56 protein-coding genes, 1 tRNA gene and 1 pseudogene (1 of these 58 running past the window's edge) are annotated in these 57671 nt (G+C 53.5%); 2 read left to right on the top strand and 56 right to left on the bottom strand.

What is annotated here, in order from left to right:
- Positions 1-161: 161 nt before the first annotated feature.
- The 14 genes from QMD53_02650 to fabZ all read right to left on the bottom strand — a co-directional run bounded on the left by QMD53_02650 (position 162) and on the right by fabZ (position 18220).
- Positions 162-2291 carry a copper amine oxidase N-terminal domain-containing protein gene (locus QMD53_02650; protein MDI6799557.1) on the bottom strand — a complete coding sequence of 710 codons (2130 nt, stop codon included), beginning with the start codon at positions 2289-2291 and terminating at the stop codon, positions 162-164.
- Positions 2292-2488: 197 nt separating this feature from the next.
- Positions 2489-3925, bottom strand: coding sequence for a DUF5667 domain-containing protein (locus tag QMD53_02655; protein MDI6799558.1), 1437 nt, complete (start codon positions 3923-3925; stop codon positions 2489-2491).
- Complete coding sequence (locus tag QMD53_02660) at positions 3900-4481, bottom strand: RNA polymerase sigma factor (protein MDI6799559.1); 582 nt, start codon at positions 4479-4481, stop codon at positions 3900-3902. Before QMD53_02660 ends, QMD53_02655 begins: the two co-directional genes overlap by 26 nt.
- 341 nt (positions 4482-4822) lie before the next feature.
- Positions 4823-7030, bottom strand: a complete 2208-nt coding sequence (locus QMD53_02665; GenBank protein MDI6799560.1) for a S8 family serine peptidase — start codon at positions 7028-7030, stop codon at positions 4823-4825.
- An 85-nt stretch (positions 7031-7115) separates the two neighbouring features.
- Positions 7116-8879, bottom strand: a complete 1764-nt coding sequence (gene csaB / locus QMD53_02670; protein MDI6799561.1) for a polysaccharide pyruvyl transferase CsaB — start codon at positions 8877-8879, stop codon at positions 7116-7118.
- A complete protein-coding gene (locus QMD53_02675; GenBank protein ID MDI6799562.1) occupies positions 8869-10824 on the bottom strand; it encodes a DUF5693 family protein in 1956 nt (651 codons plus the stop codon). The genes csaB and QMD53_02675 overlap by 11 nt, the downstream gene beginning before the upstream one ends.
- A 113-nt stretch (positions 10825-10937) precedes the next feature.
- Positions 10938-12422, bottom strand: coding sequence for a DUF4127 family protein (locus QMD53_02680; GenBank protein MDI6799563.1), 1485 nt, complete (start codon positions 12420-12422; stop codon positions 10938-10940).
- 92 nt (positions 12423-12514) lie between these two features.
- Positions 12515-13573, bottom strand: coding sequence for a SpoIID/LytB domain-containing protein (locus QMD53_02685; protein ID MDI6799564.1), 1059 nt, complete (start codon positions 13571-13573; stop codon positions 12515-12517).
- A gap of 572 nt (positions 13574-14145) precedes the next feature.
- Positions 14146-15441, bottom strand: a complete 1296-nt coding sequence (locus QMD53_02690; GenBank protein MDI6799565.1) for an N-acetylmuramoyl-L-alanine amidase — start codon at positions 15439-15441, stop codon at positions 14146-14148.
- Positions 15442-15463: 22 nt separating this feature from the next.
- A complete protein-coding gene (locus QMD53_02695; protein ID MDI6799566.1) occupies positions 15464-16009 on the bottom strand; it encodes a GerMN domain-containing protein in 546 nt (181 codons plus the stop codon).
- 242 nt (positions 16010-16251) lie between these two features.
- A complete protein-coding gene (locus QMD53_02700) occupies positions 16252-17085 on the bottom strand; it encodes a stalk domain-containing protein (protein MDI6799567.1) in 834 nt (277 codons plus the stop codon).
- Positions 16997-17206: a choice-of-anchor Q domain-containing protein gene (locus QMD53_02705; GenBank protein MDI6799568.1), complete on the bottom strand. Its 210-nt coding sequence runs from the start codon at positions 17204-17206 to the stop codon at positions 16997-16999. The genes QMD53_02700 and QMD53_02705 overlap by 89 nt, the downstream gene beginning before the upstream one ends.
- A gap of 54 nt (positions 17207-17260) precedes the next feature.
- Entirely contained in the window at positions 17261-17632 is a 372-nt protein-coding gene (locus QMD53_02710) for a right-handed parallel beta-helix repeat-containing protein (protein MDI6799569.1), read from the bottom strand.
- A 165-nt stretch (positions 17633-17797) separates the two neighbouring features.
- Complete coding sequence (gene fabZ / locus QMD53_02715) at positions 17798-18220, bottom strand: 3-hydroxyacyl-ACP dehydratase FabZ (GenBank protein MDI6799570.1); 423 nt, start codon at positions 18218-18220, stop codon at positions 17798-17800.
- A 118-nt stretch (positions 18221-18338) separates the two neighbouring features.
- Here fabZ and QMD53_02720 point away from each other — a divergent pair, with 118 nt between their 5' ends.
- The gene (locus QMD53_02720) at positions 18339-19373 is read left to right on the top strand and encodes a DUF3048 domain-containing protein (protein ID MDI6799571.1); all 1035 of its coding nucleotides are present in this window, start codon (positions 18339-18341) and stop codon (positions 19371-19373) included.
- On the opposite strand, the gene murA is transcribed toward QMD53_02720, so the two are convergent.
- The 15 genes from murA to QMD53_02795 form a co-directional block, all read right to left on the bottom strand.
- Positions 19370-20650 (bottom strand): UDP-N-acetylglucosamine 1-carboxyvinyltransferase, encoded by a 1281-nt coding sequence (gene murA, locus QMD53_02725; GenBank protein ID MDI6799572.1) that lies wholly within the window; start codon positions 20648-20650, stop codon positions 19370-19372. The two genes, QMD53_02720 and murA, sit on opposite strands and share 4 nt — an antisense overlap.
- The gene (locus QMD53_02730) at positions 20651-20896 is read right to left on the bottom strand and encodes an AtpZ/AtpI family protein (protein ID MDI6799573.1); all 246 of its coding nucleotides are present in this window, start codon (positions 20894-20896) and stop codon (positions 20651-20653) included.
- A 28-nt stretch (positions 20897-20924) separates the two neighbouring features.
- Positions 20925-21374, bottom strand: a complete 450-nt coding sequence (locus QMD53_02735) for a cytidine/deoxycytidylate deaminase family protein (protein MDI6799574.1) — start codon at positions 21372-21374, stop codon at positions 20925-20927.
- A gap of 25 nt (positions 21375-21399) precedes the next feature.
- Positions 21400-22653 carry a serine hydroxymethyltransferase gene (gene glyA / locus QMD53_02740; protein MDI6799575.1) on the bottom strand — a complete coding sequence of 418 codons (1254 nt, stop codon included), beginning with the start codon at positions 22651-22653 and terminating at the stop codon, positions 21400-21402.
- Positions 22653-23120: a ribose 5-phosphate isomerase B gene (gene rpiB, locus QMD53_02745; protein ID MDI6799576.1), complete on the bottom strand. Its 468-nt coding sequence runs from the start codon at positions 23118-23120 to the stop codon at positions 22653-22655. The genes glyA and rpiB overlap by 1 nt, the downstream gene beginning before the upstream one ends.
- A gap of 118 nt (positions 23121-23238) precedes the next feature.
- Positions 23239-23874: an L-threonylcarbamoyladenylate synthase gene (locus QMD53_02750; GenBank protein ID MDI6799577.1), complete on the bottom strand. Its 636-nt coding sequence runs from the start codon at positions 23872-23874 to the stop codon at positions 23239-23241.
- Positions 23874-24755 (bottom strand): peptide chain release factor N(5)-glutamine methyltransferase, encoded by an 882-nt coding sequence (gene prmC, locus QMD53_02755; protein MDI6799578.1) that lies wholly within the window; start codon positions 24753-24755, stop codon positions 23874-23876. Before prmC ends, QMD53_02750 begins: the two co-directional genes overlap by 1 nt.
- Before the next feature lie 20 nt (positions 24756-24775).
- Complete coding sequence (prfA, locus tag QMD53_02760; protein MDI6799579.1) at positions 24776-25846, bottom strand: peptide chain release factor 1; 1071 nt, start codon at positions 25844-25846, stop codon at positions 24776-24778.
- A 17-nt stretch (positions 25847-25863) separates the two neighbouring features.
- A complete protein-coding gene (locus QMD53_02765) occupies positions 25864-26928 on the bottom strand; it encodes a DUF1385 domain-containing protein (GenBank protein MDI6799580.1) in 1065 nt (354 codons plus the stop codon).
- Complete coding sequence (thyX, locus tag QMD53_02770) at positions 26913-27584, bottom strand: FAD-dependent thymidylate synthase (protein MDI6799581.1); 672 nt, start codon at positions 27582-27584, stop codon at positions 26913-26915. Before thyX ends, QMD53_02765 begins: the two co-directional genes overlap by 16 nt.
- Positions 27585-27628: 44 nt before the next feature.
- A complete protein-coding gene (gene rpmE, locus QMD53_02775) occupies positions 27629-27880 on the bottom strand; it encodes a 50S ribosomal protein L31 (GenBank protein MDI6799582.1) in 252 nt (83 codons plus the stop codon).
- Positions 27881-27968: 88 nt separating this feature from the next.
- Positions 27969-29294: a transcription termination factor Rho gene (rho, locus tag QMD53_02780; GenBank protein ID MDI6799583.1), complete on the bottom strand. Its 1326-nt coding sequence runs from the start codon at positions 29292-29294 to the stop codon at positions 27969-27971.
- A gap of 41 nt (positions 29295-29335) precedes the next feature.
- Positions 29336-29992 (bottom strand): fructose-6-phosphate aldolase, encoded by a 657-nt coding sequence (fsa, locus tag QMD53_02785; GenBank protein MDI6799584.1) that lies wholly within the window; start codon positions 29990-29992, stop codon positions 29336-29338.
- An 18-nt stretch (positions 29993-30010) separates the two neighbouring features.
- The gene (locus QMD53_02790) at positions 30011-30964 is read right to left on the bottom strand and encodes a hypothetical protein (GenBank protein MDI6799585.1); all 954 of its coding nucleotides are present in this window, start codon (positions 30962-30964) and stop codon (positions 30011-30013) included.
- Between the two features lie 2 nt (positions 30965-30966).
- Positions 30967-32019: a 2,3-diphosphoglycerate synthetase gene (locus QMD53_02795; protein MDI6799586.1), complete on the bottom strand. Its 1053-nt coding sequence runs from the start codon at positions 32017-32019 to the stop codon at positions 30967-30969.
- A gap of 100 nt (positions 32020-32119) precedes the next feature.
- On the opposite strand from QMD53_02795, the gene QMD53_02800 reads away from it, so the two are divergent.
- Positions 32120-32284 carry a hypothetical protein gene (locus tag QMD53_02800; GenBank protein MDI6799587.1) on the top strand — a complete coding sequence of 55 codons (165 nt, stop codon included), beginning with the start codon at positions 32120-32122 and terminating at the stop codon, positions 32282-32284.
- A 31-nt stretch (positions 32285-32315) separates the two neighbouring features.
- Here the strand turns inward: QMD53_02800 and QMD53_02805 are convergent, their stop codons facing one another.
- From QMD53_02805 to QMD53_02935, 27 genes and pseudogenes are all read right to left on the bottom strand, one after another.
- Positions 32316-33131 (bottom strand): metallophosphoesterase family protein, encoded by an 816-nt coding sequence (locus QMD53_02805; GenBank protein MDI6799588.1) that lies wholly within the window; start codon positions 33129-33131, stop codon positions 32316-32318.
- Positions 33132-33292: 161 nt separating this feature from the next.
- Positions 33293-35506, bottom strand: coding sequence for an amylo-alpha-1,6-glucosidase (locus QMD53_02810; protein ID MDI6799589.1), 2214 nt, complete (start codon positions 35504-35506; stop codon positions 33293-33295).
- A gap of 10 nt (positions 35507-35516) precedes the next feature.
- Positions 35517-36548: a glycosyltransferase family 4 protein gene (locus QMD53_02815; GenBank protein ID MDI6799590.1), complete on the bottom strand. Its 1032-nt coding sequence runs from the start codon at positions 36546-36548 to the stop codon at positions 35517-35519.
- Positions 36535-37737 (bottom strand): cofactor-independent phosphoglycerate mutase, encoded by a 1203-nt coding sequence (locus tag QMD53_02820; GenBank protein ID MDI6799591.1) that lies wholly within the window; start codon positions 37735-37737, stop codon positions 36535-36537. Before QMD53_02820 ends, QMD53_02815 begins: the two co-directional genes overlap by 14 nt.
- Positions 37738-37795: 58 nt before the next feature.
- The gene (gene thrC / locus QMD53_02825) at positions 37796-38857 is read right to left on the bottom strand and encodes a threonine synthase (protein ID MDI6799592.1); all 1062 of its coding nucleotides are present in this window, start codon (positions 38855-38857) and stop codon (positions 37796-37798) included.
- Positions 38850-40145: a homoserine dehydrogenase gene (locus QMD53_02830; GenBank protein MDI6799593.1), complete on the bottom strand. Its 1296-nt coding sequence runs from the start codon at positions 40143-40145 to the stop codon at positions 38850-38852. The genes thrC and QMD53_02830 overlap by 8 nt, the downstream gene beginning before the upstream one ends.
- A 31-nt stretch (positions 40146-40176) precedes the next feature.
- Positions 40177-41478, bottom strand: a complete 1302-nt coding sequence (gene lysA, locus QMD53_02835; GenBank protein MDI6799594.1) for a diaminopimelate decarboxylase — start codon at positions 41476-41478, stop codon at positions 40177-40179.
- 97 nt (positions 41479-41575) lie between these two features.
- On the bottom strand, positions 41576-42415 hold the full coding sequence (locus QMD53_02840; GenBank protein MDI6799595.1) for a deoxyribonuclease IV: 840 nt from the start codon (positions 42413-42415) through the stop codon (positions 41576-41578).
- Positions 42416-42444: 29 nt separating this feature from the next.
- The gene (gene argS, locus QMD53_02845; protein MDI6799596.1) at positions 42445-44130 is read right to left on the bottom strand and encodes an arginine--tRNA ligase; all 1686 of its coding nucleotides are present in this window, start codon (positions 44128-44130) and stop codon (positions 42445-42447) included.
- A gap of 42 nt (positions 44131-44172) precedes the next feature.
- Positions 44173-44331: pseudogene (locus tag QMD53_02850) on the bottom strand (S1C family serine protease).
- A 191-nt stretch (positions 44332-44522) separates the two neighbouring features.
- Positions 44523-44598 (bottom strand) — tRNA-Thr (locus tag QMD53_02855).
- 28 nt (positions 44599-44626) lie between these two features.
- Entirely contained in the window at positions 44627-45439 is an 813-nt protein-coding gene (locus QMD53_02860) for a stage 0 sporulation family protein (protein ID MDI6799597.1), read from the bottom strand.
- Positions 45439-46566, bottom strand: a complete 1128-nt coding sequence (gene holB / locus QMD53_02865; GenBank protein ID MDI6799598.1) for a DNA polymerase III subunit delta' — start codon at positions 46564-46566, stop codon at positions 45439-45441. Before holB ends, QMD53_02860 begins: the two co-directional genes overlap by 1 nt.
- On the bottom strand, positions 46560-47180 hold the full coding sequence (tmk, locus tag QMD53_02870) for a dTMP kinase (protein MDI6799599.1): 621 nt from the start codon (positions 47178-47180) through the stop codon (positions 46560-46562). Before tmk ends, holB begins: the two co-directional genes overlap by 7 nt.
- A 38-nt stretch (positions 47181-47218) precedes the next feature.
- Positions 47219-47746, bottom strand: coding sequence for a Fe-S-containing hydro-lyase (locus tag QMD53_02875; GenBank protein ID MDI6799600.1), 528 nt, complete (start codon positions 47744-47746; stop codon positions 47219-47221).
- Positions 47739-49094, bottom strand: a complete 1356-nt coding sequence (locus QMD53_02880; protein MDI6799601.1) for an MFS transporter — start codon at positions 49092-49094, stop codon at positions 47739-47741. Before QMD53_02880 ends, QMD53_02875 begins: the two co-directional genes overlap by 8 nt.
- A complete protein-coding gene (locus QMD53_02885; protein ID MDI6799602.1) occupies positions 49091-49936 on the bottom strand; it encodes a fumarate hydratase in 846 nt (281 codons plus the stop codon). Before QMD53_02885 ends, QMD53_02880 begins: the two co-directional genes overlap by 4 nt.
- 14 nt (positions 49937-49950) lie before the next feature.
- The gene (gene mdh, locus QMD53_02890; GenBank protein ID MDI6799603.1) at positions 49951-50880 is read right to left on the bottom strand and encodes a malate dehydrogenase; all 930 of its coding nucleotides are present in this window, start codon (positions 50878-50880) and stop codon (positions 49951-49953) included.
- A gap of 129 nt (positions 50881-51009) precedes the next feature.
- Positions 51010-53061 carry a DNA topoisomerase I gene (locus QMD53_02895; GenBank protein MDI6799604.1) on the bottom strand — a complete coding sequence of 684 codons (2052 nt, stop codon included), beginning with the start codon at positions 53059-53061 and terminating at the stop codon, positions 51010-51012.
- A gap of 158 nt (positions 53062-53219) precedes the next feature.
- Positions 53220-53861, bottom strand: coding sequence for a cytochrome b/b6 domain-containing protein (locus tag QMD53_02900; protein MDI6799605.1), 642 nt, complete (start codon positions 53859-53861; stop codon positions 53220-53222).
- A 15-nt stretch (positions 53862-53876) separates the two neighbouring features.
- Entirely contained in the window at positions 53877-54092 is a 216-nt protein-coding gene (locus tag QMD53_02905; GenBank protein MDI6799606.1) for a hypothetical protein, read from the bottom strand.
- The gene (gene tatC, locus QMD53_02910; GenBank protein ID MDI6799607.1) at positions 54070-54834 is read right to left on the bottom strand and encodes a twin-arginine translocase subunit TatC; all 765 of its coding nucleotides are present in this window, start codon (positions 54832-54834) and stop codon (positions 54070-54072) included. The genes QMD53_02905 and tatC overlap by 23 nt, the downstream gene beginning before the upstream one ends.
- Entirely contained in the window at positions 54831-55070 is a 240-nt protein-coding gene (locus QMD53_02915; protein MDI6799608.1) for a twin-arginine translocase TatA/TatE family subunit, read from the bottom strand. Before QMD53_02915 ends, tatC begins: the two co-directional genes overlap by 4 nt.
- 99 nt (positions 55071-55169) lie before the next feature.
- Positions 55170-55793 carry a phosphoribosyltransferase family protein gene (locus tag QMD53_02920; GenBank protein ID MDI6799609.1) on the bottom strand — a complete coding sequence of 208 codons (624 nt, stop codon included), beginning with the start codon at positions 55791-55793 and terminating at the stop codon, positions 55170-55172.
- Positions 55794-55907: 114 nt separating this feature from the next.
- Entirely contained in the window at positions 55908-57080 is a 1173-nt protein-coding gene (locus tag QMD53_02925) for a hypothetical protein (protein ID MDI6799610.1), read from the bottom strand.
- 291 nt (positions 57081-57371) lie between these two features.
- Positions 57372-57536 (bottom strand): hypothetical protein, encoded by a 165-nt coding sequence (locus QMD53_02930; protein ID MDI6799611.1) that lies wholly within the window; start codon positions 57534-57536, stop codon positions 57372-57374.
- Positions 57537-57606: 70 nt separating this feature from the next.
- Positions 57607-57671, bottom strand: the 3' end of a protein-coding gene (locus QMD53_02935; GenBank protein MDI6799612.1) for a hypothetical protein. 127 nt of this gene lie beyond the right edge of the window; 65 of the gene's 192 nt are visible here — the last part of the coding sequence; its start codon lies beyond the right edge, outside the window — the gene reads right to left on this strand; it ends in the stop codon at positions 57607-57609.

Here is a 57671-nt window from a genome sequence, read left to right on the forward strand (position 1 = left end):
GCGGTAATGGTGAGATGGAGGGAAAGGAAAGGAAAGGAAAGAAAAGGAAAGGAAAGAAAAGAAGGAGAAGAGAGAAGTTAGGAGAGAAAGAAAAGACCCCTCTTTCGAGGGGTCTTTTCTTAATGCTTAGCCTAAATAACTTCTCTTTAAATCTTTAAGACTTAAAGATAGGTTATATAGACGGTTTGGTTAGCGCTGTTCCAGTCGACGTTACCGCCGAAAGCCTCGGCAACGTAGCGAGCAGGAAGCATGGTGCGTCCACCGACAGTCTCAGGAGCGACGTCCATAGTGGTCACAGCTCCGTTCTTGTCGAGGTTCTTGCTGCCGATGACCAACTTAACCACGGTGGAACCCTTGGTTAGAGTAACGGTCTTAGTGGCAGCGTCCCAAGCGATCCCGCTCCCGCTGATGCCCATGGCGTAGGCGAGATACCTAACCGGCACAAAGGCGCGTCCATCCTTGGTGTAGGCCTTGGCATCCATGACATAGGTGACACCACCCGCCGTATAGGTGTTTTGGCCTATCACGAAGGTAGCCTGGGTCACGCCGGACACCAGGTTGGCGTTGGCCACCTTCATCTGGTTGGAGTTCTGGAGCTTAGCATAGACAGAGCCCAGAACCGCGCCCGCTTGAGCGTTGTACTTAATGCCGGTTATCGTGAGCGTTGACGGGCTGCCCACGCTGGCCACGATCACGGGGATCCTGAAGGTATCGTTGGCATAGTAGCCCGGGATCCTGGTCGGGGTTCCGATGACCATGTTGCCGCTAACGGTAACCGTCGGAAGGACGCTATACCACTCCACGCCGCTGGGCAGACGGATATCGATGTTGCCAGCAAAAGCTCCGGCAAAGTTCTCGGTTACGGTCAGGTTGCCCACGGAAGCGCCTTGATCGCCCAGCTTAATGCTAGGTTTGGAAGCTGCGGCTATGCTTCCTGGAAGCCTAAGAAGGCCAACCTTAACCGTGCCCGCCGTGGCGCCGGCCGTGCCGCCGATGGCGATGTTTAAGTCGCCGGGCAGAGCATCGGCATTGGGGGTCATGGTGGGCATGGTTATATTGATCCGAGATCTTACCGTGCTGGCGATGGCTATGGTGATGGTGACCACCTTGCCATCGACGCTCAGGCTGGTGGCACCCAGAACCAAGTCGCCTGTCGCAACTGCTACGGTCGGAGCCGCCGTAAAGACGACATTGTCAGGAGCGGTTAAGGTGATGTAACGGCCGCTTCCGATGAGGGAGCCTGCCGCGTTCTCCTCTATCCTGATGTTGCCGACCGCTTGGGCCCCGCCGCCGATCGTCAGGTTGGGGATGGGGCTGGTGGTGCAGGTGTTCTCGGTGCCTAGGCTGATCACTTTGGCTATGGACACATCCTGGGCTTGGATGTCGGGATCACTCCCGCCGACCGTAACTTTGATCTCTCCGGGCGGAACTTGGGCTCCCACATTCAAACGGGCGGCGGTGGTGATGGTCATCCGCGAGCGGTTGGTGCTGGCCGCACCAACCGTCCAGGTGGCCACCCTATTGGCATTGGTCAGGGTCGCCATGTTGCTCACTAGAGTCAGCGCGCCGGCGAGGCCGTTTACGGTGGTTACAGTGACCACAGGAGCAGCGTTGAAGGAGGTTCCGCTGGGAGTGGTAACGGTAATGGTCTGGCCGTTCGAAAGGACGCCGGCCACGTTCTCTTCAATCCTGAGTTGTCCGATAGCCTGATTATTAACACCGGCCAGAACGTTGGGTAGAGGCGAAGTGATGCAAGTGCTGTTTGTGCTGGCGTTAACGGCCGTGCCTATCTTGACCGTGCCGCTTACCTGACCGCTAGAAGAGGTGATGGTAGCCAGAACATCACCTGGGGCAACGGTATTGTCGAGATCAACTGAAAACGCGCCTGTGCCACCAGGTATGACTATCGTGCCGCCCAGACCAGTCGAGGCAGCTATCACGGTGGCAACTACCTGATCAGCGCCGGACGCAACAAGAGCCGTGGTTACGTCAGTAGCCGCGGCATATCCATTGCCCGCACCTGCAACTATCGCCACATTTTGAGGGGCCGTCGCAACGAAATCTACGCCGCTCGGCAGGGTGACGGTTACCGTTGTGCCAACAGCAAGTTCTCCCGCATAACTCTCGGTGATGACCACATTGCCGATAGCTTGATTGGTCGCATTGATCAAGAGGTTGGGAGGAGAGCTAACGCCGCTGACGGTGGCCGCAAAGGCCGGCATGGCCATCATGGGGACCAAACTTAAGGCCATCATGGTAGCCACAAGTAAAGCGATTGCTTTTCTTTTCAAGTTTCTTTCTCCTTTTTTTGTTTGTTTTGTTTGGTTTATATTTTTCATCTTCTATTAACACCCCCTTCCCGATGCTAAATTTCTTTAAACTTCACCTTGCCCTTAAAATGCGACAAACTAAAGCAAAAGACTCCTTATGACATTCATCCCTAATTATAGACGAAATATGGGCAAAATGGTTACGGATTTGTCCGCCTTTATTTTTTATCTTCTTCCCCACCAGCCAGCAGGGTAAAGGTTGATGCGGTGGTGGAGCTGACATTACCGGCCAGATCTGTGGCCAGAGCGCGGACGAAATAACGCCCGCCTTTAAGTTTTGAGCTGGCCAGGGTGAATACGTTATCTGCCAAATCCTTGAAGGTTAAAGTGCTGCCGCTCCTAAAATCTGGCGCGGTTGAAATTTGCAGGGTATAACTTGCTGCATCTCCGACCAACTGCCAGGCGAAGGTTGGGCCGCCGCCTTCAAAAACCTGACCGTCCAAGGGCGCCTGCAGCGAGAATGAGGGAGGGGCCGTATCCAGGATTACCCTGATATCGGTTGAGCTATAACGTCCCAAGCCGTCAAAGACCTTGATGGTATAGACGCCATTATCCAGGGCGCTCCCGCCGTCATCTCGGCCGTCCCAGCGGGCCCAGTAAGAGCCGCCGCTTTCGTTCTCCTTAAATCTCAAGTTCGAAGAGATGACAATGTCGCCCCTGAAGATGGCCCCGCTCAACCTCTGGCCGCTTCTGGCTTTTAAGGTGATCTTGACCTCATCTTTTACAGAGTCGCCGTTGGGGCTGAAGTTTAAGTTATCAGCGGCAAGATCGCTGATGGTCAAAGGGGCAAGGGACGCCCTCTGATAGGTGGCCGCCAAAGTTGATGATTCCAAGGCCGGCTGGCCTGGCTCACCCGCCTCTCCACCCAGAGAGGGGTTTAAAGGATCAGGTGAGGCGTCATGGGCAGGTGATTGATTTAAGCCGCCGCCCTTTAAGGCTAGCTCTGCTCCGCCGATGAGCTCGCCTGCCCTGATAAGGAGACCGGCTTTATCTTTTGATATCTCTGGCGCCGCCAAGTCTTCTGCCAGCCTAATATTCTTATCGAACTCGGCCATTAGGGCCTCTTTGGCCCCGCCAGCCGCTTCTTCTTCCCTTAAGTTTTTGAGCTCATCCAGCCGCTTTTGGGCAAACTTTACGTGAAGGCGGGCCTTGGATTCATTGCTAACGGCAAAAACCAAGCGGGCCGATTCGGCCCCTTTTTTCAAGGCGTAGAGCGGGCTGGTCGGCAAGGCACTTTCAGAAAGGGCGGCCCCTCCGCCAAGAAGGGCAAAGCATAATACGCTCGCCACCGCCACTCTGGCCGAAAGCGAAAAGGCCCTGTAATATAGGAATGAATTCTTGGCCCGCCCCCCCACCGGCGCTTGGTAAATCGAGCTTATCAGCTTCTTTTCAAACTCGTCGGCAAAAACGGGGCTTGGTTCTTCTTCAAAGAGATGGGCCCTTAGAAGCTCATCCGCTCTGAGAAGAACCTTAAGATCACCGGCCAGAGCCCGGTGACTTGCAATAATATCATCAAACGTCTCGCCCTCATTGAGCTTTAAGAGGGCTTCTTCAAACATGCGTTTAAGTTCAAAACTGCCTACCGTCATGTCCATTCCCTAACTTTTTACCAAGTGATTCCACTGCTCTAAAAGCGAGCGCCTTTACAGCGCCCTCCGTCTTGCTTAAGACCTCGGCCACCTCAGCGTTGGTCATGCCAGACATATATTTTAAGAGTATCACCCGCATCTGATCTTCGGACAACTCCAAGACCGCCCTTTTGACCCGCTCGTATTGGAAGGAGCTTAAGACCGCCTCTTCCACGTCGCCAGCGCTTGGCGAGTTCAAGGCCGCGTCCATTGCCTCATCGCCGCCCACAAAGAGGCCGTCATGCTTGCCTTTGGACCGATAATAGTCGGTGACCGAATTGGCCGCTATCCGCATCATCCAGGCCACAAAGACCAGGCCATCACCACTTAAGGTTGGCAGCTTCTCAAAGGCTTTAAGAAAGACCTTGGATGTTAGGTCTTCGGCTACCTGAGCGCTGCTTACCCTGTAGTGAATGAAGCCATATACCTTTTTCAAATAGAGTCGATAAAGCTCCGAAAAGGCGGCCTCATCGCGCTCTTTGGCCCGTTTTACCAGACCCAACAATTCCTCTTCGGAGATCACCCATCGACTCCGATCAAGAAAAGGGGGCTTTCGGCCCTTTTTGGTTTAGACGTTTGAGAAGCCATAAAGTTACTCCCAGTTTGAAAAGGGTAATTTCTAAGAGATGAGAGAGATAATTTAAGGACGGGGTAAGACCAAATCAAGATATGACCAATCGTTTGGCATCTTCTTTCTCATGAGTGAAATTATAGACCAGCGGAGGCCAAGATGGAAGGTTTTTGCGAAAATGAGATCGAAGAAGCCATTAACGAATTAACGTTAATGCGGTAATGAATTGTCTGATGAAATCCCCCGCTTTAAGGGGAGCGCTGGGTGTGGAACAAGCCAGTGAAGAATAAGGCTTAAGAAGCATATGAACGCAGAAGACGGGCGAGAATGGCCGAGACTTCCGCCCGGCTGGCGCGGGCGCGCGGCCGGAAGGCGCCGCCCTGATAGCCGTAGATGAGGCCATTATTTCTGCACGTCATAATGGGTGAATAGGCCCAATGGGCGACCGGGACGTCCAAAAAAGAAGGGCCTGAAGTGCCCGGAGCGAGGTTGTTTAATGCAAAGATCATGCTGGATATCTCGGCCCTAGTGGCCGGGCCGTCCGGCCTAAAAGAGCCATCCTCATAGCCGGAAATGACGCCATGAGACTTGGCCGCCTCGATGTCTAGATAAGCCCAATGAGAGGCAAAAACATCCGGAAAAGAGGGCTCTTTTGGGCCTGTCCGATCCCAGCCTCGTATTTTACAGATAAGGGAGGCGAATTCGGCCCGGCTGACCGGGTTGGTTGGACGGAAAGAACCATCGGGATAGCCGCTGATGAGCGCTTGAGCGCTTAAGTAGCTTACATCCTCAAAAGACCAGTGAAAATATGAGAGATCGTTAAACTTAAATGTTTGACCCTCAAGCATTAAGCTCAAGAGATAATCCTTGTCGTCGCTGCCACTTCCCCTTCGAGCCGAAATTGATATGTAATAAGTACCAGAGGAGACGGCACGGTAGTCGATACGTTCTTTTGCTCCCTGGCCATTAGAGACGTTCAAGGGGCGGTGAAGGTAATCGTAGAGCTTTACTTCGTAATTGGAGGCTTCAGGGATGTTGGACAGAATTATTGAAAGCTCTTTGGGTGGATCGGAAACCGTGAAGCTATAAGTATCGAAGTCATCGGCGTATTTAGCCATCTTGGCTTTGAGGCGACCAAAGGAGATGGGGTAAGCCGTAGCAAAGGTATCGTTTGGCTCATAGGGGTCGCTGATGATCAGCGGGGAGATTAAGGCTTTAGCCGCATCTATTCGGCCAAAGCCATAATATCTGTCCCAGCCGTAATCCCCCCTATCCAGAGCCGAGCTCTCCAGCGCCCGCTCCACCTCGTTCGCTTTTAGGGCGGGATGGGCGGAGCGGATAAGAGCGGCCAGGGCAGCCACGTGAGGGGTGGCCAAAGACGTCCCCATCCCATAGGTATACGAGGCTGACCTGGATGTGCTGAGTATCGGCCTTCTTGAGTCTCCACCGGGAGCAGCCAGATCTACCGCATCTCCATAGTTTGAGTAGGGAGCAATGTTGTCATGAACATCGGTTGCGGAGACGGCTATCACGTAGGGAAAGGCTGCCGGATAGATAACCTCTGCCTGAGCGTCATTTCCAGCGGCGGCAACCACAACCACGTCTTTTCTTCGAGCGTATTCAACCGCCCTAAGCAGGGCCTCGGAACGACTCGAACCGCCGAAGCTTATATTTATTATGTCAGCTCCGTTGTCGACCGCATAGGTGATGGCTTTAGCGATTTTATAGTCATCTCCGTAACCTTGTCTGTTAAGGCCCTTAATGGGCATTACTGGGCATTTCTGAGCTAGAGAGGCAATACCCAAAGCATTATCACTGACGGCCGCTATTATGCCGGCCACATGACTGCCATGCCCGTTTGAATCGTCGTCTGCGACGCTGTTGTTTCCGTCTACGAAGTTCCAACCATAAGAATCGTCAATAAAGCCGTTGTTATCATCATCGAGGCCGTTTGCCGGTATCTCGTCAGAATTCTGCCAGATGTTTGCGGCAAGATCGGGGTGATGCAAGTCTATGCCGGTATCGATGACAGCAACGACCACTTCCGAAGATCCGGTAGAGATATCCCAAGCTAAGGGCGCCCCGATGAGATTCAAATTCCATTGTTCGTGAAAACGCGGATCGTTTGGGACCCTGGCGGCCTGGCGGAAGCCGTTCGACTCGGCAAATTCCACCAAACCCGATGATCGGTAAGCCAAAACCAACTCTTCAGCCAGAGAGGCGTCAACCGATTCCACAAGCTCGATACCTAACTCTTCAATAAATCCCTTGCTGCGAGCTCCAATCGCTTTATTCAGACCTTCTCTCTTTTGCCTTGTCAACCCGGGTATAAACTTTACGATGATCTCGCCCGCAGCCGAAGTGAGAGCTGATCCCGCCAAAGGAGCCCGCGATAGGCTCAAACCTTGAGCCTTTGCATCCAATCCCACCAGAGCCAGAAGGAGCATGGCCAGAAAGCTTAAAAGAACGATATATGATATTCCTGTTTGATGTCTTTTCATTGAGTTCATATCGGTCACAAGATTAAACCATATAAATATTACGTGGAGCAACGGTCTTGAAGATAATGAAAGAGGCGACGATGATTTAAAAGCGATCTTTGATAACCAAGTAAACAAATTTGGGAAGGGAGAGGGCGACCCGCTTAAATCTCTTTTTGGGCTGAGCCAAAAGACGGTAGAGCCACTCCAAATTCAAGCGCTGAACAACGGCGGGAGCCCTCTTGGTCCTGCCGGAGATGACATCGAAACTGCCGCCTATGCCTAAAGCCAGGGGTATTTTCAAGTCTTCTTGGTTAGTCGCTATCCACTTCTCCTGCTTGGGAATACCAAGACCTACAAAAAGTATGTCAGGTGAATCGGCTCTGAAGCCGCTCATCATATCCTGCTCCTCCTTGGCAGATAAAAACCCGTGGTAAGTGCCTATGACACTAAGGCCGGGGTATTCCTGAGACAGATTTTGGGCAGCAGCGGCGGCGACGCCATCTTCACCGCCAAAGAAGGCGACCTTATAGCCTTTCTTTGCGGCCAGAGAGCTTAGAGCGTAGACCAGATCGACGCCGGTTACTTTGGCTCTCAGGCGAGCGGCCCATTTTATACCGAAGCTGTCGGCAAGGACCATGTCGGATTGATTGATGATGGAACAGAGCTCCTTGTCATTCTGAGCGAGAACGGCCATTTCAGTATTTAGGGTGATGACCCTGTGGGAACCACCCTCTTTGATAAGGCGCTCAAGGAGCGGAGTGGCTTCTTTGAGCCCCATGACGTCAACCTTAAGGCCAAGGAGATAAGTTTTTTTAAGAAGACCCAGGGCGAGCTCAGCGGCCGAGTGAGCCTTGGCAGAAAGTCTTTCGATCGCCCCTTCTTGAACGGGGCTGTATCTCTCTCCTCGTAAACCGGCTCTTACCTTAGCAGCCGCTTCTTGGGCAGAGAATGATTTAAGTCTTAAGGGGGGCTCGCGGCCAACAAGCTTGAGAAAGTTTTCGACCTTAGGGTCGTAGAGGATAGCCAGAAAGGGCACTTTGACCTTGGCGGCCATCACGAGGGAATGGAGGGGGATGCCGATAAGAAAATCGAGCTTGCTGATAGCCTTGAGAGTGGCCAGGGGATCGGGTGCGTCCAAGATCTCGGCCCTACCTGTCATCCTGACCTCTATCTCCTTGGCAAAGATGAGGTCTTCGGGATATTTCATGGGAATGAGGATGATATCCGCCTTCTCTTCGCTTATCAGCCGATCGGCTAATTCGGCAAGTCTTTGAAGATCGCCGCCCGGCCAGTCGCGGGGGGCGATGCCGATGTAAGGACTTTTGCCCTCGCCTTTTTCGGGGGGCTCAAAGGGGATGTCAAGACCAAGAACAGGATCGGCCAAGACGATGATCTCCTTTTTGACCCCAATCTCTTCAAGCAGCTCCTTGGATTGAACGTCCCTGATGGTGATAAGATCGGCCACAGAGAAGGCGCCGCGGGTAAAGCGGCGCGCAGAGACCCTATTTAGGGGCCCCACCCCTTGAGAATAGATAGCAACCTTTAAGCCAAGCATTTTAGCCAAAGCTATCAGGCCACCATAGTAGAGCACACTATTTAATCTGAAGATATCCTGAAACAGACCGCCACCACCGCTAATAAGAAGATCGGAGACCTTCAGTATCTTAACGATCGCAAAAAGATCGCTCCGGCTCACCGCTTGAACGCTAAAGGTGTGAGCCGTCTTAACGGGCTCAGATGATAGGACGGTTATCTCAGCGTCTGCCATTTCTTCTTTTATGGCCATGATGAGAGAAAGAAGTATCGCCTCGTCGCCTACACTATCAAATCCGTAGTAGCCGGAGATGACGACCCTCTTATGAGGCATTTTTGATGAATTTGGCCGTTGCTTCATATATAAAAGCAGCAACAAGACCGATCAGGAGACCCAGGACCAGACCATTGAAACTCCTAAAAAGAGAGACCCAGAGGGGCGAGTAGGTATGGCAGAAGGTATTAGCGAGCGATATCTGGCCAATCGTTGCCAAAATAGCCAAAGCCCATGTCGTTTTGCGGTCAAAAAGACCAGATGCGGCAAGGATGAGGGCGGGATGGCCAATGAGAAACTCCTTAAAGCGTGGCCTGACCAACAAGATGCTATCTAAAAGCTTTCTCAATAACAGCTCTGAAGCAGGCACGAATTCGGCCGAAGCGTTGCCCGAGCGGATTAAATAAAAAGCGGCGGCGGCCGTCATAAACCCGCCCAAGATGACGTATTTTACTAGGATGGGTTCATTGAAAAACTCTTTAAGACCGCCTTTTATCGGCTGCCACCTCTGGCTGAGGATATGGATAACCGCCAGTATAGGCGCCAGATAGGCTATCTTAACGCCGGTGAAGGTGTCCACACCTAGCAAGAAGCTCTCCCTTAAAAGAAGAGAGGAGACGATTAGACCACCAGTTAGGGTTATGAGTGAAACCTTGATGAGAAGAATAGCGGAAGAGAGATACCTCAAAGGGGAAGACTTCTCTTTTATTATCTCTTTTTCCATTGAAACCAAGCTAAGGGCAGGAAAGAGACAGGCGGCAAGCAAGGCGAGGCCTTTAAAGAGCATAACCTCCCTGCCCGTTGCTAAGAAGGCGACAGCTACGATGGCTGAAAAAAGAGCCAAGATAGCGAGGCGGCTAACCTTCAAGTGATGAAGGAGGAGAAGGGCAAAGCCGGCCAAGACAGCAAGTGAGATAAGGGCTGTCAAGAGGGTGGTGAAAGGGCTCTCCTCAACCTTGGGAACGCTGAAGTCTCCTAGGCGGTAACCGGCCGATACCAGGCTCTCTCTAACATTTTGAAGGTAGGCGATGTTACGCTCGGCCAACGAGGGGCCGGTCGCTCCCTTCAAAAAGAAACGCAGGTAAACTAGGCGTATACTTCTATCCCGCACGGCCGCCCGGATGGTGGCCACCACTTCGGCCGGGGTTGATTTTTCAGTTCGCCACTCGGCAACCTCGTGTATTTTTACTCCTTCTTGGCCAGCCGATTCGACAAGAGACCCTTTGCCTTCTATGGCAACCATCTCAAGAAAACCGAGCCCCACGCCCTCCCTTTTTAGGGCTTCGGTAAGATCGGCTATGGAGACTTCCTGATTGGCACCGGGGGGAGCATAGGCGGCCACCTCTTTACCAAGGGAGATCGCTATATCGGCCCCGATAAGATGAATGTTGTTAACGATAGTCTGAATGCCTTCCTTTTTTATGCGCCCGTCATTTCTTAGCACGGCAACCGTTTTTAAGCCTCTCTCGTGGATCATGGCAACCATTTCAGGGTCGTAACCCATTGAGAGCATCTCTATCTCTTGATCGACGGTGGCTATCTCTATTAGACGATCGCCCACCATTTTGGCCACCTCTTGGCCGTAGCGCGAGCTTAAGTTGGAAAAAGCCCGCCGGCAAGCGCTAAGATCGGTAAAGAGTATATATTGATAGCCGGGTCTAATCCGGCTCAGCGAAAAACCCTTCTGGCCAAGGGGGGCGGATGTTGCATAGAGGCTTCTAATCTCAGCGCCACAGAGATATGCGGCCTTGCCTTTTATGGTGAGATCCATAATTGTGTCTTCGTAGATGGCAATATCGGTAATCTTGGCCTTTTTTGCCTCATCCAAGAGGTTGGGGATACTCCGACCGGAGAGCCGGGAGAGTTCCGTTAAATCCCTGAAGTCAAGGGCAAGCTCAACCACATTATTCTTGGCATCGATGACCATCCGGTTATAGCCGAGGATGAGAGAGGCTATAACACCTACAATGACCATGACCCTAAGCATTTTTTTGATATCGATCATTCTTCCCCTTCCAGCCTAAAGAGGCAGCGAGTCATTTCAATTTAAGCTTAATGAAACCCAATACACAATGATTTCTCTCGATTTTTGCATGCATCCATTCATATTGTTCAATTTTAGGGGTTTATTTCGACCCGAAAAGAAATATCAAAGAGCCTATCCCAAGGAAGAGCGATTTCTGACAGATACACATTTGGAAAATTATTCGCCAGGTCAGTGGCAAAAAAGATCGGTAGGTTCGAGTTTAGATCGGCCATAACCGCCTCAATAATATATGGCGGAAGAGGAATGCCGCCATGGGCGAGACCGTAGCGATCCAGAATCTTCCGTCTTATTCTGGCCTGGTATCCCCAATCCTCTACCATCCTTAGGGCCAAATTCTGAAGGTGAGCGTCCTTGTTAAGGCTCTCCTTCTGGCGATAGAGACTATAGAGGGAACCTTGAGCCAGGGCCGTGCCGATACTGTTGGCCGCAGTATTCCAGCCAGAATAGGCGGCTAGACCGAATAACAGCCTCTTTTCGGCCAGAAGCTTCATCAGGGAGTCGTCTGCCCCGTTTGCATATGAGATATCCGCCAAAGCAACCGGATAGCCCCGCGATATCAAAGATTCTATTTTATTAGCCAAGAGATGATGATACTCAGAAGGCGGCCCCCCGCTCTGGGCGGAAGCCTCTCTGACGCCGTTTTGCGCCGCATTTATCAGCAAGACAAGATCTGCAGCATCGGGATCGCTGACCGGTTGACCTCCCAGCGCATTGATTTTTAGAGACATGCTTGAAATAAAGGGCCTATCCTCGTATAAGAGGATGGTCCTGTTCTCCAAATCGCTTAGAGATGTGACAAAAATTTTTGGTTTGTAGCCGCTTAAATCATTTACGGCTCGCGCAAACAAGAGGGAGCCCAATTCATCGGCACCGTGAAAAACCTCAACCCGTCTGGCCTTCTTGTTTGCGGTCGCAATAGCCTCGGTTAGACGATTGCTCCCCTTGTCGGCCTTGCTAAATGATACGACATCGTCCAGGCTCACTATGAGAAAGTCTATTTTGCCCGATTCCACCATCAAAAGGGTCTTTTCGGTCATCTGTAAATTGAGATTTCGGCGGTTAATGGCATCGGGACTAAAAGAATGCTGCTCCCCTCTGGGGTTAAGGGAACGCATAACCGTAGAGAAGGCATATACCGGCGCATTGATAGCATCAGTTAACTTATAGAGCTTAGTGATGCGATCTTGGAGCTGAGCGGGCTGCAATTGGTGCTTGCGGGATGGTACAAGACCTCCATAGAAGAGGGTGTCTAGAGAAAGGACTAGGGCGTCGGCCTCCTTGGCGTTCTTAAAGACCCATTGCCAAATGTGCGGAGCATCGGTTGTGGCTTCTCCCGTATTTAAGAGATCGGCAGGTGGCAAGATGAGTTCTATTCCATCGCCCGTTTTAGATAGGGCAATCACATAATCGTAATTTATCGGTCTATTATCTAATGGAACGTAAAGTATGGTTAGAGGGGGATCTTTGACTAAAGCTTTTGTTTTTGTCTGAGGAAAACTTATGGAGGTTATGATTATTAGGGGGATAAGGGCAAGAACGGAAAGCTTTTTGCACATTTATTAAGACTCCAAGTCCTCAAATATTAATAAACCCCAAAGCGCCTCTCATTATATGAAGAAAAGGGAAATACTTCAACCTCGGCGAGTCACTAATACTTTATAGTTACAGCCTTGGAGGCGCCGTCCCAACTTACGCTGCCCCCAAAAGCTTCCGCTACCCAGCGAGCGGGAAGCATGGTTCTGCCTGTGCCGGCTATCTCGGGAGATACGTCCATCGAGATAACGGCGGCGTTTTTTAATAACTTTTTACTACCAATCGCTAAGGTGACAATATCCGCCCCTTTGGTCAGGGTGGCCGTTCTGGTGAGACCGCTCCAGTCGATCCCGCTATCAGCTATCCCTAGGGCGTTGGCCAGATATCTAACCGGTACATAAGTGCGGCCACCCTTGATGTAGGGCGGCGCATCGGTACTTGTAAAGACGTCATTTAAACTATACCCGGCCTTGCCGATAATCATAGTTGCGGTCGATTTTTTGGCCTCTTCCTCGCTGCCACCCGAAATGCTAAACCAGGTGCTCTTTATAACGCCCGTTCCGAGAACTTCTCGAAGCTTGCCTGCCGATATCTCTTTTGTGCCTTGACCCCCGGTCAGTTTTACCGTGCCGACTCTTCTCTCTCCCCTAAGAGAGGCAACCTCGATCCCCTTTAAGGCCCCCAAAACTGAGGTTTCCGGATTGGCATTAAGTTTTGCCTCTAATTCGGAAAAAGTAAATGTGGCTCTCCAGTCGCGATGAGGCGACGAGGCGCAAAACGGACAGCTGGCGGCTTTAAGATAGTTTAAAGCATTGGTCCAGACATTTTCGCTATTTTCGGTCGAACCGCCGCAAGTGGAGTGATAGTAGGCTATGATTGGGCTGCCGTTTGCCATGATCAGCTTGACCGCCGTTTCGTTAACGGCCGCTGTAGTGGATGGCTTTTCGTGGTCGACCCCCAAATATACTTGGCAATGAGTTGTGGCGCAAAGGTCGTAGGTGCCGTGCTTGCCCAGATTTTTTACGGCATAGTTACGGGCGGCACAGGCCTGAGACTTTAAAGCCTCTTTGGGCCAGCCAAAGGGCATCTCGGAGGGAACGCAGCCGTAGAGATACTCTTCTATGGTGAGCTCGTTTATGGCGGTAAGACCACTTGAGGTTATTTGAGCGATCATTTGACCGCGAAAGCGATTATAGCTTGTCTTTTGGGGAAGACTTATCATGCCCGATACAGGAATAAACCGTATCGGATAGACATAGGTTCCCATGCTGATGCCATCAGGCGTTACCAGTTGATATTGAATGCCGGAGAGACGAACCCGCCATACCTCGTTTGGACCGGCCGTTGCCAGTATCTCTCCTGCCATCTCTATATGTAAACCGGATGGAGAGGTGAAGAGGATCTCCGTCTGCCCAGTAAGCACGCCTATCTTTATGGAAGCAGGCATAGCCCCGTCTTGAACCGTAGACCCCGCATAGTAGTGGGCCAATATCTGATCGTAAGTGAAGCCGGCCTCGGCCATCCCTTTGGCTCCCCACTGGCAGAGCCCGACGCCGTGACCCCAGCCATGACCACTAAAGGTTATTTGGGCATCCGAGCTAAAGGCAAGGGCTGAAGAGAGCGGGATTATCATAATGGAAAAAAGAACCAATAGGGTTAATAACATTATTCTGCTTGCTCTGAAAATAGGAATAATTCTCATAGTAGAATCCATTATTAGCATATCGACCTTCTAGCCGTCCACTCCTAATAAGTAAATAGCTTAAATATTATCTTCGATATTTCGGCTCTTGTGATATCATTCTGCGGCCTAAAGGTGCCATCGGGATAGCCGCTGACGATTCCGTTCCCCCGGCAGCTTAATATTGATTTCAAAGCCCAGTGGGTATCGGCGACATCCGAAAAAGTTGTCTGAACAAGATCTGTCTTAAGGCCCGCCGTAGCCGATACCATGGCCGCGATTTCAGCTCTGGTTATCTTATTTGCGGGCCTAAACGTGCCGTCCTCGTAACCGTTTATAACACCGTTAGCCTTAGCGCTCTCTATGTATAAATAATCTTGATGCGAGGGAGATACATCGGGGAATGATTGAGACGATGGATTTATCAGCGGCCACTTCTTGGCCTTGCATATCATCCTGGCAAACTCTGCCCTATCTATCTTGAATTCGGGAACAAATGAGCCGTCCGGCCTGCCACTAACGACGTTTTCGATGGTCAATCGCTCTATATAGGGATAGGCCCAGTGCTCGGGAGGAACATCGCTGTAGTGGCGGAGTGAAAGATAGCTGTTTAGGCCGCTCGCGATACCTTGGGCTATCTTTTGGCGATAATCCGGGGTCAAAAGAAGTCTCGCTTCGTCCTGGTTGGATACGAAAGCTCCCTCAATTAAAGCTGAGGGCATATTGGTGCCGCTTAAGACGACGAAAGTCGCTTTCTTCGTCCCTCGATCAGAGGAACCCAACTCTTTGATAAGGCCCTGCTGAAGATTTATGGCCAGAAGTCCACCGAGTGGGCTGGCCGGATAGTAGTAAGTCTCTACTCCGTTTGCTAAGGGATTATATGCGGAGGAATTATTATGGATGGAGATAAATACGGAAGCATTGGCCGAATTAGCAAGGGCGCACCTCTGGTTAAGGGTTAAATAATCGTCAAGACTTCTGGTCATCACGCTGGAAAATCCCGCGTTATCGAGCAGGTTCTTTAAACGAAGCGCGATGTCGAGATTGGCATCGGCCTCATTGAGCCTCAAGTTACCGGTTGTAACATCAACCCGGTTTGGGAGGGCCGTGAACTGATTGATTTGACCATCGATAAAACCTGAGCTTAGAGCGGTATTGAGTGAGCCATCGGTTATGAATATTGTCTCACCGCTTGAGATATCCATGAAAAAAGCAGGGCTACGAGCTCCCGTGTCTTTGCCACCGTGACCAGCATCTATGCAAACGAGGGGAGCGGCCAGCGCAGATTGCGCGGACAAGACAAGTACTAGGATTGAGAGAATAGTGGCTCTTGCCCCTCTAGTTAGCTGTTCAAACTTCAAATTGGCCTCCCTATGGGAAAACTTATCTTTCTGATCCAATTAAATCTTCGTTACGCTCAAAAACCTGAACCCTAAAATCGAAGTTGCTGCCTATAATATCCAGCGATTTGCCCTCACTCAAGAACTTGACGCTCTTTATCTCTTTGAATTCAGTGAGCGTATTAACTACCGAGTATATAGTCATGGCTTCGGCCGCGCTACCGAGCATATAGTTATCCACGAAGCCTTTATTAAAATTGACATAAGCGAACTCATCCTTTATTTCTATATCGAGAAGCTCGGTCTCCTTCGGAATCGTAGCGAAGCGACCGCCGATCTTGGGCCCTTCGATCAGGGCGCTTAAGGCCACTTCTGGTGCGACCTCCGCTCCCCCTTCAAGCGCCCTCTCCTCGACAAGCAAAAAATTTGCATCTTGGTCAGCAAAGTATAGGGTCAAGATGCCCTCGTCGTGACGGTTTTTAACCGGGGAAGGCTCAAGTTTTGTGCCATCATCCTCAAGACAACCCGAAACGAACGCGAAAGTCAGTAACCCAGTCACTACCAGAGCCAAGACCTTTATTTTCTTCATGTCGCTTCCTTTCAAAAAGCTTAGAACTGAATAATTTGTTGACCTAAAAAAGAAAAACCCAAAATCATTTGGGCGGGATCTAATATTAGATTATATAGATGTTAACATAAAGCCGGTAATCTTTCCAGAGAAATCTTGGATTTATTCCTGGTCCACTTATAATAGTTTTGCAAAACATAGAGGCCCCAATATTTGGGGCCTCTAACCTCATTCCTTCTTACTGCTCTCTTTGCCCTATCCCATCAATAGGTGATGGTCACGGTCTGAGTCGTCTTGTTCCAGGTGACGGTGGCTCCAAAGGCCTCTGCTACCCATCTTGCCGGGAGCATGGTCCGTCCGGGAGGAGTCGTCTCAGGAGAGACGTCCATCTGGCTAGCTATTCCGTTCTTGCTCAAGGTCTTGCTGCCGATGACCAACTTAACCACGGTGGAACCCTTGGTTAGAGTAACGGTCTTAGTGGCCGCATCCCACTTGACATCCTTTTCGGCTATCCCCAAGGCGTAGGCCAGATACCTGACCGGAACATAGGTCCGGTTATTCTTGACGTAGGGGGCGACGTCCATGTTGCTTGTGCTGCTTCCCACCGTATAGCTCTTTTGACCTATCCTCATGGTGGCGGTGGTCAGAGTGCTAGCTCCCTTGATGGCTACCCCACCGGGATCGGATATCATCCCGTTGGCCAGGCCATCGGCGTCTCCGAGCCCTCCATCGGTCAGGGTGAGGATGAGGACGTTATCCCCATCATTATCTGAGATGAGGGAGGTGCAGTTTACCCACTTGCCTCCTAGGTACTTCCAGTACTCACTGCCGGCCGGTATCTTGTCCGGGAAGGTGATGGTCACCTTGATGGTGGAGCCCGCATTCACCTGGGTTACGTTGAAGGAGAATAATCCGTAAGGAAAAGTGTAGCCGGTTGGGGCTCCGGATGGTATATCCTTCTCCAAGGTATGGGTCAGATTTCCGAAGGCTCCGGTATCGGTGCTGAATCTAACGTTTAGATAGCCCTCGGTGTAGGGGAGGACGCCACCTCCGCCGCCGCCTCCTCCGCCAAGCGGTGGATGTTCCCTTATACTCATAGGCTCCGATATCTATGCCGGCCCCTTGAGGACGACGGGCCACTCCCCGCTGATCGGTAGCGGGAATACCTTCACCCGTCGCGCCGGTATCTATGGCCGAGGAGCCTAAGAGGAGAGCCATGGTCATTGTGGGCCCGCCGTTCTCGGCCAGGGCGCCGAGCTTTGGGGTTGTCCGTTATGATGTTGGTTCCGCCAACATAGCCCCTTGAACAACCGAGTAGCTGACAACGGGGATAGGCCCGGCATCATAATTTAATATCTCACCGCCGCCGTTATCCCAGAGAATGGTGTTTAAGATTGACGGGCTGCTGTTTGAGGAGTTATAAATCCCGCCACCATAGCCGGAGCCGGTCGTGTTGCCGCTGAAGGTGCAGTTGGTGATAGATGGGTCGCTAGAGCCGCCGTTATACATCCCGCCGCTGCTGCTGCTGGTCGCCGTGTTGTCGCTGAAGGTGCAACCCTCGATGGTTGGGCTACTTTGGTCGTTAAAAATTCCGCCGCCGCTGGAGTTATCGCCAATCGCTTCATCTGCATTACCGCCCGTTATGGTGAAGCCATCTAGGATGGTGGCGGAGGTAACCGAGGCCGATTACGCCTAACTTTGCTTTAAAATTTTCAATAGCATCATCTAAAGACACCGCATCTACCATAATTTATTCGTCTTTTCGGGAAAACTAATAAATGTTATCACAAGGCCTAACCCCTGTCGAACTCACTTGATGGCGAACATGATCTCGCCCGAGGCGGCAAGCTCCCCGTTTACTGTCGCTTTGGCCACCCCGATGCCGATGGGCCCCTTGGACTTTATGACTTCTGTCTCGAGGGTGAGCTCATCGCCCGGCACGACCTGTCTTTTGAATCTGACCTTGTCGATGCCGGCAAAGAGAGCGATTTTGCCCTCATTTTCGGGTTTTGATAGGAGAACGACCGCTCCGACTTGGGCCAAGGCCTCGACGATCAAGACGCCCGGCATTATGGGACGACCGGGAAAATGGCCGGGGAAGAAGAAGTCACCCTCCTTGACCACTTTAAGCCCTACGGCCCGCACCCCCGGTTTGAGTTCGGTTATGGAGTCGAGTAGAAGGAACGGCTCACGATGAGGTATTATCTTTTTGATCTCGCCCAAGTCGAGCATTCTTGGTCCTTTCCAAAAATCGGTTCTTGGTTTAAAAAGTTTAGACTTAACGCATTGATAAGACAAGCCAGTCCCTTATGATATAATCTTTTATCATTCATGAAACGAGGAGTGAACTGTGAACAAAAATGTCGGGGTAGCGGCGGTAGCGGCGCTGGCCGCCATCGTGCTGGCTTTGGGGGCTGGATTCTATATCAACTCAACCAATCAGACGGCTGACCAGGTGATTGAAGAGGAGAAGTATTACTGCATGGCCTGCGGAGAGGAGGTTGCAGAAGAGACCGATGCGACCTTGCGCCCGCTTGCCGTGATAATTGAGAACCACCCCGATACCCGGCCTCAATCGGGACTTGAGGACGCTTGCATAGTCCATGAGGTAGTCGCCGAGGGGGGAATAACCAGGTTTTTGGCCGTCTATCTTCATGACAAGGTCGATTCCGTCGGCCCTGTACGGAGCGTGCGCGACTACTATGGCGAGATGGCCAAGGGCTTTGAGGCCATACTAGCCCACTGCGGCGGTTCACCGGCCGGTTATAAGGCTATAAAGGACTTGAAGCTGGACGATTTGGATGAATTTGCAAATACGGGCGCCTATTGGCGCTCTTCCAAGCACAAGCGACCGCATAATCTCTATACCTCGACTGATAACTTGAGGGAAAAAGCCAAAGAGAGAGGTTTTGAGGATCTGGCCACCTTTAAGCCCTTCGAATTCAAAGATGACGCTCCCACGGCCGAGCGGCCAAGCTCGATGGAGGCCAAGATAAATTTCTCATCGCCAGAATTTTTGGTCGCTTACGAATACGAAATGACTAGCAATTCATACCTCCGCTCGATGGGCGGCAAGGTCCATCGGGCCTTAAGCTCGGGCAGACAGCTTTCCGTCAAAAACGTCCTTATCCAGGTGACATCGATCAAGGTGATCGATGAGATGGGACGGGTTAAGGTGGCCAATGTGGGCCGCGGTCTCGCTTACGCTCTTTTGGATGGCCAGGTTATAGAGGGTAAATGGGTCCGCGATTCTTTAAAAGACAGCTTAAGATTCTATGACATAACCGGGAGCGAAATCGCCTTAAATCGGGGGCCCGTTTGGATAGAGACGGTCTCACTTAAGGATGTGTTGAGCTTTGAGACCGAAGAGAAGGCCGAAGGTTAAAGAGTGATCGATTCCCGCTCGGACGAGCGGGTTATCTCGGCTCCGAGGGACTTGAGCTTGCCCTCAAATTCCTCATAGCCCCTATCGATATGAGAGATATCCATGACCTCGGTCGTCCCGTTTGCGGCCAAGGCCGCCAGAACCAGAGCCGCTCCACCTCGAAGATCCGTCGCCCTGACGGGAACCCCGCTTAGGTTGGGGACGCCCTTGATGAGGGCGTGCGGTCCGTGGATGCTTATGTCGGCCCCCATCCGGACGAGTTCGGGTACCAGGATGAATCTATCCTCGAAGACATTCTCGGTAATGACGCTGCTACCTTGCGCCAAGGTCAGAAGCGTCATCATCTGGGCCTGCATATCGGTCGGAAAACCGGGATAGGGCAGGGTCGATATGTGCAGGGGCCTAAAAGGGGGATGGCTTTGACCTATCTTGAGGCCGCCTTCCACCTGCTCGACCGATGCCCCGGCTTCCTTCAATTTTTCGATGACGATCTCCATGGACTGAACGGGGACATCCTCCATTATTACATCGCCGCCGGTCATGGCGGCGGCCACCATGAAGGTTCCGGCCTCGATGCGATCGGGAATTATCCGGTGTTCGATGTTGCCTCCCAGGCCGCTTACTCCCTCTACCGTCAAAATCGATCCCCCGGCCCCCTCTATCTTGGCTCCGAGCCCATTTAGAAAGGAGATTAGATCGACGATCTCGGGCTCTTTGGCCGCATTTTTGATTACCGTCTTGCCTTTGGCCATGACCGCGGCCATCAGAATATTTTCGGTCGCTCCCACGCTCGGAAATTCGAAGTCTATCTCCTTTCCAACCAGACCATCGGCTTTGGCCTTTATGAAGCCGCCCTCGACGTTTATCTCCGCCCCCAGCTCCTCAAGAGCCCGAAGGTGATAGTCGATCTTGCGAAGGCCGATGTTGCAGCCGCCCGGAAGAGCTACCTGGGCCCGGCCAAGCTTGGCAAGCAGGGGACCGAGAACGATTATGGAGGCCCTCATCCTATTGACGAGTTCGAAAGGAGCCTCGGGACACAAGGAGGTGGTGGGCTTTATCATAAAATCATTCGAAGGCAGAAATCCGGCCTCGAGGCCGAGAGCCCTCAGGACGTCGGCCATGATCAAGACGTCGCTTATCTTGGGAACGTTCTTTAGGATGACGGGGTCATCGCTTAAAATCGAGGCGGCCATCAACTTTAGGGCGGCGTTCTTGGCCCCGCAAACCTTGACGCGGCCGACAAGGGGGTGGCCACCTTTTATTATGAATCTTTCCATTTAAGCTCCAAAGCCTCCTTCTTGGCCATCTTCCTTCGTTAATCGATAGAGAAAGTAGAGGGAGATGAAGAGGCCGGCAAGGAGTGAGATTATGGTGAAGGCGGGAAAGCTGCCCGCCCAAGTGTCGATCAAAAAACCAGAGAGAAACGCCCCGATAATCCTAAAACCCAAATCGAGGCCGATCCTACCATATCTGGCGATAACCTTGAGCCAGACCTTTTTCTGCTTGTCACCTTCTTTAGCCACACAAACACCTAAAGGGTTTTGGGCGGCCTCAAATGCTCCGAATTATCAGGGCCGCCTCTTTGATAAAGCCTGTCGTCATCTCATCGGGATAATTCTCTTTATAGACAATCTCTTTGATGCCGGCATTTATCAGCATCTTGGTGCAGAGTATACAGGGCTGGTGGGTGGTGTAGAGGACCCCGCCTAAGATCTCGGTGCCATAGAGGGCGGCCTGGATGATGGCATTCTGTTCGGCATGAAGCCCCCGGCAGAGTTCGTGCCGCTCACCGGAGGAGACCTTTCTCTCCTCCCTCAAGCAGCCCGTCTCAAGGCAATGGGCGATCCTCGACGGGGCGCCGTTATAGCCGGTCGTAAGGATCCTCTTATCCTTGACTATTACGGCCCCAACCTGCCTTCTCAAGCAGGTCGAGCGGGTCCTGACCTCTTCGGCTATCCGCATGAAATACTCATCCCAGGAGGGACGGCTGTCTCTTTTCAAATCTCTCTCCGGTATATCCAGTAAGTCAGTTTTGGCCGAATTCCGAGTAGATGGGGAAGCGGCCACAGAGCGAGGCCACCCCTTCCTTAACCTCACCCAAGACGGCCTCATCACCCTTGTTTTTAAGGACCTTGGTGATGAGCTGACCTATCTCCTCCATCTCGGCCTCCTTCATGCCGCGTGTGGTAACGGCCGGAGTTCCGATCCGGATACCGCTCGTCACAAAGGGGCTCTTGGTCTCGAAGGGGATGGTACTCCGGTTCAGAACTATGCCGACCGACTCGAGTAGGACCTCGGCCTCTCGGCCAGTAATATCGTTGCTGGTCAAATCGACCAGAAATAGGTGGTTATCCGTGCCGCCCGAGACAAGGCGAAAGCCCGCCTCGCTTAAGGCGGATGCCAATGTTTTGGCGTTCTTCACGATCTGGGCCTGATACTCTTTAAACTCTGAACTCAAGGCCTCTTTGAAGCAGACGGCCTTGGCCGTTATCTCGTGCATGAGGGGACCGCCCTGGATGCCGGGAAAGACCGCCTTATCGAGAGGAGCTGCAAACTCCTCTTTGCAGAGGACCATCCCGCCCCTTGGCCCTCTTAGGGTCTTGTGCGTGGTGGTCGTAACGAAGTGGGCGTGGGGCACGGGATTTGGATGGACGCCGGCCGCAACCAGCCCGGCGATGTGAGCGATATCGACCATCAGATAGGCGCCGACCTCATCGGCTATCCTTCTGAAGGCGGCAAAATCTATGATGCGAGGGTAAGCGCTGGCCCCGGTGACTATCATCTTTGGCCTCTGTTCTTCGGCTATCCGCATTATCTCATCATAATTTAAGGTCTCGGTCTCTTTATCGACGCCATAGAAGGCGAAGTCGAAGAGGCGCCCGGAGAAGTTGACCGGGCTGCCGTGGGTGAGATGGCCGCCGTGAGAGAGCTCCAACCCCAGAACCTTATCGCCCACCTCAAGGATGGATAGATAGACAGCCATGTTGGCTGAGGAGCCGCTGTGGGGCTGGACGTTGGCGTGCTCGGCCGCAAAGAGCTCTTTGGCCCGCTGGATGGCGATCCTCTCCACCACGTCTATGTGGCCGCAGCCGCCGTAATATCGCTTGGACGGATAGCCTTCGGCATACTTGTTGGTCAGAACGGAGCAGGTGGCCTGCATCACGGCAATGCTCGCAAAGTTCTCGGAGGCGATGAGCTCTATGGTCTCTTGCTGCCTTGCAAGCTCAGCCGAGGTGGCCTTGGCTATTTCGGGATCGACCACGGATAGATGGTGCTTCATTAATCTCCTCCTAATCTGGAATCTTTCTGATCGTTTTCGATCTGGGCTATCTTGTTTACCCGTCCAACGTGGCGACCGGCCTCAAAATTGGTCGACAGCCAGAGCTCGACTATCTTCTCGGCCTGGCCCTGGGCTACCAGACGGCTGCCCAGGGCCAGTATGTTGGCATCGTTGTGTTTGCGGCTCAAGGAGGCGCACTCTAAATCGTTGCAGACGGCCGCCCTTATCCCCTTGACCTTATTTGCGGCCATGGCCATCCCTATGCCCGACCCGCAGACGAGTATCCCTCGCTCAAACTGACCGAAAGCTACGGCATTTGCCACCTCTTTGGCAAAATCGGGATAATCAACCGAATCGGTGCCGACGGTGCCAAAATCAAAGAACTGGTCGCCCTTTTCGGTCAAAAACCGTTTGAGATCCTCTTTAAGCTCATAACCTGCATGATCGGAAGCAATAGCTATCTTCAATTGACCTACAAGCCCCTCTCCATTTCTGTCTTTCAAAAAATATACCTATAAAATTAACATCAAGATTGGATTTCGTCCAACCTTGGCGCCGTTCCATGGGTGCGAAATAACGACGTCTTTAAGGATCGATGAAATCTTTTAGTTGATCGACAGGGATCGCCCCTTCCCTCAGGATGCGAGGCGGACTGACCGTGATGTCCAAGACGGTCGATTCCCTCCCGAGCCTGGTCCTTCCAGCGTCGATGATCAGGTCGACGCGGTCCTCTATTTGAGATGCTTCATCTGCGCTTATTGGACTTGGATCTCCCGAGACATTTGCGCTGGTAAGAGCGATGGGAGCGCCAAATTCCTTCATGACGGCAAGGAGGAGGTCGTCGCCTGGAAACCTTATCCCCACCCCCTTTAAGCCTCTGGTTATCGTGGATTGGACCGCTTCACCCTTCGGAAAGATGAGGGTGAGCGGACCTGGCCAAAACCTATCCATGAGGGCGGCGGCATAAGGGGGGATCTCGCTTACCAAGTCCTTTAAGAGACCCCTTTCGAATATGGCCACGGTGAGTGGTTTATCGAAATGGCGCCCCTTGACTTGGTATATCTTCTCTATGGCGGCTGGGTTTGAGCCGTCAGCGGCCAGACCATAGACCGTCTCGGTCGGGACGACCAGAATACCGCCTTTCTTAAGAACGGCGGCCGCCTTGCGGGCGACCTTTGAAACCTGGGTGAAAGAGACGACCTTAACCCTCTTTTGCCCCATCAATCTATCCTTTGAGAGTTCCTTGCAACGACCACCCGATCTAAGCCGGCGTAGTCTTTGGAGACATCGACCCAATTGAAGTCATCGGTCGCCATTATCAGAGATTGCACTTCTTTTGCTTGGCCCCATCCGATCTCAAGTATCAAATAGCCTCCGCCCTTCAGGTAGTTTGACGAGTGGGGGATTATTCTCCGATAGAAGTCGAGACCGTCATCGCCGCCATCTAAGGCAAGGATCGGTTCGAAGTCTTTGACCTCTTTGGGAAGACCGGCCAGATCACCATGCTTGATGTAAGGCGGATTGGAGAGCATCAGATCGAAGGAGCCGAAATGATCGGGGCCCAGAGCTGAAAAGAGATCCGACTCGATGAAACTGACCCGGCCATCAAGCCCGTTTTTGCGACCGTTCTTTTTGGCGATCTCAATGGCCAAAGCCGAAATGTCGGTCGCCCAGACCTCGGAGTTGGGGATCTCTTTGGCCAGGCTCAAAGCCAAGGCGCCGCTCCCCGTCCCCAGATCCAGAGCCTTTATGGGATTGGACTTAGCCCCTTTTATCATCTTCAAGGCCCTATCGACCAGAAGCTCGGTCTCATTCCTTGGAATCAAAACGTCCTGTGAGACCTCCAGATTAATATTTCGAAACGGCTGCTCGCCCAGGATGTAGGCTAGCGGCTCCCCCTTGATCCGCCGTTCGACCATGTTCAAGAAGTAATCGATCTGTCCCTTGCTCAGCCTCTTATCGAAGTGGAGATAGAGTCCGGAGCGATTAAGCCCTAAAGCCTTGGACAAGAGGCTCTCGGTCTCAGCCAAATGACCTGCAACCTGCGACTTCTCCAGCAAGCCCTGCGTGGATTTAAGTATGTTTACGACGGTTGGGTTCATTCCTCTATTTTGCCTCCATTTTAAACGGGTGACTCCCCGAGCTGCGAAGCCCTTTCGACCATGGTCAAGGCCTCAATTATCTCGGCGATGTTGCCTTCAAGTATCGACTCCAGGTTGTAAAGGGTAAGTCCAATGCGATGATCGGTCACGCGGCTTTGCGGGAAATTATAGGTCCTGATCCTTTCGCTCCGATCGCCCGTTCCAACCTGAGACTTCCTTGACTCGGCGATCTCTGATCTCTGATCTTCGAGCATCTTATCGTGAAGGCGGGCCCTTAGGATCTTCATGGCTCGCTCCCTGTTTTGGAGCTGGGAACGTTCCTCTTGGCAAGAGACGACCATGCCGGTCGGAAGGTGGGTGATGCGCACGGCCGAATCGGTGGTGTTGACCGATTGGCCGCCCGGACCGCTGGAGCGAAAGACGTCTATTTTGAGATCGTTTGGATTCACTTCGACCCGGGCATCCTCCACCTCGGGCAGGACGGCCACGGTCACGGTAGAAGTATGGATGCGCCCGCCCGATTCGGTAACCGGAACCCTCTGAACCCGGTGAACACCAGACTCATATTTGAGGCGGCTGTAGGCCCCCCGCCCCTTCACCTCGAAGATGATCTCTTTGAAGCCGCCAAGATCGGATGGGTTGCTGCTCAAAATGTCGAATTTGTAGCCGTTCTCCTCGGCATATCTGGTATACATACGGTATAGTTGGGCGGCAAAGAGACTGGCCTCGTCCCCACCGGCCCCCGCCCTTATCTCCAAGATGACGTCCTTTTCATCGTTTGGATCCTTGACCGTCATCATCAATTTTATCTTCTCTTCCAATTCCAAGGCTCGCCTTTCGGCCGAAGCAATCTCCTCGCACAGGAAGTCTTCCATATCCTTGTCGCTCTCGCCGGCCAGAAGTAGACCGGCCTCTTTGGCCGCCTTTTGAGTCGCCCGATACTCTTCTATCGCGGTGGCGACATCGGATATCTCGGCGTGGGCCTTGGCATATTCGGCATATCTCTTGGGATCGCTTAAGGTGTTTGGATCTGTGAGCTTTTCGGATATCTCGCGGTAGCGCTCCCCTATTTCATCAAATTTTTCCAGGATATGAGGCTCTAGAGACATTATTGAAGGATCTCCACCACTTCTGTTTCATTCAGGTCACCCAGTTCTAAAAGACGCTTGAGCGAGACCAAGGCCACCTCGATCTGCTGGGTTGAGGGCTCCTTGGTCGTCAGCTTTTGAAGATAGAGCCCCGGAGCAAGGATCGCCCTGACCAAGAAATGGCTGCCATACTTTCTGGCCAGCTTTATGATTTCGTAACTTAAGCCCACCACCAGGGGGGCAAGGAGTAGACGCTCGGCTATCCTAATCATGAGCGGCGGCCGCCCCAAAAAGGCGAAGACCAGTATAAGAATGGTGAAGGCGATGATGATGAAGGCCGTCCCGCATCCGACGTGAAGGGGGCTATGCTTGGCGGCCGCCTCTACGGTCAACTCGTCGCCGGCCTCTAGGGCATGGATCACCTTATGTTCGGCTCCGTGGTACTCGAAGACGCGCCCTATCTCTTTGGAGTGAGATATGACGAGAAGGTAGGCTATAAAGAGGGCTACCCTTATCAGGCCCTCAAAGAAGCTTATCAAAAAGGGGCTCTCAAGACTCCTCGCCCCAAAGGCTATGAGATAACTCGGTATGATAATGAAGAGGAGTATGGAAAAGCCAAAGGCCAAAAGAACGCTGAAGAAGATTTCGCCCTTGCCGAGGATGATGGCTTCCTCATCTGACCCTTCGGTCTCTTCGGCCATGTTGAGTGAGAGGGTGATGGCTTTAGTTCCCAAAACGAGCATCTCAAAGAGGGAGGTGATCCCCCTTAGGACCGGGATCTTAAGGAGGGATTTCGCAAATCCGCCCCTCTTGATTTGAGCTTCCTCGACGGCTATCTCGCCGTCCTCTCTCCTGACCGCAATCACCCAGTTATCTTTGGAGCGGAGCATGACCCCTTCCAGGACGGCTTGGCCGCCGACCTGAGCCGAGTTCGATGGAGAGCACCTCACGAGTTGTCCGAGCGAATGCTTTAATTTGTAGCTGAAATTGATCTTCAATATTTCACCAATTATCAATGAGAGATGTTTTTGGAAGGGATACGACTTGGCCTCAAAGCAACCAAGGGGCGCTAGATCTTCTTCCAAGGACGACCGCAACTGAACTTGCCCTCTTTGCAGGGCCCCCTATTGCAGGCCGGACCGGCCTTTGCAAAAAGGAGCGGGGCGACCGATTTCACCTTATCCAGCATACCCATGGCGAGCCCCCTTATCTCCCACTGAGCCCGCTCGCAACAGCGCAGTTCGAAGAAGTGAAGAAGCTCTCTGGCATTCATCGTGATCACTATCTTGGTCTCGGCCGCGTTGGGAAGGACATATCTTGCGTCTTCGGCCTCTACCCCTGCCTCTAAGAGATCTCGATAGACCCGGTGAGTCGCCTCGCAGATCCTCGTAAATATCTCTTTTAACTCAAAGTTCTCACCCACGGCCGGCGGCACTATGAAATCTGGGCTCTCGGCATACTTGACGTATCGCTGTGACTGTTGATTGTAGGAGGCGATACGATGTCTTACCAGCTGATGGGAGCAGGCCCTCGATATTCCACCCACGGCGAAGGTGAAGACGGCGTGCTCAACGGCGCTTAGATGGCCTGAGCCGATTATGAGGGTGACCATCTTTTCGACCTCATGATCACCTAGGTTCTTTAACAGCTCATCGGCCCCGATGGGCGCGTAGCAGAGCCGGGCCGCCGCGGCGACCGTTCTCTCTGGATTTGGGGTAAACTCCAAAAGGTTAACGTTCAATCAAGACCACTTCAATCGCTAGCTCTATTTGAAGGCGAGACTGCTTAAACCGGCTCTTCCTCTTTGACCTTGTCTCCCTTGGCCTTAGGCGCCTCGGCCTTTATGCCGTATTTCTTCTGAAATCTCTGAACCCTGCCGCCGGCATCTATCAGCTTCTGCTTGCCGGTGAAGAAGGGGTGACACTTGGAACAGATCTCCACTTTCAGCTCGGACTTGGTCGAGCGGGTATTTAAGCTCTCTCCACAAGAGCAGGTGACCAAAGACTCCTTATATTCGGGATGAATATCTTTCTTCAAAAAATTCCACCTCCAACCCTAATTTAGCCCACAGGCAAGGGAGATGTTAGCACAGGGGAAAGGTTCTTGGCAATCCCTTGAGCGGCCTTTAGCCCGAAGGTAGGGAGGTCTTCTGAACCTGTTGTAAGAACTCGGCATTGGAGCGGGTCTGCTTGACCTTGTCGATCAAGAGCTCTAAGGCGGCCATGGCATCGAGGGAGTGCAGCACCCTTCTCAGCTTCCAGACCTCTTGGGCCTCGGCCGGATCCATCAAGAGCTCTTCCTTCCTGGTGCCGCTCTTTTCTATATTGACGGCCGGGAAGATGCGCTTGTCGGCAAGCTTCCTGTCCAAATGGATCTCCATATTGCCGGTCCCTTTGAACTCCTCGAAGATGACCTCGTCCATCCTTGAACCCGTCTCGACCAGGGCGGTGGCCAGGATGGTCAGACTGCCGCCATTCTCGATGTTTCTGGCCGCCCCAAAGAAGCGTTTGGGCGGATAGAGGGCGGTCGAATCGACGCCGCCGGAAAGGATACGGCCGCTCGGCGGAACGGAGAGGTTATGGGCCCTGGCTAAACGGGTGATGCTGTCGAGCAGGATGACCACGTCTTTGCCCTGTTCGACCAGACGCTTGGCCCTTTCTAAGACGAGTTCGGTCACCTGGACGTGATTTTCGGCCGGCTGATCGAAGGTTGAGCTGACCACATCGCCGCGTACGGAGCGCTCCATATCGGTCACCTCTTCGGGACGCTCATCGACCAAGAGGACTATCAGCATTATCTCGGGATTGTTGGCGGTTATGCTGTTCGCTATCTGTTTTAAGATGGTCGTCTTTCCGGCTTTGGGCGGAGAGACGATGAGACCCCGCTGCCCCTTTCCGATGGGAGCTAAAAGATCTATCACCCTTGGGGCTATCTCATGACCTGCCGTCTCCAAGCGGAATCTCTCTTTGGGATAGATTGGAGTCAGGTTTTCGAAATTCTGCCGCCCCCTGATCAACTCGGGATCGGCCCCGTTGACCTTCTCTATCCGAAGCAAGGCGCTGTACTTCTCGTTATCTTTGGAGGGACGGATGAGCCCCATGACCTCGTCGCCCTTACGGAGGGCAAACCTCCTTATCTGCGAGACCGAGACGTATATGTCGTCATCGCTCGGCAGATAGCCTCCCGTGCGCAAGAAACCGTAGCCGTCGCTAAGGATGTCTAGGATGCCCTTTTTGGTAATGGCGCCATTCCCCTCGATGGGCGGGGCCGGACGTCTCTCGAAGGCGGGTTGCTCACCACCGCCGCTCACCTTTTTTTTGGCCACTATCGCCTCGATGAGCTCGGCTTTTTTGAGCTTCTGCGTTAGATCGATTCCAGCCCCTTGAGCGATCTCACCGAGCTCTGCCATCTTCTTTTTTGCCAACTCTTCCCTTAAATCGTCGTTACCCAACTACATGCACCTGCCTTACGAAGTCTATAAATCACTGTGAACTACTTGGAAAGCTTATCTTTCAACTTCTCCCAGTCTAAGAGAAATGCGTCTATCCCCCGGTCGGTTAGGGGATGCTTTACCATCTGTTTGATGACGCTATATGGAACGGTTGCGATGTCGGCTCCGGCCAGAGCCGAATCGGTCACGTGGATGGGATTGCGCACGCTCGCTGCGATTATCTTGGTATCGAAATCATAATTCCTGTAGGCAGCCACCGCGTCGATTAGAACGGGCATAGCGCTCTGACCAATATCATCAAGGCGGCCCAGAAAGATGGAAGCGTAGGAGGCACCGGCCAGAGCGGCCAAAATGGCCTGGTTGACGGAGAATATCAGCGTCATGTTGACCCGGATTCCCTCCTTGGAGACGACGCTGGTGGCGGCCAAAGCCTCGCTCGTCATCGGCATCTTTATTATCACATTATCGGCAATTTTTGAGAGTTCTTTGGCCTCGGCTATCATGCCCTTGGCGCCTAAGCTTATGACCTCGGCGCTGATGGGGCCGGAGACGGTCTCTGCTATCTCCTTGATGACCTCAGCAAATTCGCGCCCCTCCTTTGCGCAGAGGGTCGGGTTGGTGGTCACCCCGCTTATCACCCCCCAGGAGTTGACCTCCCTTATCTCGTCGATGTTGGCCGTATCTAAGAATAGTTCCAAACCGGATCACCTCTCATGCTATTTTAAATTGGATTTTTGCGTCCCTTGCGTAACCTTGGCGCAGCAGGAGACGACTCTGTCGAGTACCACTTCAAGGGTTTTTATCACGGCCTCATCCAGGTGGTAGCTGGGTATGATGGCCACCTTCTCCTCTCTGGCCGCCGCCTCAAGATGGCCGCCTACCTTCCTGATGCTCTCGAAGTTGGCCCGATAGCGCTTGAAGGAGCGGGTCCCCCCCGTATCAACCTCTCTGACATAGAAGTGGCTCTTATGAAGCTCCTCCTCGCCCATGGCGATGACGAGTTGAACGATCAAGGCATCCTTGAGCCGGTTTAAGTTTATAAGGCCAGGAACCAAGTGAACGCCCTCGATTATCATACTGAAGCCCTCGGTTATAGCCCTTTGAATGACCGCGCTTAAGCCCACGCCCACGGCTATGGCCTGCTCCATGAAGGCTTCGATGACCGGGTCATCCCCCGAGCAGACTGGTATGCGGGCCGCCCTCCAGGCATCGAAAGAGGAGTGGTAGAGTACGGGCATCAGTTCCTTGGAGAGAAGCTTCCTCATAACCTCACGGATGGCGTCGGAGGGGACGATGTGGGTGATTCCCAGGCGGTTTCCGATTTCGGTAGCGATGGTCGATTTACCCACCCCGGTCGTGCCGCCGATGAGGACGATGAGCGGGCGATCGAGCTTGCCCAGAGTCAACCAGTTCTCATACTTTTTGGCATACTCCAAGCCCACCTTCGACTCAATCATCTCGATGGTTATCAGGCTCAAATCCGGACTCTTTATCGAATAGGTTCCATCACTTTTCAGCCTATCCTCGATGGAGCGGGCTATATCGTACGCGTCTAAGGGCGATATCCCGGTAGCCATGATCGAGGAGGCGATCAAACCCTTGGAGAAGGGAAGACCGTGCTGGCGGTCGCTTATCAAGATGGTCTTCTCTTGGTTGTTATCCGTATTCAATCTCAACTTCCTTTGCTTTTGAAATCGGCTTTCGCCCTTTCGGCCAGAGCGATGGTGGCCTCATTGAGCGGTCTGTAACCTTCGAGCGTGATCGGTTCGTTATCAAGGTAGACGACCTCTTTGCCCGCCGTAAGACTGAAGTCGGTCACCACATCGACCGATGCCGCCTTGAGTTCGGTCAACACAGTATCGTATCGACCGGATAGACCGGCCAGGTCCCGCCTGAGATCGGCCCTGTTGGACAGGCTGGAGCTATGCCCAACGATCTTGCAGCCATATCTCTCTTCGAGATATCCCATAAGCAACGGGGCGGCCTGCGGGCTGGCGGTGGTGGCAAAAAAGGCCCTCTTATTTTCGATCGAAGATAAGGGAAGAGGCCTAAATACCGTCCTTATCACCTCAACCTGTGGCTTGATATCCTTGATGACCTTCTCGATGAAGCTCACCTTCTCCAGGCTTGAGAGAGGCTCTTCACACATGGTCAGAACAACAATATCGCTCATCAGAATCCTGTACGGGCCGAAGAACCCTTTGATATATTCTATGGGCTGGTGGGTCCCGACGACCACGACCCTTGCCTCCGTATCTATCGGAGGAAAGACCGAGCCGCTCCCTTCCAGGATCACGAATTCGCCCTCTAAGGTATTGGCCAGGCGGGCTCCGTCCAAGACGTTGGACATGAAGGGCGATCCAACCATTCCACCGCCGCAGCGCCTGCAGCCTATGGTTGTCACCCGAGCCATCAAGGCGTCCTCGTAATGATCCGAGGCGGCGTGCTTACCCATCCGGCTCGCATTAAGGAGAAAACTTGGGCTAAGTTCCACCTCTCTTCCCAGTATCACCTCCGGCTTGCTGGGACCGCCGCGGCCCATTGCCACCACGAGCGGCATAAACGAAGCCTTATCAAGAACGCGGCATACGTAGGCCGAAACGGCCGTCTTGCCGACCCTCTTGCCGGTTCCAATTATCGAGATCGAGGGCTTCTCCAAGATATCGTGAAAATTGGGAGGATCGAAACGGAAATCGGCTCCCAGATATGATGCGCCAGATTTCAAGATGCGGCTTGCGAACTCGAAGCGCTCATGGTACCCGACGATCGGCTCATCGCTTAGATCTATAACTAGACCTGGCTGAAAAGTATCCAGAGCCTCCTCTATGGCCGAGAGGGCATCTTTTCCCCAGACGACCGTAAAACCGAGCGATGAGAGGCTCTTATCTTCGGTAACCTTTTCAGTCCCGCCGATGAATACGACGGCGACGATATCGTATTTTAGATCCTCTTCGATGCGCCTTAAAGTCCCCTCGATGACCGGAAAGTAATGCTCCCCATCGACAAGGGCGATGGCCTTCTCTATGTCAGCTCACCGCTCTCAGCATCAATCATTTTCCACTTACAATACTTGCTCTCGCTGAGCGAGAAATCGACGAGTAAAAACCTCTCTCCAAAGGGAAAATGGCGATAGATCGCAATGCGATCCCCCTCGGCTCTGATCACGTTATAGCAGGGCTTTGTCCTTCCCCTGACCCGCAAGGTAGAGACGGTTCCGGCGTTTACGACCGTGAGGTTTTCGATCCTCCAGACGTAAGGGACATGCTTGTGGCCGGATAAGACTATATCGACACCGTCCATTATCAGCCTCTCCAAGACATCCCCGGCATCGAAGACGATGTTGCGCTCCCGCCCGGTCCCCGGGATGGGAAGGAGGTGATGATGCATGGCCAAAACCTTAAGACTCTCTTTCCCCTTTTCGAAGTGGTAGGTGGCCCACTCCATCCTTTCGCGGCCGACCTGCCCGCTGTCTAAATCCGGCTCACTGGAATCGACCCCGACTATCAAGACATCATTCGAACTCAAGACGGAATTTCTGGGACCGAAGGCATCCTCGAAGTGGACGTAGCCGACGTTTCTGGAATCGTGATTACCCGGAACGATGAGGATGTCCTTACAATCTATCTCCGAGATAAAGCTCTCGGCCGTCTTGAACTCTTGGCTGAAGCCCTCGTTAACCAGGTCTCCGGTTATGACGACTATGTCCGGTTTGATCTCGTTTATCTCACTTATGGTCCGGCTCATCAGGTTGGTTATAAAATACTGGCTGCCGGCATGAATGTCAGATATGTGAACTATGGTAACGGGCTTTTTTAGGCTTTTCTCTGAAGCAGCCAACGGGTTCTCCTGGCTAATCACCCAATCAAAGGGTGGGTGGGCTTTAAGGGTTTAAAGGGTATAAATCACCGGGCAATAAAGACTTCCGTTAATCTACGATACAATGAGGTGGTAGTCAACTAGATTTTACTAGAAATTCGAGCAAGGTCAATAGGGTGGGTCTACTCCTCCATGATTATCGTTATGTTGCCCTCTTTTCGTATGAGCATGAAGCTCGTTATATCATCCCTCTGGATGAAGGATATGTCGAAGGAGCCGGAGCCGACTTTCAGACCCAAGAGCTTAACCTCTTTGAGCCAGGGTGGAAGAGTTGGAGAATTGACGTAGAGGACGCCTTTCTTGGCATCGGGGCTTAGACCCAGCATGGCCTGGAGGATCATGAACATGCTTCCGGCCGCCCAGGCCTGTGGAGTGCAGGCGACGGGATAGTCGATCGGCCAGCCCTCCCCCTTGCGGGTAAATCCGCAGAAGAGTTCGGGAAGACGGCTGTAAGGGTGATGGACGGCCGTTTCAAACATGCCGGTTGCCACCGTCTCGACCGCGAAATTGAAGCCGTACCTCTTGAAGCCGCGGGCGATTATGGCGTTATCGTGCGGCCAGATGCTGCCATTGTGATAGCTCATCGGGTTGTAGTTCTTGGCCGTTTTGGAAAGGGTCCTGATCCCCCAGCCAGAGAACATATCGGGGGCCATCAAGCGATCCTTCACCTCTTTGGCCTTGTCAAGATCTAGAATGCCCGTCCAGAGAGCCTGACCGGGATTGGAGGTGATGCTCTTGACCTGGTTCTTATCTCCATCTAGGGCCATGGCCAGAAAGCTCTCTCCCTCCATCCAGAAGTGGTCGATGAACTTATTCTTGAGCGCGTTTGCCCAAGAGATGAGCGATATAGATTTCTCCTCCTCCCCCAATGTCGAGTATATCTCGCCCATCCTCATGAGGGCGTAATAGACGTAGCCCTGCACCTCGACCAGAGCGATGGGAGCCTGGGCCGGACTGCCGTCTAAGTGGCTGACGGCGCTATACGAGTCCTTCCAGCCCTGATTGGCTAGACCCCTCTTAGCCTTCCTCTCGTACTCCACGAAGAGGTCGCCGTCTTTGTCCCCGTAATTCTTTATCCAGTCGATGGCCGCATCTAAGTTGGGCTTTATCGACCTTAAGAAATCGACATCACCGGTCCACTTGAAATACTCGCTGACCAGGATGAGAAAGAGTGGGGTCGAATCGATCGAGCCATAATATGGAGTATGTGGTATCTCCTTGATGTTGGCGAGTTCGCCCCTTCTCAGTTCGTGGAGGATTTTGCCGGGCTCCTCGTCCCGCCAGGTGTCCTCAACTTGACCCTGGTAGAGGGCGAGGAATTTTATGACATCTCTGGCCAGTTCACTGCAGAGCGGCAGGGTCTGGATGGCGACTATGGCGCTGTCTCGACCGAAGGGAGAGACGAACCAGGGGACTCCGGCCGCTATCATCCGGCCGTGACCCATCTCGGTCACCAGCATCCTGATGTCGTCCTTGCTCCGTTTTGTGAGCCGATCGAAGAGGGAGTTGTCCGTCTCGATCTTCAAACACTTCATCGCATTGAGGTCGTATGACTCCTCAAGCTCGCTTAGGGTCTGTTTGTAATTATCACTTAAGTGGGGTTTTTCATCCCCGACTACCGGAACGACCGAAAAGCTCAAGATCGATTTGGAGTTGGCCTCGATCCTCAAATTGAATTCCAGGCTGGCCCCGGTCGAGTTGAAGTTGACCGACGAGGGCTCCTTGGAAAAATGTATCTCCGTTCGGCGGAAGACATCGTCTAGACCAAGGTAAGCGAAGGTTAAGGTCTTGCCTTCCATCTGGGGAGAGAGCAGCTTGCCCCTGGTCTCCCTCTTTAAGCCCCTGACTTCGAAGATGTCGGCAAAATCGGAGTCGAGTTTGAATTGGAGCTTCAATTCGACCGGAAAGGCATTGAAGTTCTCCACCCGCACCCGGTTGGAAAGACCGTTGTGGACGAGCCTGAGCTGACGAATATTTAGGGTCTCTTGGGGGATCTTGACGCCGTTCTGCTGAAGATCGGGGTTAGTGCACTCCACCCTCTCCATGTAGCTCACCTCGACCGTCGAGGCGAGAAAGACCGGGATACGGTCGCCCACCCGAAACTCGAAACAGCTCAGAAAGCGGGTATCCTGATAGTAGAAGCCAAAGCCGCGGGTATTATTCTCCGGGACATCCCCCTCCATGGTGGTCAAGAGGAAGTAGTCGCCCTCTTTGGTGGTTAGGACCTTCTCCTTAACGTCGACGATTATGAAGGGTATGCCCTTGTTGAGTATCCTGTTTGTCGCCTCGACCTCTTCTTCGAAGACCCGGCCGTCCGGCCCGATGATATTGCCCAAAACAATCCCCCTAGCGCTTCATCAGTATTTTTTCAAAGATGGCCTCATAATCATCGACCATGCGCAAGACGCTGAATCTCTCTTCGGCATACTTCCGGCAAGAGGCCGGGTCGATCTCACCCACCCGCTTAACCGCTTCTGCCATCTCATCGATATCTTTGACGATGAAACCGCTAACCCCATCCTTAACTATCTCAGGGACGCTCCCGAAGGGAAAAGCAATAACCGGCGTTCCACAAGCCATGGCTTCCGGCATGACCAGACCGAAAGGCTCGGGCCACTGAAGCGGAAATATGAATGCTTTAGCCAGTTCTAGCAGCTCTCTTTTCTTCTTATCGGATACTTCCCCTAAAAACTTGATTTGGTCGCCATCGATGTGGGGGGCGATCATATCCTCGAAGTATTCGCTGTCGGCCCCCGGATCGACCTTGCCGGCCATGATGAGCCTGACGCCGGCCCGCTTGGCCACATCGATGGCCAGATGAGGCCCCTTGAGCGGGCTGAACCTGCTCAAAAAGACGAAGTAGTCCCCTTTATCCTTTTGAAACTTATAATGATCGGTATCGATGGCGTTATAGACGATGCCGGCATAATTGAGCTCAGGGAGTCCGTTTTTCTGAGCCAGACTGATGGCGTTGTAGTAACAGCCGTCCTTGAACATCCTAAAAAATCTCTTATTTTGATCGGTGAAGGAGCCGTGCAGGGTGGTCAAGACGGGGGTCTTGACGATGGAGGCCATGGCTATGGCGATGTCTCCGGAATGGTTATGGATGATGTCGAACTCATCCGCCATTCGAAAGGCCTGGGTAGCATGGATTAAGTCGACCGAATGACCGCCCTTCACCATGACTTCCCTGGATGGCTTGGTATGGTAGGCCGATACAAGTTTGGCCCGGGTCTTGGAGTCACCGGTGGCAAAGAGCGTGACCTTGTGGCCCCTCTTGACGAGTTCCTCCGTCAAGAGGGAGACCACGAGTTCGATGCCGCCATATCTTAGGGGGGGCACCCTCTCCCAGACCGGTGCAAGTTCAGCGATGCGCAAATGGTTCTCCTTTCGATAGCAATTCTCCCATGAGCTTAAAGCCGGCCGTAACCTTTATCGGGCTCCTCTTAGCCTGAGCCTCATCGAATGAGGTGGCCCCCTCTCTCTCATCGGTTGAATCATAGACGAGAAAAGGAACCGCCTCGCTAGTATGGGTCCTTACCGAGACCGGAGTGGGATGATCGGGGGCGATAAGAAGGCGAAAATCGCTTCCCGCCAATCCCTCAACGATCGTCTCCACCACCTTCTCGTCGAAATCTTCGATGGCCTTGACCTTGGCCTTGGCGTCTCCGATGTGGCCAGCTTCATCCGGCGCCTCGACATGAACGAAGATGAAGTCGAGATCGGCCAGGGCTCTTAAGGCATGTTCTCCTTTGGCCTTGTAGTCGGTATCGAGATAGCCGGTCGCTCCGGGCACCTTTATCACCTTGAGCCCCACGGAGCGGCCCAGACCCATGATTAAATCTACGGCAGAAATGACCCCGCCCTTTAGGGAAAATTTATCGAAAAATGAGGGTATATCGACGGCTCTCCCTTGCCCCCAGAGCCAGATCATATTGGCCGGTCTCTTGCCATCGGCCTGCCGCTTGAGGTTGATGGGATGTAAGGCCAGAGCATCCTTCGATGAGAGCATCAGCTCATTTAAATGTTTGACTCTGGGATCCTGTGAGAGATTATCAAGGACTAGGCCGCCGACCACATCGTGCGGAGGAGTGAAATCGATACCCTCAAAATCGCCCCTGCTTACCATGATGTGGCGGTAGCTCAATCCCGGATAGAAACGGAGACCATCATCGGCGAAGAAATCATTCAGAGCCGAGATGAGCTCGCTCGCCTCTTCGCTCGAAATGTGACCCGCGCTGTAATCGGCTATCCTATCGTCCAGGACCGTTATCAAGTTGCAACGAAAGGCGTACTCGCCCTCTTTCAGCTCTATTCCAAGCTGGGCCGCCTCGAAAAAGCCGCGCCCGGTATGATACTTCAGCGGATCGTAGCCGAGAAGAGACATATTGGCGACATCGCTTCCGGGGTTCATGCCCCTTGGGATCGTATCGACCGAGCCGATTATCCCGCGCTGAGCAAGAGAGTCCATGTTGGGCGCATTTGCAAACTGGAGGGGAGTCTTATCGCCAAGCTCTCTCAAGGGGTAATCGGCCGCGCCGTCTGGCACAAGGAAGATGTATTTCATGCTGTTTCAATCTCCTGTCTTAGGGGTCTTTGGTCCTTTTTGAAAGGAGCCTCGATCTTTAGGGGATGGGGTCGAAGATGGCCCTCTCCACCGATTCATTGGTGGCATCGACTTCGATTATACCTCTGCTATGCTCGATGGCATTGTCCGGATCTTTGAGGCCATGACCGGTCAGGACGGAGACGACCGTCGCACCTTGTAGGAGGGCCTTCTCTTTAACCATCTTGAGGAGGCCGGCAACCGAGGCGGCCGAAGCGGGCTCGGCGAAGATGCCCTCCTTTGCGGCTATCAGTTTATAAGCGGCGATTATCTCGTCGTCGGTGACCATGCCAATCGTTCCGCCCGACTCATCCCTTGCCTTGGTCGCCTCGTCCCACCTGGCCGGATTGCCTATGCGGATGGCGGTGGCCAAGGTCTCGGGATGTTCTATCGGATGACCGAGGACTATCGGGGCGGCCCCGGCCGCCTGAAAGCCCATCATCTTGGGCAGAGTCTTGGAGAGTCCGGCCCTCCGATACTCGTTGAACCCAGCCCAATAGGAGGTGATGTTTCCGGCGTTTCCGACCGGTATGAAGAGATAGTCGGGGGCGCCATCGAGCTGGTCGCAGATCTCGAAGGCGGCAGTCTTCTGCCCCTCTATCCTGAATTGATTCACCGAATTGACCAGGGTGATCGGATGTTTTTCGGTCAGAACGCGCACGATCTTTAGGGCCTGATCAAAGTTTCCATTAACCGAGAGGACCTTGGCCCCATGCATGAGAGCCTGGGAGAGCTTGCCGAGGGCTACCCCGCCTCCCGGTATCAAGACTATGCAGTCCATGCCGGCCTTGGCTGAGTAGGCAGCGGCAGAAGCTGAGGTGTTTCCAGTCGAAGCGCACATGACCGCCTTGGACCCCTCCTCTACCGCCCGGCTGATGGCCATGGTCATGCCCCTGTCCTTGAAGGAGCCGGTCGGATTGAGCCCCTCATATTTGAAGAATAACTTGAGTCCCAGCTCTTCGCTCAGATTGTTCGCGAAGATGAGCGGGGTGTTGCCCTCGCCCAAGGTTATGACCGGAGTCTTCTCGCTAACCGGCAGAAATTTTCGGTAATGCTCGATCAGGCCGGGCCACTTAACCATCCTTCTTATCCTCCACCCTTATCACGTTGTATATGCCACCCACCTCATCCAGCCCTTCGATGCCCTTAAGGGCCTTTCTGAAATTGCCCTCTTTGACCTCGTGGGTGACGAAGACTAGGTCGGCGGCATCTTCGGCCGTATCCTTCTGGATGACGCTTGCAAGGCTCACTTGGCAGTCGCCGAAGACCTTGGAGATCTTGGCCAAAACACCCGGCCTGTCCAGAGCCTTTACGCGAAGGTAATATCTCGACCGCATCTCTTCGGCCGGTTTCATCTTGAGATTCATGAAGCAGCCGCAGCCCGCGCGGCCGGTCGCCCCATAACTTATGTTCCTTGCAATGGCGATCACGTCGCTGACGACGGCGCTTGCAGCCGGAAGGCTGCCCGCCCCTTGACCAAAGAACATGACCTCGCCGACCGAATCGCCCTCGACGAAGATGGCGTTGTATACGCCGCCCACCGAGGCGAGAGGATGGCCCTTAGGGATCATGGTCGGGTAGACCCCTGCCTCAAGGAGGCCGGCTTCCTCTTTGGCGAGGGCGATCAATTTTATGACGTAGCCCATCTCGCTCGCATATTCGATGTCACTTGCCGCGACGCTTGATATCCCCTGAGTAGAGACGTCATCCAACGTAAGACGACTATTGAAGGCGATAGAGGCGAGGATCGCGATCTTGGCGGCGGCGTCCCGTCCCTCGATATCGGCGCTCGGGTCGCTCTCGGCGTAACCCCTCTCTTGCGCCTCCTTCAAAGCGTCATCGAAGGTGCAGCCGCTTTCGGCCATCTTTGTCAAAATGAAGTTGGTCGTCCCGTTGATGATGCCCATGACTTTGATGATCCGGTTGCTGGCCAGAGACTCCTTTAGGGGATGGATGATGGGAATGCCCCCGCCCACGCTGGCCTCGAAGAAGAGATCGACTCCGGACTCCTTGGCCGCCTCTAAAAGCTCTCCTCCATGGCGGCTCATCAGCTCCTTGTTGGCCGTAACCACGCTCTTTTTGGCCTTGAAGGCTCCAAGAATCATGCTCTTTGCGGGCTCGATGCCTCCGATCACCTCGACCACGATATCGATGCCGGAGTGAGCCAACAGGCCGTCCAGATCGACAAAGAGCTCCTTGTTGATCCCAAGCTTATCGGCTTTGTCGGGATTCCTGTCATAGACGGCCCTTATCTCGATATCTATCCCGGTCTTATTTTTGAAATCGCTCCGGTGGAGGGTGAGTATCTTATGGACTCCGCTCCCCACCGTGCCCAGGCCGATCAGACCGACACCTATTTTATTCTTCATATTCCTCTCCCATCAAGCTCAAAAGGAGGTCTTAGAGGGACGAGTCCAGACGGACCAGATCCTCATAACTCTCTCTCCTTATTATCACCTTTGCCGTCCCATCCTTGACCATGACCACGGCCGGACGGGGCTGCTTATTATAGTTGTTGGCCATAGTGTAGCCGTATGCTCCGGTCGCCGGGGTGCAGAGGATGTCGCCCACCTTGGGCTGGGGCAAGAGGACGTCCTTTATCAGGACGTCGCCCGATTCGCAATGCTTGCCGACGACGGTCACCTTATGGTCGCCCTTCAAATCGGCGCGATCGGCTAAAAGGGCCTCATATACGGCCCCGTAGAGCATGGGGCGCAAGTTATCGGACATTCCGCCGTCGACGGCAAGATAAGTCCGAACGGATGGTATCTCCTTGATCGTTCCGACGGTATAGAGGGTCACTCCGGCGTTTCCGACTATCGAGCGTCCCGGCTCCACCAGTATCTTGGGGCAAGGAAGGTCTCTCTTCTTCATCTCCGCCTCGACGCCACCGACTATAGCCTCAGCATACTCCTCGATGGTGGCCGGCTCATCATCGGCCCCATATTTTATACCAAGACCGCCGCCCAGATTTAGGGCTTCGGTCAGAAAGCCGGTCTCCTTGTAGACATCTTCGGCAAAGGCGGCCACTATCTCAATCGCCTTGGCGTAGGAGTGGAGGGCAAATATCTGGGAGCCGATATGGGCATGAAGGCCGACCGGGTTCAAGTTTTTCCTCGTCAGCGTGGCCTTGATCGCCTCCATGGCCACCCCATCGGCCAGACCGAAGCCGAACTTGGAATCTATCTGGCCGGTCTGGATGAAGGTGTGAGTGGAGGGCTTGATTCCCGGGGTGATCCTGAGCATCACGTCTTGGACCATCTCTTTCTCCTTGGCCAAGGAGTCGAGGAGGTCAATCTCGGTCATGCTGTCGACAACGATGGTCCCGACCCCCACCCTTAAGGCCAATTCGAGTTCGCCTGGTGTCTTGTTGTTGCCGTGCAGAAAGAGCCGCTCCGGTGGGAAGGCGGCCTTCTTGGCCGTATAGAGTTCGCCGCCCGAGGCGACGTCGAGCGAAAGGCCCTCCTCTTGAATGATCTGACACATGGCGAGCGCGACAAAGGCCTTGCTCGCGAAGATCACCTCAGTATTTGAGCTGAGATCTCTAAAGGATTTCAAATACCTTCGACAGTTGTCGCGTATCATCTCCTCGTCCATAACGAAGAGGGGGGTGCCGAATTCTTTGGCCAGCTCTACTCCACTTAGGCCTCCTATTTCAAGATGGCCATCCGATCTTATCTTAGAATTTACGGGCAGAACCATAAGATCGTCCTTTCGAAGAAGATTTTGGCGGCCCACGCTCTAACCTAGCCACGCTAAAAGAGTCTAACATAGTAAATATTACCAAGTCAAAGTGGTTTTATGCCAAAAGTGCCCTTATTGTGGCAAGGTTTCTTCTGTCATCCTCTTCGTCCTTTTTGGGAGTCTCCAAGATGGCGTCAAGCTCTCGAATGGCCGAGTGATTCAACAAGATCTTAAAACCATCCAGACCGATGTGGCCCTTTCCGATATCGTCATGGCGGTCTACGCGAGAGCCGAGCGGCGCCTTGGAATCGTTGATGTGTATCAGAAAGAGCCTGCTAAGCCCAAAGGAGCTCTCGATCTCTTCGATCGTCCGCTCTATCCCCTCCTCCGCCCTGACGTCGTAGCCGGCCGCAAATCCGTGGGCCGTATCGAAGCAGACTCCAAAGGAGGGATTCCCCTCCAAACCCTCGATCATCTTGGAGAGTTCACTAAGCTCGGCGCCAAGAGAGCCCCCTTGACCTGCCGTATTTTCAAGAAGAATCTTTGTGTCGCCCTCGATCTTAGGGATGAAGGCCTCGAGTGAGGCGACGACCCTCTCGATGCCCGCCTCGGTCCCTTGGCCCAAATGGCTTCCGGGGTGGAGGACCAGAAAGTCGGCTCCCAGTTGGCCCGCCCTGATAAGGGAGTCCTCAAAAAGGACCATCGATTTGGCGTGAACCTCTGCATCGGGTGAGGCCAGGTTGACGAGATAGGGAACGTGAACGACGAGCGGGCTTAAAGATGACGCCGCTTGGCGCACCTTGAATTCAAAGAGGTCGGCTTGGCCCAAGGGCGGGCTCTTCCAGGCCCTCGGATTGGAGGCGAATATCTGAAAGGTGTCGCAACCTAGGCTCTTTGCCCTATCGACGGCGAGATATACCTTCGGTGAGATGGAGACGTGGCAACCGATCCTCACCCACGGCAAGATCCTTACTGAAGGCCGAATCACATCTTGTCCGGCGCAGATATGCCCAGGATGCTAAGGCAGTTTGCAATGATTTGACGGGTGGCTTCGGCCAAGATCAGCCTCGGCCCGCTTTTGGCCAGATCTTCCTCGCTAGCCGTCTCCTCATCGAAGATGACTCGGCACTTGGTGTAGAAGACGTGAAAGAGACCGGCCACTTCCTCGGCGTATTTGGTCAGACGATAGGGGGCGAGCTTGGTGGCCGAAATCTCTATCACCTCTTCGAACTCGGCAAGCTTTCTCATCAGATCGAGCTCACTCGGATGATCGAGATGAGAGAGACCGTCCCCCCTTGCAATCGCCGCTTTGACCCCCTTTTCGTCGGCAAACCTTATGATGCTCGAGATCCTGGCGTGAGCATACTGGACGTAATAGACGGGATTGTCGGACGACCTCTTCTTGGCAAGTTCGATGTCGAAGTCGAGTGCGGTATCGGTCGACTTGGTCAGAAAGAAGTAGCGGGCGGCATCGGAACCGACCTCGGATAGGAGTTCTTCCAAGGTGACCATCTCGCCGGTCCGTTTGGACATCCTGACCGGCTCGCCCGCCCTGAGCAGGTTGACAAGCTGGCCGATGATTATCGTCAACTTATCCTTGGGATAACCCAAGGCCTCTATGGCCGCCTTAACCCTGCCCGCGTAGCCGTGATGGTCTGCTCCCCAGATGTCGATCAGACCATCGAAGCCCCTCTTAAGCTTATCCTTATGATAGGCGACATCGGCCGCAAAGTAGGTCGGTTCGCCGCTCTCGCGGATTAAAACCCTGTCCTTATCGTCGGAAAACTTGGTCGAGGCGAACCAGACGGCCCCGTTCTCCTCGTAGGTAAAGCCGGCCCTCTTGAGGTCCCAGACCGCCTCAAGGACCGCTCCCGAGCGGTGAAGTTCGCGCTCGGAAAACCAGTTATCGAAGGTGACCCCCATGTCGGAAAGGACCCGTTTAGTGTGGGTGATTACGTCCTTATAGGCGGCCTCGCCCATCTCTGTGAGACGCTCGGCCTCGTCCATCTCGACGTATCGGTCGCCATCCAACTCGATGATATCGGCCGCGATATCCTTGACATACTCGCCCATATAGCCCTCGGGGGGAAATTCCGCTTGGCGCCCGAAGAGCTCCAGGTATCTGGCCGTAACCGAGGCGGCAAAGATGTTCATCTGGTTGCCGTAGTCATTGATGTAGAATTCTTTGTGCACCCGGTAGCCGGCAAAGTTAAGGAGACGCGCCAACGCATCTCCGACGGCCGCCCAGCGGCCGTGACCGACGTGCATGGGGCCGACCGGATTTGCGCTCACGAATTCGATCTGGACGCTCTTTCCCCCGCCCAGTTCGACCCGGCCAAAAGATGGGCCTTTCTTTTTGATCTCCCGAAGGCACTCTCTGTACCAGTCGTCGCTTAAGAAGAAATTGATGAAACCGGGTCCGGCCGTCTCCACTCTGGAGATGAAGTGATGTTCGCCCTTTAAGGCCTCCACCATCTCATCGGCGAGCTTCCTTGGCGATTTCTTTAAGCGTTTGGCGAGGATGAGCGCAAGGTTTGTCGCAAAATCGCCGTGACCCTTCTCTTTGGGGTGTTCTATCAGCACATCGGCCAGCTTTAAGTCATCCAGCTCTCCGGGCGGCGCAACGGTCAGGGCGGCCCGGTGGATGATATCTTTAAGTATCTCTCTCAAATATGTTCGCCTTTCAGATTCGATTTAAGAAGCGAGCCGATCCTACGGCCTCTCTTCCAGGGTTACCTTGGCCGTCATTCTCTCCCTCCCCCTGAAGTAGACCACCTCGACCTGGGCTCCAACCTTCTTAGATCTTATGATGGCGACCAGATCGTCTATTGAGCCGACCGGTTCGCCCGCCATCTGAGTTACGATGTCGCCGCGCTCAAGACCGGCCTATATGGAGAAATAGAAGGTGGATCGGCCGCGGGGACCTGAAGCTCTTCTCTATCCTTTTCGAAGGGCTCTTCCATAAATCCGCCTTTCTTGGCTCAAGTTCAAAGTAAAAGGATAGCAAATAATGAGTTCGATTTTCAACGCGAAGGAGACATGGGGTTGGAAGCAAAAAATGATGGAGCCGACGAGCGGACTCGAACCGCTGACCTGCTCATTACGAGTGAGCTGCTCTACCTGCTGAGCTACGTCGGCATAAAGGCGCACCCTTAAGATCGGCCGCTTACTTCCTCCAAGAGGAGAGCTTTTCTACCTCGGCCAGAGCTATTTCCTGTCTGGCCCCGCTCTCCAATTCGACCACAACCCTCTCTTTGGGTACATTGTAGTCGACGACGACTCCTCTGCCGTGCGGGCTATTGACTTCGGTTCCTCGGGCCGGCGCCCGTTTCTTGAAGTCTTTGTAGGCGCAGTGCTCATACTTGAGACAGCACATCAAACGACCGCAAACGCCAGAGATCTTCGAAGGGTTCAGGGGAAGATCCTGCTCCTTGGCCATCCTGATCGAGACCGGCTCGAAATCATTGAGAAAGAGGGTGCAGCAGAGCCTCTGACCACAGATGCCAAAGCCGCCTATCATCTTGGCTTCATCTCTGACCCCGACTTGACGCAGCTCTATCCTGGTCTTGAATATTTGGGCCAGATCCTTGACCAGCTCGCGAAAGTCGACCCGGCCGTCGGCCGTAAAATAGAAGATGAGCTTGCTTCCATCGAAGACCTGTTCCACGTCTATGAGTTTCATCTCAAGGCCGTGCTGCTCGATCTTCTTCTCGCAGGCCGTAAAGGCCTCTTCCTCCTTCTCTTTGTTCCTCTTGAGCCGGGCAAGATCGCTCTCGGTCGCCTTGCGAAGGACCGGTTTTAGAGGCTGGGTTATCTCGCCATCGCTCACCTCTTCTGGCCCCATCATGACCTGGCCGAACTCATCTCCCCGAGCGGTCGAGGCGATGACCTCGTCGCCCACTTTCAGCTCTATCCCGGCCGGATCGAAGTAGTAGACTTTGCCGGCCTCCTTGAAGGCCACTCCAACCACGATCGCCATCAGGCCGCCTCCTTCAATTCAAACAGCATAACCTCGAGGGCAAGCCTTTTGTTGACGTTTGAGCTCAAAAGCTGTTTGGTTTGAATTACCTTCGAAAGTTTCAGGCAAGCCCCTTCCAAGGAGGATCCTTTAAGTGCCTCCTTGACTCCTTTGAGCTGGTCTAAATTTATCAGGACCCCCTCGCCTGCCCCGGCAAGGAGCGCCGCAAGGTCACGATACCAGGATGAGAAGGTGAATAGAGCCCCCTCGAACAACTCGAGCTCCTTCTTTGCAACCTCTCTCTTATGTTTGAGCTCAAGCCTCTTTGAGATGGCCGAGGCCTGGGCGGGGCTTCCCGCCGCCTCTTTAAGTTCGGCAAGTTCGGCCGCATGAGAGTTGGACAGCAAATCGAGCTGCTGTTTGACGCTCTCCATCAGTTCTTCCACCCAATCGGCCAAGGCAAGTTCGTCTAGGGAACCCATGTTCCTTATGAGCGATATTATGCTCTCTCTCCTTGTAAGTTCGTAGTCGTCGCCCAAGATCTCAAGGGCCCGGCCAAGTGCCCCTTGGCTCAAGCGGGCCGCCAGGCTTGCCTTATTCTGATCCACCTTCTTCTCTTTGATCATGGCCTCCACCATGATCTCCCTCCTTAGGCGCTTGAAAAGGATGTGGCTACACCTCGAGGAGATGGTATCGATGACGCCATCCAGATTGGAGGCTACCAAAATGAAGATGACGCCGCTTGGCGGCTCTTCCAACACTTTAAGGAGGGCATTTGCAGCCTCTTTGGTCATCCTCTCGATCTCGTCGATGATGTATACCTTATAGGGCGCCTCGAAGGCTCTAATCACGGCGTCCCTTCGCACTTCCCTGATCTGGTCTATGGTGATGAAATTGCCCTCCGCCTCCACCTGCCAGACGTCGGGATGGAGGGCGCCCGCTATTTTAACACAAGAACGGCATATGCCGCATCCTTGAGAGGAACAATTGATGCCCGCGGCAAAGGCGGCTGCTGTGGTCATTTTGCCCACCCCTTTGGGCCCCAAGAAGAGGTAGGCATGGGAGATAGATCCTGAAGATATGAAGGTCTTAAGCCTAGATATGGCCTCGTCTTGGCCGAAAATGTCTTCGAAAGAGGTGACTACCATAGGGCTTCTTGAAGGGCCGAGACGACCCTCTGGTGCACCTCTTCTTTGCTTCCTGAGCCGTCCACCACGCAGCAGCGGTCGTCAAAGAGCTGGGCCAGTTTCATAAATCCATCTTGGACGCGGCCGTGAAATTCCAGGCTCTCCCCTTCAAAGCGATCGGCCCCCTTGGCTCTGGCCCTCCCCAGGCCCTCCTCCAGGGGGAGATTTAAGACTATGGTCAAATGAGGGTTTAGATCCTGGGTCGTCCATCTATTCATGTCCAGGAGCTTCTCCAGCGAAAGACCGCGGCCAAATCCCTGGTAGGCTATGGTCGAATCGACATAGCGGTCGGAGATGACTATCTTGCCCTCTTCTAGGGCCGGAGCGACCACTTCTGCTATATGCTGGGCCCGGCTGGCCAAGCAGAGAAGAACTTCGGCCCGGTCGTTTAATTCCGCCGAATCCTCGCTCAATATGATATCCCTTATCTTGTTACCGATTCTGGTGCCACCCGGCTCCCTGGTCGCCAAGACATCGAAGCCCTTGGATTTTAAGAACTCCTCCAAGAGCCCCAGCTGCGTAGTCTTACCTGATCCCTCTATGCCCTCGAGAGTGATGAACGTCCCTCTGTGCATACAACCACACCGCCCTTCGACAATATTTGTTATCATCGTTAAAGTTCAACATAAATATCGCCGCCCCTGCTATCTACGGCAACGATGAGGGGGAAATTTTCCACCTCAAGCTGAAAGACGGCCTCGGGCCCGAGATCTTCATAGGCGACAACTTTGGCCCCCTGCACGAACTCGGAGAGGAGGGCGGCGGCTCCGCCGGTTGCGGCAAAGTAGACGGCCCCATAATCCTTGATGGCCTGCTTGACCTCTTTAGAGCGAGCGCCCTTGCCGATCATCCCCTTGAGGCCGAGCTTAAGCAACCTTGGGGTAAAAGGATCCATGCGGCCGGCCGTGGTCGGCCCGATAGAGCCGATGGTCCGCCCGGGGCCGGCCGGCGTCGGGCCGGCATAGAATATGACTTGGCCGGCAAGATCGATCGGAAGACTATCCCCGTTATCCAAGGCCTCCATAAACCTCTTGTGAGCGGCATCCCTGGCCGTAAAGATGGTCCCGGTCAAGAGGACCTCGTCTCCCACCTTGAGACCTTCGATCTCCTCTTTTTTCAGCGGCGTCTCAATCTTAAGCACGTCCGGCTCCGTTGTTTAGGTCTATTTTCCTTGCGGCCAAGAGGCCTGCCACTATGACGGCGACCCCGCCCAGTATCAGGGTCATCCTGGCCCCGTTGAAACGGGAGATATAGAGGGGCTGCATGCTGGGTTCGACCATGGTCGCAATCAGCCTCTTCAATGCGCGGCTTGCGATGTCGGCGATTATTCCAGAGACCGCGAGGGAAGCCAGGAGGAAGACCCTGATCATCGATTCCAGGATGCTAAAGACCCGCCCCCTTATCTCGTTCTCGACGTTCTCGTGGATTATGGTGTAGGCCGTGATGTTCAAGATGGCCAGATTGACCCCGGCTAAGACGATTATGGCTATAGCGAGCTGATAATTGGAGATGGACGAGAAGGCCACCATCGAAATACCAAAAGCGAGTATGGAAAAGGAGAATATCTTGTCCTTGGGCAGAAATCTTCCGATCAGGCCGGCGATGAAGCCGCCTATGACCAGGCCGATGCCGAGGGCCGCAATCAGATACCCGAAACCGGCCTCGCCGATCTTTAGGACCTCGGTCGAATAGACGACGCCGAGCGAGTAGATGGAGCCGCCTCCCAGTATGGCTATCCCCAAACTGATCAGCATATATTTGACGACCCCATCCTTGCCCATGAGGGAGAAGCCCCCGAAGAGGTCCTCTTTGATCTTGAAGAAGTCTATCTTCTCAACCAGATGAGCCTCTGGTTTGGGCAGGCGAATGAAGGAGAGGGCCAAGGCTGAGAGCATGAAGGTGGCCGAATCTATATAAAAAGCGGCCGAGGGTCCGGTCAAGCGAGCAAAGAAGGGCAGATGGCCCCAGACCAGTTCGACCAGCAATATGATGGTCGCCCCAAAAGCCGATCCGATGATCATGGTCAGGTAATTGGTCGTATGCGAGATGGAGTTTGCGGTCAGGATATCTTCTTCCCCGACTATCTCCGGTATTGAGGCGTCCTTGGCCGGCATGAACAGGATGGCGCAGGTCTCAAGGAGGAAGGCTATCCCATAGACTCCGAAGATGTTCTTCATGAATGGGAGGGTCAGGATGAGCAGGCCCCTTATCAGATCGCAGGCTATCATCAGACGGCGCCGGTCGAAGCGATCGACTATGACTCCGGCTACAGGGCCGAAGAAGAGGGCGGGAAGCATCTTGAAGACCATGAGCGTTCCCACGGCCAGGCTGGATCTGGAGAGCTTATAGACTAGAGAGATCATGGCGACGACGATGATCCAGTCGCCCAGGCTGGAGACGGCCTGACCAAACCAGAGGAAGAGGTAGTTTTTATTCCTAAAGAGCCTCTGGTAAGTCGGCTTCTTCTCTTCCAATTCTTCTCCGATCAAATCGACCTCACCCCAGACCTTAAGGCCGCACAGCCGAAATTTATGGCGAGCGGGAGGCTCGCCATATGACAGGGATAGCTCTCGATGTTTACGCCCAAGGCCGTGACCCTGCCTCCGAGTCCCCCGGGGCCGATGCCAAGCTCGTTTACCCTCTCAAGCAACCTCTTCTCAAAATCGGCCAGTCTTGGGTCGCCATTCCTTATATCTATGCTTCTCAAGAGGGCTTTTTTGGCAAGATAGGGGGCGTGGTCGAAGGAACCGCCTATCCCAAGGCCGATGACAAGCGGCGGACAAGGGTTGGGGCCGGCCTTCTTGACCGCCTCGATTACTGCCCGCTCCACTTCCGCCTCGCCCGAGCCCGGAAGGAGCATCTTTAAGACCCCCACATTCTCGCTGCCCGCGCCCTTGGACATCACGTGTACCTTTACCTTATCGCCCCCCGTCACCTCGACCGACATCAGGGCCGGGGTATTATCTCCGGTATTCTTCCTCTCATAGAGCGGATCGGAGACGATAGACTTTCGCAAAAAACCCCTATTGTATCCCCTTCTTATCCCCTGGTTTACGGCCTCGTCAAGCGGGCCTCCGGTCAGGGTAACCCCTTGGCCGAGCTCGATTAAGACGTTGACCATGCCGGTATCTTGACAGATGGCAAGCCTCTTCTCTCTGGCTATGGCCGCATTTTCGATGAGTTGACTCAAAATTGAGCGGCCCGTTAGGCTCTCCTCAACCTTGAACGAAATCTTGAGGGCTGAGAGGATATCCTCTCTCATATTGTAGTTGGTCTCTATTGAGAGCTCTTCGACCGCCGAGGCTATCAGCGAGGTATCGATCTTTCTCAAATTATCACCCGAATCTATTGAAACGTTGCGCCGAGCTCGATTACGGCTTGCCGAACCTCGTCGGCCGCAAGCTTCAAGGAGTAGCGCTCCTCCTCATTCAAATCCAACTCGACTATCTTTTCGACCCCAGCCGCGCCAAGTATAATCGGAACCCCCAAGCAGATGCCCTCGATGCCGTACTCACCTTGAAGCATGACGGAGGCGGAAAGCAAGCCCTTTTCATCTTTGGCTATCATTTGGACCATCTGAGCGACCGAGGCGGCCGGAGCGTAGAAGGCGCTTTTCGTCTTGAGATACGAGACGACCTCGGCCCCTCCCCGCTTGGTCCTTTCGGCCAACCCATCCATCTCCTTTTGACCCAACAGATCCTTGAGCGGCGTCCCCGAGACGGCGGCAAGCCGGCTGAGCGGCATCATCAGCTCACTATGGCTCGCGATGACCTGGGCTGAAACTGAAGCGGGAGAGACGCTTAGCTCCTCGGAGATGAAGTATCTGAACCGGGCCGAATCGAGGGCGCCGCTCATCCCGATGACGCGGGCCGGCTCAAAGCCGCTTCTTTGAAGTGTCAGGTGGGTCATCGCGTCCAAGGGGTTGGTGACCACGATGACCTTGGCGGCGGGGGCAAGCCTTGCGATTCTCCCGGCCAAGGGGCCGACGATTTCAGCATTCTTAAGGAGAAGATCGCTTCTGGTTATGCCCGGCTTTCTGGCAAAACCGGCCGTGATCACTACGATGTCGGAGCCTTCAAGATCATCGAGATCGTCGCTTCCAAATATCCTGCTTGAAAAGCCGAGGATGGGAGAGGACTCCATCATGTCCAGGGCCGTCCCTTTGGCCAGTCCCTCGACTATGTCTATCAGAAATACGTCAGAAATCTCCTTGGTTGCGATCAGAAAAGCTGAGGTGGAACCGACGTGACCGGCCCCTATGATGGTCGTCTTCAATTATCATCTCGTCCTTGTCAGATTAGATTGGCATCGTTAACTTCAAGGCCAATATTTTATCACATATGGGATTATGGGAGCCAAGAGCTGGAAGATATATAAAAATAAATCTGCAGTTAAACTGGGTTATTATTCCTCTTTATCCGACTTCTTGGTTGGACAGGCGGGATCCAAGCAGAGGATCCAGGGACGTTTCTTGGCCGTCAGCACCTTGACCTTGGGAGCGCCGCATTCGGCGCAGACCTCACCCTGAGGAATGATCTCTCCGAATTGAGGAAGGGGGAAGGCGGTCTTACAATCGGGATAGGAGGCGCAGCCGACAAAGCGCTTCTTGGTCCGCTTGGAGCGGATGACCCGAAGCTCGCCGCAGCAATTTACGCAAGTGCCGACTATCTTGCCTTCGCGGATGCCGTTTCTGATCTCCTCACCCACTTCGGCTTCGCGTTCCTCTAGGAGTTTGGTGATATCTCTTAAGATATTGCGGGAACTCGAGACGACAGACTCCTTGTCGGCCTTGCCCTCGGCTATTCTATCCATGCTCTTTTCCAGCTCGGATGTGAGATCGGGGCTGGCGACGGCGGCTGCGTTCTTGGTCAAGGTTTCGCTGACGGCTATTCCCATCTCGGTCGGGATGATGGGGTCGCTGTGGATGTATCCGCGATCGTAGAGGTTCTGAATGATGGCATGGCGAGTCGATTTGGTGCCAAGACCGAGCTTCTCCATCTCGCCGATGAGGCGGCCCTGACCGTAGCGGCCGGGCGGCCCAGTCTCCTTGGCCTCCAGAAGGGTCTTTTTGACCTTGACCCCATCGCCCTCTTTGAGGTCTGGGATATCCTCATCCCCTTTGCGCCCGTAGCTGTAGAACCCCAGCCAGCCCTCTTTGACCACGCGCGATCCCTGGATATAGAAGGGCTCGGAGCCCTTCTCGTCCTTGCGCTCGATCTCGATATCAAGGCGGCTGCTCTGGGTGGTGGCAACCGGGGCCAAGGTGGCCATGAATCTTCTGACCACCAGCTCATATACCTTCCACTCTTCCGGACGGAGAGCTTCCTCTTTAGCGAGCCCGGTCGGATGGATGGGCGGATGGTCGGTCGTCTCCTTCTTGCCCCTGGTCGGCTTGAGTTCCTTCTGGGCCAAAAGCTCTTTGGCCAAGGGGCCAAGCGGCTCGCTCTCGGCAAGGGTGGTCAAGATATCCTTTATGTCGAGCGAGGCCGGATAGACGGTATTATCGACCCTGGGGTAACTTATAAGTCCATCCATATAGAGGCCCTCGGCTATGCGCATGGCATAAGAGGGAGAGAGTCCGATTGAGGAAGCCGCCGTTAAAAAGGCCGTCGTGTTGAAGGGAGATGGCGGAGCAAGCTCCTTGTCCGTCTTTTTGGCCGAGACCACGGTCCCTTTTTGGCCAAGGTTCTCTATTACATCCTTGGCCTCTTCTTGCCGCAAGAACCTATCCCTTTTGTGCAGGACCGAAAAGCTATTATCCTTACTATCGGTAAGGAGCGCCTTTATCTGCCAGTAAGGCTCGGGGATGAAGGCCCGCCTCTCCTTCTCGTTGGAGACTATTAGGGCGAGAGTTGGGCTCTGAACTCGGCCAACCGAAAGGAATTGACGGCCGAGACGCATGGAGGCGAGAGAAATAAAGCGGGTGAGCGTCGCTCCCCAGATGAGATCGATATCTTGCCTGGCCTCACCGGCTTTGGCCAGATCGACGTTGAGCTCCTCCAGTTCGGTAAAGGCCCTCTCTATTTCGGGCGGCGTGAGAGCGGAGAATCTCGCCCTCTTTATGGCCACATCCTTGCGCACTTCCTTTATCTCGCTGACGGCGTCCAAGCCGATCAGTTCCCCTTCGCGGTCGAAGTCGGTTGCAATTATCACCTCATCCGCCCCTTTGGCCTCCTTCTTTAAGGCCTTGATTATCATTTTTTGGGTAGGCACTTTGACTATCTCGGCATCGATCAGCTCGATCGGCTTGATCTTCTGCCAGTTGCTATATTCTTCCGGGAAATCGACCTTGAGGATGTGGCCCTTAAGCCCCATCGAGACGGCCTCCTCGCTCCCCATTTTGAAGCGGTAAGAGGGAATGCCGTAGCTCTTCTCCTCCTTGGCTTTGCCCTTGGAGAGAATGGCGGCTATCCTTTTTGCGGCATTATCTTTTTCGCTGACTATCAGTCTTGCCATTCTTTTGACCTTTCTTCTTTGCCCTCAATCAAGCGCTTATGTTAGCACAGCCCATCGAAAAATAAAAACTAAAATGGTGGATTATTATTTCAACCAATAAAAAATCCCGCTTGAGCCGTCTTTGGTTCAAGCGGGATTTAATCCTTAAATGAAAAGTATCAGCCAGCCATGCCGCCCCTCATTCTCATCTCATAATCCTCTTTGAGCCCCGGGGTCTCTCTCCAGAATACCCAGTGCATCATGATGGGGTTGCCCTCCTGGATGGCGATGGCGGCATGGATGGTGGTGAAGATGACAAAGACCCACATCCCGATGTAGTGAAAAAGGCGGAGCCAAGCGGCAGCCAGGGCGGCTCCCCCAAAGATGGGAGCAAATGCGAGGAGGAGACTGGACCTGAAGACCAGGGCAAAGCCGGTTATGGCTTGAACGATCAGAAGGATCCAGAATAGATTGTAGGTCACCTTCTGAAGCGAGGCATATTTGGCGACTTCGGGATAGTCGTCCTTTAGGTGCAGGTAGTACATGAGGACGGCCGGCGTATTCTTGAAATCGGCCGCTCCCATCTTGAGGTCGTCGATGGCCCCTTTGTCAGCGCTCTTAAATCCATAGACTATCCTTAAGATCAGATTGATGACGACCACGTACATCAAGATGTAGTGGGTCCATTTCATCAGCTCCATACCCTGATCGAAGAAGGGAAACCGGATATAGAGACCACTGATGGCCAGACCGATTATACTTATCATATGAATGAAGTGCGCCATCCTTCTAGGAACCGGCGCATAGGTAAGTTCCGCCACGATCAATCCCCCTTTTTAATGTTTATGGGCGAGCTTTTCGCCCGGCTTAGCCTCGTATTCTCCCATGAGCGCCTTGATCTTAACATCCTTTTTTCCCAAAACGTTGCGAGCGAACTGGCCGGTAAATATGCGAATAATGAAATCTGCTACGAAGAAGGCGAATATAACGGCGATCCAGAGTCCGAAACCCAAGACATCCGCCCACACGTTAACCTTTTGAAGTAGCGTCAATCTCCACACCTCCCTCTAAAGTTTTTTCTCTCTTCTTTCTAAGTCTTATGTACCACCAGGACAGCAAGATGCTGAATTCATAGAGGATCAGCATCGGAGCCGCGAATATACTCATGGTGACCGGGCTCCAGTCCGGGGTGGCCATGGCCGCGAATACCAGTATTATTATATAAGCGTATCGCCAATTCCTTCTTAAAGATCCGGGCGACACCACGCCGAGCATCACCAGAAACAGTATGAAGAGCGGCGTCTCAAACGATATCCCGAAGGCGAAGAGGAAGAACACGGCGTAAGAGGCATACTTCTCGACGGTCAGGACCGCCAAGATCCTCCCCTCGGCTTGGGCAAGTAGCCAGCCCGTTCCAACCGGCATGATATATTTATAACCGAAAAAGACGCCCGAGGCAAAGAGCGTCGCCGCTATAAAGACTATCGGATAGATCAGCTTCTTCTCTTTGAGTTTTAGGGCCGGAGCCACAAAGACAAAAACCTGGTATAGGACGACCGGAAAGGCGAGAAGGCTGCCGGCAAAGAGGGCTATCTTGAACTTGACCATGAAAGGATCGAGCGGGCTTAGGTAGCTCAGTTTGATCTCGCCCGCGGGCTTTACGAGGATGTCCAAGATGTCATAGGCAAAGGAGAAAGAGAGGACCGCGCCCATTAGGATGGCTATAGCCGAGCGGATTATCCTCTTCCTGAGCTCATCTAGGTGATCCAAGACGGACATGGGCTGATCGCTCAACCGTCGCTCCCCTCCGCCTGGGACACCTCTTCGGCCGCCTTTTCGGCCGCCCTCTTCTCTTCAAGTTCGGCCTGAATGAACTCCATCTTTATTTGGTTTTCAATCTGGTAAGCCGCCCGTTTAAACTCTCTGATGAACTTACCCATGCTCCTTCCAAGTTCTGGAAGTCTCCTCGGACCGAATATGATCAGGGCGATGAGGAGAATGAATAAAACTTCGGTCATGCCAAGACCCATGATACCCATTAATACACCTCTTGCTAAAAGATAATAGCACCTTAAGCCCGATTAGTAAGCGCTATTGATAATTCTCATGCAAATTACGTCATCCATTGATTATACATTCATGGCCGCCATAACCTCTTGATCCGTAGTCTGCGAAAAGTCCTCGTAGGCTTGGCCAACGGCGTAGAATTGATCGGGCACTAGCGGACAGACCAATTCGTCCACATGACCCTGGAAGAGATCGAGCGTCTCCTTGGGAGCGACCGGCACGGCCAAGATGAGTTCTTTTAGGCCCGATTTTTCGAGGGCTTTTACGGCAGCCAGGGCGGTGTAGCCGGTGGCAAGACCGTCATCAACCAAGATGACCGTGCGGCCCTTGAGATCGAGGGCGATGTCCGCTCCGATATATTTAGCCCTATACTCATCGGCCTCCTTCGCCTTCCTTTCTATCTCGTGTTCGATATAGGCCTCGGGAATCAAGAGACGCCTTATGACCTCATCGTCCAAGATGTAGTTATCCTTATCGATCAGGGCGCCGATAGCAAATTCGGGGTTAAAGGGAGCGCCGATCTTCTTGGCTACAATCAGCTTCAAGGGGGCCTTAAGGCCGCTCGCAATCTCCTTGGCGGTAATCACCCCACCTCTGGGAATGGCGAGCACGATGACGTCTCTCTCGGCATACTTCTTCAAATGGCCGTAAATAACCTTGCCGGCTTCCGCCCTGTCTTTATACATGGCAGCCTCCTGGAGTCGATGGGTGAAAAGATTCTAGCACATGAAACGCCGGTTTTGCAGCATACCGGCCGGCTCTGCAAGTTCGAACCAGATAATGGATGGTGCGGCCGGCTCTCAATAGCGGAGCCACGCCCCAGCCAAGATCCCCTTGGGCAGCTCCTCCTTCTTCTTGGCATAAACGACCCCGCCGCTAAGGAGCGTATGAACGGCGGCCAGATCCAAAAGATCCTGGCTCTCAGCCTTGGCTTGCTTGTGCAGCTCCACCTTGCGCAGATCGGGCTCGAATAGTCCCCACTCTTGAAAATCGGTTGCAACCAGCAAGGTGTCGATGCGGCCCTCGTGGGCGGCGATGACAATTTCTTTCATATCGCTAGTGGCCTCTCTGCTCTTGCTCCCGATGAGCTCTTCATATTTTGCGATCGCCTCGCTCTGCTCTTTTTCAAAAAGCGGGCCAACGATATCGACAGCCTGCTTATGAAGAGACTCGGTGCTCAGTCTGTCGGGGCTTCCCTCGATGGTCTCATCCAATATGAGAGGGTAGCCGCTCGCCTCGCGGTAGATCGATAAGAGATAGCCGACCCCGGCCAATATCAGGGGAGCCCTTTCCCTTTTAAGCCTCTCCTTGAGACCTTTATCCACCTCTTGGAAGTATCTTAAGAGATTTTTCTTGGCATCGTCCGCCCCAACGCCGCCGTGGCCGTGAAACATGGCCTGGCCTCGGCCCCCCGCGCCCGGCGCGGTGGCAGCGATGTGAAATTGAAGCTGGCTCTCTGGTTCCTCATCGAAGCGAAGGGCCTCGGCAAGACTCGATGGCGCCGCCTTAAGATCCACCTCGTCCGCGCTAAAGCGGCTGCATTGGATGAGTCTAATCTCGTTTTTGCTTAAGGCCAGGATGAAGAAACGACCGTCGTTGTAGAATAGTGAAAGGAGCGGTTTGACGTGGAAGCGTTCGCCGACGGTCGCCAATTCCTCGAACTCAAGGGGTAAACGATAGCGGAAGGCTTTCTCTCTCGAAAGGAATATGGCAAGCCCCTCGCCCTGGTGTTGCCAGAATAGACCGTCACTCATTAGGGGCCTGACCGGATCGAGCAGGGTCTTTGCCTCGACCGCTCGCACCCCCTTCTCCATGAGCTCCTCTTCGGCCATTTTAAGCAAATTCTTCAATCGGAGCGGCCCCTCTTCTGTCTCCCTTCCCATGCGCGCGGTCGGCATGTAGATAGAGACAGAGATTCCACTGGAGGCCCCCATGAGCTCCTTGAGGTCTTCCTCGGTAAACATATCAATCATCTGATCCGCCCCCTTTCCCGTTGATGCGCTTTTCAAAGTTTAAGTTGCCGGTAAAACCCAAGCGAAACAGAGAAGGTACCACAAGGTAATAGATCTTTCCTGAAAATTGATGGATAAAAGAAGAACTTAACTACAGTATCGCCCAATTTTGAGCAAACTTCAATCGAGTTGGATCTCCTTCTGCCTCCGACTTAATCCTTGAGGTTAAGCAACCAATTTGATCTCTCTGGGCCAAGGCGCAACTTAATCTGACCGATTAAGCGCAAAGCAAAGGTGAAAGCCAGCTCTGCCTTATGCCAGAATCGTTTCGGCCTGGGTGAAGGGCAGTTTCAAATCGTGGGCAACTTCCTGGTGAGCAACCTTGCCCAGAGCGATGTTTAAGCCCGCCCTCAAATGCGGGTTGTCGGCGAGCGCAGTGCGCCAGCCCTTGTCGGCGAAGATGTAATAAAGATTCAAGATGAGCTTAGATGCAAAGATTAAGAGATCGCCTGACCGGCCCCCAAAATTTAACTGGCAATCAAAAGAGTTACCCCTCTGGTGTGCTCAGCCCCAATAAAAATTTATCGGCAGGCATGATCTCTATGCCGCCCT

The sequence above is a fragment of the Actinomycetota bacterium genome (assembly GCA_030017835.1).
In the GTDB taxonomy this organism is placed as follows: Bacteria; Actinomycetota; Aquicultoria; order UBA3085; family Oleimmundimicrobiaceae; genus Yes70-04.

Bases quoted from the DNA above. Each gene is read 5' to 3' on its own strand.
- QMD53_02655 (MDI6799558.1), bottom strand. From the start codon at position 3,925: ATGGACATGACGGTAGGCAGTTTTGAACTTAAACGCATGTTTGAAGAA.
- QMD53_02665 (MDI6799560.1), bottom strand. From the start codon at position 7,030: ATGAAAAGACATCAAACAGGAATATCATATATCGTTCTTTTAAGCTTT.
- csaB (MDI6799561.1), bottom strand. From the start codon at position 8,879: ATGCCTCATAAGAGGGTCGTCATCTCCGGCTACTACGGATTTGATAGT.
- QMD53_02675 (MDI6799562.1), bottom strand. From the start codon at position 10,824: ATGATCGATATCAAAAAAATGCTTAGGGTCATGGTCATTGTAGGTGTT.
- QMD53_02680 (MDI6799563.1), bottom strand. From the start codon at position 12,422: ATGTGCAAAAAGCTTTCCGTTCTTGCCCTTATCCCCCTAATAATCATA.
- QMD53_02685 (MDI6799564.1), bottom strand. From the start codon at position 13,573: ATGATCGCTCAAATAACCTCAAGTGGTCTTACCGCCATAAACGAGCTC.
- QMD53_02695 (MDI6799566.1), bottom strand. From the start codon at position 16,009: ATGAAGAAAATAAAGGTCTTGGCTCTGGTAGTGACTGGGTTACTGACT.
- QMD53_02700 (MDI6799567.1), bottom strand. From the start codon at position 17,085: ATGAGTATAAGGGAACATCCACCGCTTGGCGGAGGAGGCGGCGGCGGA.
- QMD53_02705 (MDI6799568.1), bottom strand. From the start codon at position 17,206: ATGGCTCTCCTCTTAGGCTCCTCGGCCATAGATACCGGCGCGACGGGT.
- fabZ (MDI6799570.1), bottom strand. From the start codon at position 18,220: ATGCTCGACTTGGGCGAGATCAAAAAGATAATACCTCATCGTGAGCCG.
- murA (MDI6799572.1), bottom strand. From the start codon at position 20,650: ATGGAAAGATTCATAATAAAAGGTGGCCACCCCCTTGTCGGCCGCGTC.
- glyA (MDI6799575.1), bottom strand. From the start codon at position 22,653: ATGAAGCACCATCTATCCGTGGTCGATCCCGAAATAGCCAAGGCCACC.
- QMD53_02750 (MDI6799577.1), bottom strand. From the start codon at position 23,874: ATGGGGCAAAAGAGGGTTAAGGTCGTCTCTTTCACCCAGGTTTCAAAG.
- prmC (MDI6799578.1), bottom strand. From the start codon at position 24,755: ATGAACCCAACCGTCGTAAACATACTTAAATCCACGCAGGGCTTGCTG.
- QMD53_02800 (MDI6799587.1), top strand. From the start codon at position 32,120: ATGGCCGAGAGGGCATCTTTTCCCCAGACGACCGTAAAACCGAGCGAT.
- QMD53_02820 (MDI6799591.1), bottom strand. From the start codon at position 37,737: ATGAAATACATCTTCCTTGTGCCAGACGGCGCGGCCGATTACCCCTTG.
- thrC (MDI6799592.1), bottom strand. From the start codon at position 38,857: ATGGTTAAGTGGCCCGGCCTGATCGAGCATTACCGAAAATTTCTGCCG.
- QMD53_02830 (MDI6799593.1), bottom strand. From the start codon at position 40,145: ATGAAGAATAAAATAGGTGTCGGTCTGATCGGCCTGGGCACGGTGGGG.
- lysA (MDI6799594.1), bottom strand. From the start codon at position 41,478: ATGGTTCTGCCCGTAAATTCTAAGATAAGATCGGATGGCCATCTTGAA.
- QMD53_02860 (MDI6799597.1), bottom strand. From the start codon at position 45,439: ATGGCGATCGTGGTTGGAGTGGCCTTCAAGGAGGCCGGCAAAGTCTAC.
- holB (MDI6799598.1), bottom strand. From the start codon at position 46,566: ATGGTAGTCACCTCTTTCGAAGACATTTTCGGCCAAGACGAGGCCATA.
- tmk (MDI6799599.1), bottom strand. From the start codon at position 47,180: ATGCACAGAGGGACGTTCATCACTCTCGAGGGCATAGAGGGATCAGGT.
- QMD53_02895 (MDI6799604.1), bottom strand. From the start codon at position 53,061: ATGGCAAGACTGATAGTCAGCGAAAAAGATAATGCCGCAAAAAGGATA.
- QMD53_02915 (MDI6799608.1), bottom strand. From the start codon at position 55,070: ATGGGTCTTGGCATGACCGAAGTTTTATTCATTCTCCTCATCGCCCTG.
- QMD53_02920 (MDI6799609.1), bottom strand. From the start codon at position 55,793: ATGTATAAAGACAGGGCGGAAGCCGGCAAGGTTATTTACGGCCATTTG.
- QMD53_02925 (MDI6799610.1), bottom strand. From the start codon at position 57,080: ATGATTGATATGTTTACCGAGGAAGACCTCAAGGAGCTCATGGGGGCC.